The organism is Plantibacter sp. VKM Ac-2876 (assembly GCF_015350715.1).
In the GTDB taxonomy this organism is placed as follows: domain Bacteria; phylum Actinomycetota; class Actinomycetes; order Actinomycetales; family Microbacteriaceae; genus Plantibacter; species Plantibacter auratus.
Genome location: NZ_JADKSI010000001.1, coordinates 1,173,581 through 1,230,015, shown reverse-complemented (window position 1 = coordinate 1,230,015; position 56,435 = coordinate 1,173,581). Strand labels below are relative to the sequence as shown.

Below are 56,435 nucleotides of genomic sequence, written 5' to 3'. Positions count from 1 at the left end.
TCCGCGATCGTGAGCAGCGGGTTGAAGCTCGTCGCCGGGTCCTGGAACACGAACCCGATCTCGCGGCGCTTCGGAGCGAACTCGCGCTCCTTCACCCGGTTCATCTCCACACCGAGCACCGACAGCGAGCCGCCGGTCACCTTGGTGAGCCCGGCGATCGCGCGGCCGATCGTGGTCTTGCCCGACCCCGACTCCCCCACCAGGCCGAGCACCTCGCCCGCGTGGATCGTGAAGTCGACGCCCTTGACCGCCCGGAACCCGGCACGGCCGAAACGACCCGGGTACTCGATCTCGAGGCCCTTCGCGACCACCACCGGCTCACCAAGCTGCAGCTGCTTGCCGCGTTCGACCTCGGCCGGCGCGGAGCTCTTGCCGCGGCCGACGTGCGGCACCGACGACAGGAGCTTCTTGGTGTACTCGGCCTTCGGTGAGGAGAACAGCTCCTGGACGGGAGCCTCCTCGACGATGTCGCCCTGGTACATGACCACGACGCGGTCGGCGAGGTCGGCGACGACGCCCATGTTGTGGGTGATGAGGACGATGGCCGTCCCGAACTCGTCGCGGCACCGACGCAGGAGGTCGAGGATCTCCGCCTGCACCGTGACGTCGAGCGCGGTCGTCGGCTCGTCGGCCACGATCAGTCCGGGGTCGAGCACGAGCGCCATCGCGATGACGATGCGCTGCTTCTGCCCGCCGGAGAACTGGTGCGGGAAGTAGTCGACCCGCTCCTCCGGCTCCGGGATGCCGACGCGACGCAGGATGTCGATGGCCTTGGCCCGCGCCTCGGCCTTCGTGTACGACCCGTGCGCGCGGAGACCTTCGGCGATCTGCCAGCCCACCTTGTAGACGGGGTTGAGGGCCGTCGACGGCTCCTGGAACACCATCGCCGCGTCGCTGCCGCGGATGGACCGCAGCTGCTCCGCCGACGCAGTGACGACGTCCTGCTCGGTCGAACCGTCGCGGGAGCGCAGGACGACGGCACCCGAGGCGGTCGCCGTCTCCGGGAGCAGACCGAGGATGGTCTTGGCCGTGACCGTCTTGCCCGAGCCGGACTCACCGACGATCGCGACGATCTCGCGCGGTGCGACCGACAGCGAGATGTCGTTGATCGCCTTCACCGCGCCGGCGTCGGTCGAGAACGAGACCCCGAGGTCGCGGATGCTGACGATGTCCGTGGTGCCCAGGTCGCGTGGACCGGTGGTCGGCGTCGACTGGCTCATGAGCGCTCGTCCTCTCGTCGGTTCTCCAGATCGCTGTCCGCCGCGGCGTCGCTCACGGCGCCCAGCGACTCGGCGTCCATCATCCCGGCGCCACCGGGGCTGTCGGGGGTGCCACCGGTGGTCGTGATGCTCGACGTCGCAGCAACCGATCCACTCGATGCGCCGACCCGACGACGGCTGCGCAGACGCGGGTCGGACAGGTCGTTGAGGCTCTCACCGACGAGCGTGATGCCGAGCACGACGAGCACGATCGCGAGACCGGGGAACAGCGCGGTCCACCAGGTGCCGCTCGTGACGTCGGAGACGGACCGGTTGAGGTCGTAGCCCCACTCGGCGGCCGCGGTCGGCTCGATGCCGAACCCGAGGAAGCCGAGCCCCGCGAGCGTGAGGATGGCCTCGGAGGCGTTGAGGGTGATGATGAGCGGCAGCGTCCGGGTCGCGTTCCGCAGCACGTGACGGAACATGATGCGGGAGCTCGACGCACCGATGACCTTCGCCGACTCGACGAACGCCTCGCTCTTGATGCGCACGACCTCGGAGCGGATCACCCGGAAGTACTGCGGGATGAAGACCACGGTGATCGAGATCGCGGCGGCGAGGATGCCACCCCAGAGGCTCGACTGGCCGCGGCTGATGACGATCGACATGACGATCGCGAGCAGCAGCGACGGGAAGGCGTAGACCGCGTCGCACACGACCACGAGTACGCGGTCGAGCCAGCCGCCGAAGTACCCGGCGACGAGGCCGAGCAGCACACCGACGAAGATCGACAGGATGATCGCGGACACGATGACGAAGAGCGCGGTCTGGGCGCCCCAGAGCACGCGGGACAGGACGTCGTACCCACCGACGGTCGTGCCGAGGAGGTTCGTCGCGTTCGGCGCCTGCTGCGTGCCGAACGAACCGTCGTCGCCGCGCAGCTGGTTGTAGCGGTACGGCGCGACGAGCGGCGCGAGGATCGCGATGAGCACGAACACGCCCGTGACGACGAGACCGATGACGAGCATCGCCCGCTGCAGCCCGACCGACTGGCGGAACTGCTTCACGACGGGCAGGCGGTCGCGCAGCGGACGCTTCGCGGGCGCGGTCTGCACGGCGGTGGTGGCTGTCGGAGCACTCATGCTCAGTACCTCACCCTCGGGTCGATGATCGCCGCGATGATGTCGACGATGAAGTTGGTCAGGGCGACGATGACGGCCAGCAACGCGACGATCCCCTGGACGGCGACGAAGTCACGCGCCTTCAGGTACTCGCTCAGCATGAAGCCGAGGCCCTTCCATTCGAACGTCGTCTCGGTGAGGACTGCACCCGCGAGGAGGAGCGCGATCTGCAGGCCGATGACCGTGATGATCGGGATGAGCGCCGGACGGTAGGCGTGCTTCGTCACGAGCCGGAACTCGCTGACGCCGCGCGACCGGGCCGCATCGACGTAGCCGGAACCGAGCGTGCCGATGACGTTGGTGCGGACCAGCCGCAGGAAGACGCCGGCCGTCAGCAGGCCGAGGGCGATCGCCGGGAGCACCGCGTGGGCGAGGACGTCGCTGATCGCCGTCGGGTCGCCGAGGCGGATCGCGTCGATCAGGTAGATGCCGGACGGGTTCGAGATGGTCTGGAGCGTGAGCTCGGTGCCGGTGCTCGCCCGACCGGCGACCGGGAGGATCCCGAGCCAGACGGAGAAGATCAGCTTGAGCAGCAGGCCGGCGAAGAACACCGGGGTGGCGTAGCTGAGGATGGCGAAGACGCGGAGGCCCGCGTCCTGCCAGCGGTCGCGGCGGGCGGCGGCCAGCATGCCGAGCGGGATGCCGACGATGAACGCGACGACGAGCGCGTAGATCGCGAGTTCGAGGGTCGCGGAGCCGTACGTGAGGAGGACCTCGATGACCGGCCGGTTGTCGGAGATCGTCGTGCCGAAGTTGCCGACCGCGATCTGTCCGAGGAACTCGAAGTACTGGATGAAGATGGGCCGGTCGTAGCCGGCGGCGCTGATGCGTTCCGCGAGCTGATCGGCCGGGAGTCGGCCTCCGAGCGCCGCGGTGATCGGGTCACCGGTCAGGCGCATCAGGAAGAAGACCATGGTGACGAGGATGAACACCGTCGGGATGATCAACAGGAAGCGGATGACGAGGTACCGCCAGAGTCCGCCACCTCCGGAACGTCTGGCCGCCTTGGGGGGTGGGGTTGCGACAGCTGCCGTCATTGCAGTGGATCCTCCTCGATCACCGACTCGGTAGAGCCCGGACAGACGATCGGGGCGGCTCTGTGGAGCCACCCCGATCGCGACGTCCGACTCACCATAGTCGGATATCAGTTGGTCAGGCTACTCAGCCCTTGGTGATGGGCGCGTAGCGGAACTTGAACGACGCGTCGAGGACGGTGCCCTCGACGTCCTTGCCGACGACGGCCACCTGAGCGCCCTGGAGCAGCGGGATGGTCGACAGGTCCGCCGCCTCCGTGTCCTGGATCTGCTCGATGAGCTTCGTCCGTGCGTCGGCGTCCGTCGTCGAGCGCTGCTCGTTGATCAGGTCGTTGACGGCCGGGTTGTCGTAGTGGTTCGCGAGGAAGTTGTCCGTGGCGAAGAACGGCGACAGGTAGTTGTCGGCGTCGGAGTAGTCCGGGAACCAACCCAGCTGGTAGGCCGGGTAGACGTCCGTCGTGCGGTCCTTGGCGTACTGGACCCACTCGGTCTGCTGCAGGTTGACGGTGAACAGGCCGTCGGCCTCGAGTTGGTCCTTGATGAGCGCGTACTCGTCGCCGGAGCCGGAACCGTAGTGGTCACCGTTGTACTGGAGGTTGAGCGCGACCGGAACGGTCACACCGGCTGCCTCGAGCGTCTCCTTGGCCTTCGCGGCGTCGGGGCCGCCGTCGCCGTCGCCGTAGAGGCCCTTGAGGGACTCGGTGGCACCGGTCAGGCCGGCGGGCACGTAGGAGTAGAGCGGGGTGTACGTGTCCTTGTAGACGTCCTTGGCGATCGCAGCGCGGTCGATCAGGTCGGCAGCGGCCTGGCGGACGGCGAGCGCCTTCGCCGGGTCGGCGTCAGCGGTGGTCGCTCCGTAGGGCATCGTGTCGAAGTTGAAGACGAAGTAGCGGATCTCGCCACCGGGGCCGTCGACGACCTTGACGTTCTTGTCCTTCTTCAGGTCTTCGATGTCGGTCGCGGAGAGGCTGCGCGATGCGACGTCGATGTTGCCCTGCTTGACGTCGAGCTTCAGGTTGGACTCGTCGGTGTAGTACTTCACGTTGACGGTGTCGTTCTTCGCCTCGCCGAGGAGGCCCTGGTAGTCGGCGTACTTCTTGTACGAGATGAGCTCGTTGAACTTGTAGCTGTCGATCGTGTACTGACCGGCGAACGCCTTGCCCTTGACGATGTCGTTGTCGGGCGTGACCTCGGTGGCGGAGAAGACGTCCTCGTCGACGATCGGGCCGACGGGGCTCGAGAGCACCTGCGGGAAGGTCTGGTCGTTCTCGGTCTTCAGCGTGAAGACGACGGTGAGGTCGTCGGGCGCGTCGGTCTTCTCGAGGTTGCCGAGGAGCGACGACGGGCCGTTCTCGTCGGCGATGGCGAGCTGACGGTCGAAGCTGAACTTCACGTCGGACGAGGTGAGGTCGTTGCCGTTGGCCCACTTGAGGCCTTCCTTGAGCTTCACCGTGTACTCGGTCGGCGAGGTGAACTCGGCCGACTCGGCGATGTCGGGCTCGACGTCGGGGCTGTTGTACGGCGTGTTCAGGAGGAAGGGGAAGACCTGGTTCATGACGGCGAAGGAGCCGTTGTCGTAGGATCCGGCCGGGTCGAGCGTCGTGACCTTGTCGGTCGTGCCGATGACGATCGTGCCGCTGGCACCGCTGCTGGAGCCGCTGCCACCGGCGGCGCAGCCGGCGAGGGCGAGGGCGGTGATGGACAGACCCGCGAGCGCGACGGCGCTCTTGCGGAATCCACTACGTGGGGATGACATTGATGTCGACCTCATTTTCTGTGTGTGAGAGACGGCACGGCTGTGTGCAGGTTCTTCGCACGTGCTTGTAGAGGATTACAGCACGCTCCGAACAAATCCCTCAAACCGAGAAGGCTTCCGGTGCAGATTCGTTACGAGCACGAAACGTGCGCGAGCGACATCTGTAGCGCAACGACCGCGCGTTTCGCCAGGTTGGGACGCCGCCGAGATACGGGTCCGATCGCCGGACATCCGGGGTTCGTCAGTACCCGCGCTCGGCGTCGAACCGGTTCAGCAGCGGCTCGCCCGCTCGATACCGGGCGAGGTTCTCGATGAACAGTGCCGTGAGCGTCGCGTTCTCGCTCTCGACCGTGGACGCCGAGTGGGGCGAGATGAGCGCGTTGTCGAGGTCCCAGAGCGGTGAGTCCTGGGGCAGCGGCTCCTCGCGGAAGACGTCGAGCGCCGCGCCTCCGAGCTTGCCCGAGCGGAGCGCCTCGATCAGCGCGTCCTCATCGACGACCGATCCGCGGGAGATGTTGACGATGGCGGCACCGTCGGGCAGGAGCGCGATCCGGTCGGCGCTGATGAGGTTCTCGGTCTCAGGAGTGAGCGCCGTGCAGAGGACGAGCACGTCGGTGCCCGGCAGCACCTCGTCGAGCCGGTCCACATCGCTCAGCTCGACGCCGTCGGGGAGCTCATAGGTGCCGCCGACCCGACCCACCGCGGTCACCCGCGCGCCGATGGCGTCGAAGGTCCGCACCACGTTCGACCCCATGCCGCCGACGCCGACGACCGTGACACGCATCCCGGCGAGCTGCCTGGTCGTGTAGCGCTCGAACCGGCGCTCACGCTGCCGGCGCTGGAGGAACGGAACGCCCTTCACGACGAAGAGCGCTCCGGTGAGGGCGAACTCGGCGAGGGGGACGGCATGCACGCCGCCCGCCGTCGTGACGGTGATGCCGCTGCGGTCGAGTCCGGTGCGACGCATGAACGCACCGATGCCGGCGCTCGTCGCCTGGATCCATCTCAGGTTCGGGGCGCGCTCCGGCAGTGCCGCCGGGTCCTGCCAGTCGAAGTCGAACGCGACGTCGGCCCGGGCGAGCAGGTCCGCCCACCGTCGCTGGTCCGCTGCGGACAGCTCGGGTGCCGGCCCACGGTGATCGGCGACGTACTGCGGGACCGCGATGAGCCTCGGGTCGTACAGCACCTCGACATCGGGGTGGGAGGCACTGATCGCCTCGACGTGCTCAGGCTCGAGGTGGCTCGCGATGAGGATCCGCATGATGGTCCATCATGCCCTGCGATGCCCTGCGCCCGGGGTCAGTCGTTGATGGCGGCGTTGGCCGCCTCCTGCGCCTTCTTGAGACCGTCCGCGACGGGCGTCGTGCCGGCGAAGATCTCCTTGAAGATCGGGTCGTAGGCGGCGAGCCCCTTCGCGTACCCGGCACCCGTCGGGGGCGCGATGGTCTTCGCGTCGTCGGCGATCACATCGAAGAAGGGCTGCACGTCGACGTCCTGGCCCTTCCAGTAGTCGAAGTACTGCTTCTGGGCCGCGGTGACGGCGGGGACCGCCGAGCCGGACGCACCGACGGGCGCGTTGCCCTCGGTGCTGCCCAGCCAGGCGAGCACCTTCTTCACCTGGTCGGGGTGCTTCGTGGCCGCGTTGCCCGCTGCGGCGATCCCGTTCGTGACGCTGACCTTGCCAGCGGGGCCGGCCGGGAGCTCGGCGACACCCCAGCGGAAGTCGGCGCCGTCGTGCACGGCCTTCAGGCTGTAGAGCCCCGACTGGAACATCGCGACCTTGCCCTGGAGGAAGGCGTCGCGGGCGAAGTCGCCGTCGGCGTTCGTGGAGGCGGCCGGCGGGGCGACCTTGGCGCCGTTGATCGCGTTGACGAGGTAGCTCACGGACTCGCTCGTCTTCGGGTCGTTGAACGCGAAGTCGTCGCCGTCCTGGTACTTCCCGCCGTTCGAGCCGATGAACGGCAGGAGCACGGCCTGCAGGTCGTACCCGAGGCCGGTGCCGTAGGTCGCGGGCGCTGCCGGGTTGAAGCCGGGCTGGTCGGCCGAGACCCCGGCCGCGTCCTTCGTCAGCTTCTTCGCCAGGGGCAGGAAGGTGTCCTTCGTCGTGTCGGGCGACCAGGTCGCCTCCTCGAGCTCGGCGGGCTTCACGCCGGCCGCGTCGAGGAGGTCGGCGTTGTAGTAGACCGCGATGCCGGCGTCGGACAGTTGCGGGACGGCCCAGAGCTTGTCGTTCCGGGTGAACTGGCTGACCACGCTCGGCGCCCAGTCCTTCGAGGCGTCCTTGCCGAGCGTCTGCCCGACGTCGAGGACGCTGCCGCTGTCCGCATACCCGGCGAGGTAGGAGTTGTTCAACCAGAAGACGTCGGGAGCGGTGCCCGCCGCGACGTCCGTGCGGAGCTTCGTCCAGTAGTCCGCCCATTCGACGACGTCGACGCGGACGCGGATGTCGGGGTTCTCGCGCTCGAAGGCGGCGAACGAGGTCTCGTAGGCGTCGGCGACGGCGGAATCCCAGACACGCACCGTGACGGTCGTGCGCTCCGTGGATCCGGCGGCGCAACCGCTCAGCATCAGGGCGGAGGCGGCCGCGATCGCGAGGGCGGCGTGTCGCTTGAGCATGAGAATCCTTCGTTCCGTGAACCTCAGGGAGGCTAGCAGTTCAGTCTGAACGCCTGCGAGCTGTCAGAAACGGTCAGTGTGACGCCGTCTGACTGTGCGTTTGTGACAGTTCGCGGGCAGGTGGGGCCGTCACCGGGAGGACCACCAGTCGAGGAGGCGGCGGGTGGCCTCCTCCTCGCCGAGCGGGCCCTCGTCGAGCCGCAGCTCCAGCAGCCAGCGGTACGCCTCGCCGACCTCGCGACCGGGTGCGATGCCCAGCACCTCCTGGATGCGGTTGCCGTCGAGGTCGGGCCGGACGGACTCGAGCTCCTCCTGCTCCTGGAGCTCGACGATGCGCTGTTCGAGGTCGTCGTAGGCGAAGCCGAGGCGGTCGGCCTTGCGCCGGTTGCGGGTCGTGACATCGGCGCGGACGAGCATGTGCAGCCGCTCGAGCAGCGGACCGGCGTCGCGGACGTAGCGTCGCACCGCGGAGTCGGCCCACACGCCCTCGGAGTACCCGAAGAACCGCATGTGCAGCTCGACGAGCCGAGCGACGCTCTTGATCGTGTCGCCGTCGTACCGGAGCGCGGTGAGGCGCTTCTTCGCCAGCTTCGCCCCCACGAGGTCGTGGTGGTAGAAGGTGACGGCTGCGCCGGGGCCGGTCTTCTTCGTCGCCGGCTTGCCGATGTCGTGGAGCAACGCGGCCCAGCGCAGGACGAGGTCGGGCGCCTCACCGGGGTGCCGCGAGTGCTCGTAGCCGATCGCCTGCTCGAGCACCGTGAGCGAGTGCTGGTAGACGTCCTTGTGGTGGTGGTGCTCGTCGGGCTCCAGCCGGAGCGCGGGCAGCTCGGGCAGCACGAGGTCGGCGATGCCGGTGTCGACGAGCAGCTCGAGGCCCGCGCGCGGGTGGTCGGTCGCCAGCAGCTTGCCGAGCTCGGCCTGGATGCGTTCGGGGCTCACGATGGAGATGGTCTCGCGCCGCTCCTCCATGGCCTCGATCACGTCGTCGGTGGGCCGGAAGCCGAGCTGCGAGGCGAACCGCGCGGCACGGAGCATGCGCAGCGGGTCGTCGCCGAAGGACACCTCGGGGGAGCTCGGCGTCCGCAGCAGGTGCGCGACGAGGTCCTCGACGCCGCCGGACGGGTCGACGAGGGTGATCTCGGGGATACGGAGCGCCATCGAGTTGACGGTGAAGTCGCGCCGCCGCAGGTCGTCTTCGAGGGTGTCGCCGAACGCGACGACCGGCTTGCGGGTCACGCCGTCGTAGGCGTCGGCCCGATAGGTGGTGATCTCGACCGTGTCGGCATGCTCGACACCGTCGTCGCCGGTGACGGTGACCTTCGCGCCGATCGTCCCGAAGTCGCGGCCGACGTCCCACCAGGCACTCGCCATCGGCTTGAGGACCGCGAGGATCTGGTCGGGCGAGGCGTTCGACGTGAAGTCGAGGTCGCTCACGGTGCGACCGAGCATCGCATCGCGAACCGGTCCGCCGACGAGGGCCAGTTCGTACCCGGCTTCGGCGAACGCCGACGCCACCCGAGCGACCACGGGCGACGAGGCCAGGTCCTGCAGGCGCACCAAGGATTCCGCCACGCTCACCATGGGGTCAATCGTACCCGGACGCCGCCTGCGACCCCGTCGCCGTCAAGCCGCGAGCGCTCCTGGGCGACGGCCGTACAATAACGAGGAACCCACTCCCCAGCAGACCAGAGGCGGACACGATCACGAACGAACTCGACGACCAGCGGCCAACCGTCGGCACTCAGGCACCGACGGCCTTCACCAGTACCGCGAAGGACCCGATTCCGCCGGAACTCCCGTTCACCACCGCCCCTGAGCTCGTCCTCGTGACCGGTGGCTCCCGATCGCAGCGCTTCGACCGCCCCGACGTGGTGCAGCGCAAGGGCGTCTACACCCTCATCAACGGTCACCTGACCCCACAGCAGTCGATGGTGGAGGACCTGCTCGCCGTCGCCGACGTGCTCGATGCGGCCGAGATCGAGTACCTCCTCATCCGGGGCGAGCACGACCGCCCCGTCATCGTCGTCGACCGCTCCCTGCGCAAGCGCCTGCAGACCGCACTCGCGGAGGCGTTCGCCGACGAGCCCTTCTACAGCGTGCCGCTCAAAGCGCGCATGTCGACGGTGAAGCCGGCCGGCGATCCGCACCTCCTCTCCGACGGCCTGCTCACCGGCGCACGCAAGGCCGAGGTGTTCCGGCTGTACCGGCCGCGCATCGAACCGCTCGGCCGCCTCCGCTACGGCATGGAGACCGCCCTGCAGCTCGAACTCTGGCGCTTCGGCGACGAGGAGATCACCGCTCCCGTGGAGAACGTCCTCATGCGGACGTACATGCCGCGGACGGAGGCCGTCGAGACGACCGTCGAACGCTACGGCCGCAGCTGGCGGACGCTCGAGCACATGTTCGGCGCGCTCGCGAGCGACGTCACCTTCGACATCGACCTCGTCTTCTCATGGGTGGACGGCTCCTCCGAGGAGTTCCAGCGTGCCCGTGCCAAGCGGATGCAGAGTTACGTCGTCGGCGACGGCGACGACTCCGACGCCCGCTTCCGCCAGATCAACGAGCTCAAGTACGCCCTCCGCAGCGTGCACACCTTCGCGCCCTGGATCCGACGCATCTTCATCGCGACCGACTCCCCCGCGCCCGAATGGCTGGCGGAGCACCCGAAGGTCACCATCGTGCGCAGCGAGGAGTTCTTCGGCGACCTCGACGCCCTGCCGACGCACAACTCCATGGCCGTCGAGAGCCAGCTCCACCGCATCGAGGGGCTGTCGGAGCACTTCCTCTACTCCAACGACGACATGTTCCTCGGCCGACCGATCAGTCCCGAACTGTTCTTCTCACCGGGCGGCATCAGCAAGTTCGTGGAGGCGACCACCCGCATCGGCCTCGGGGCGAACGACCCCTCGCGCAGCGGCTTCGAGAACGCGGCTCGCGTGAACCGTCGGCTCCTGCACGAGCGCTTCGGACGCGTCACCACCCGTCACCTCGAGCACTGCGCCGCGCCCCTCCGCCGGAGCATCATGGCGGAGATGGAGCAGGAGTTCGCCGAGGAGTTCCGCGCGACCTCCCACAGCGCGTTCCGTGCGGCGGACAACATCTCGGTGACGAACTCGTTCTACCACTACTACGGCCTCATGACGGGTCGCGCGGTGCAGCAGACCCAGGCGAAGGTCCGCTACATCGAGACGACGCTCAAACAGTCGCTCGGGCAGATGGAGCGACTCCTCAAGCGACGCGACCAGGACATGTTCTGCCTGAACGACGGCAGCCGGCCGGAGATCTCGGTGGAGCAGCGCACCACCGCGGTGATCGACTTCCTCGAGCGGTACTTCCCGTTCCCGGCGCCGTGGGAGCGCGAGGCCGCCGTGCCGAGCGCGCTCGAGATCGAGCCCGCCAAGCTCAGCTGACCGCCCTTCGACAGGCTCAGGGACCGGACGGGTGCTCAGGGACCGGACGGGCGCCCAGGGACCGGGGGCCGGTCAGGGGACGATGCGCTCCTCGCGGAGGCGGTCGAAGATCGCGGTGAAGGCGTCCAGCGTCCGTCGGTAGCCGGTGAAGCCGGCGAGTCGGCTCTTGCTCATGTCGGTGACGACCTCGATGTCCCGGCCGAGGTCGCCGTCGGTGTGCCACCACGACGCCACGCGGGAGAGGTCGGCCTCGACGAGATCGTGTTCGGCCACCAGCTCGGCCCAGGTGCCCTCGACGCCCGCCATCTGCTGCTCGAGCGGACGCGGCGCGGTGTCGAAGCCCTCCGGCTCGACGCCGAGGTGCGCCGCCAGTCGCGGCCACATCCAGCGCCAGCGGAAGACGTCGCCGTTGACGATGTTGAACGCCTCGTCCGCACCGGCCGGTGAGGTCGCAGCCCAGAGCATCTGCTCGGCGAGGAGTCCGGCGTCGGTCATGTCGGTGAGGCCGTTCCACTGGGTCTCGGAACCGGGGAACACGAACGGTCGGTCGAGTCGCTTGCAGAGCGCCGCCTGCACCGCGAGCGTGGACGCCATGTTCATCGCATTGCCCACCGCATGCCCGATCACGGTGTGGGAGCGGTGCACCGACCAGGTGAACCCCGCTCGCGCAGCCGCGGCGAAGAGCTCGTCCTCCTGCTCGTAGTAGAAGTTGGGCGTGTCGAGTCGGTCCTCGTCCTCGTGGAACGGGGTGTCGGGCATCTCGCCCGCCGCATAGGCCTCGAACGGGCCGAGGTAGTGCTTCAGGCCGGTGACCAGGGCGACGTGGTGAACGGGCTCGGCGGAGAGGGCGGCGAGCAGGTCGCGGACCATGCCGCCGTTGACCCTGATGTTCTCGGCCTCGGTGTCCTGACGCGACCAGGCGGTGAAGAACACGTGGGTGACGCCGGTGCCGCCGAGGGCGCGCGCGAGGTCGTCCGCGTCCCGGAGGTCGGCCGCGACGTGTTCGACCTGCGGGTGGGCCGCCGGCGCGCGGCGAGAGAGGGCGAGGATCCGCCAGCCACCGTCCTCGAGGAGCTGCGACACGATCGCGGAACCGGTGATGCCGCTGGCGCCGACGACGAGTGCGGTGCGGGGTGCTTCTGGGGAGGTCATCCGTCCACGATAGGCGCGTCGGACCGGGGAGGCTCCCGGAACGGCGGACCCGCCGGGCTGCGGTACCCTGCCGGGCCGCGGCCCTTCGACAGGCTCAGGGAGCGCGGAGGTGCCGCCCTAGACGAGGACGCCGATCGGCATCGTCAGCGGCGGCTCCGGCTGCACGGGCACCGTGTCGGACACGGGCAGCTCGATGCCGTCGCGAGCGAGCAGGCGCGCACTCTCCTCGGCGTCGATGTAGTGCAGCGGCGGGGTCTCACCCAGCGGCACCACCGAGTGCAGGACCGTCTTGCCGTACACGTGGACGAGGTTGAACGCCCGTGCGCCGTCGCGACCACGCGTCCCGCCGACGGGCACGTTGAGGTCCTGCGTGTAGCACGTGGCCGAGGCGACCGACACCGGGATACCCGCGAAGGTCGCGGTCGACGAGTAGTGCAGGTGCCCGGCGATGATGCTCCGGACGTCGGACCCCTCGAGCACTTCGGCGAGCTTCGCCTGGTCGCGCAGCTCGACGCTCACGGCGAGGTCGAGCACGCTCGGGACGGGCGGGTGGTGCATCGCGAGGATCGTGCCGTGGGGCGCCTTCGTCGAGAGTTCCTCGGCGAGCCAGTCGAGCTGCTCGTCCGACACCTCACCGTGGTGGTGCCCGGGGACGCTCGAGTCGAGGGTGATGACGCGGAGGCCGTTGACGTCGTAGACGCGGTCGACCGGGCGGGTGGTCGGCACCTCTCCGAACAGCCCGGCGCGGAACGCCTGGCGGTCGTCGTGGTTGCCCATCACCCAGATGATCTGCGATCCGAGGCGCTCGGCGACCGGCTCGACGATCGATCGGATGCGGTCGTACGCGTCGGGTTCGCCCTTGTCGGCGAGGTCGCCCGTGAAGACGATCGCTTCGGGCCGACCGCCGGACGCCTCGAACTCGGCGAACAGGTGACGCAGGTGCGTCTCGCTGTCGACACTGTCGTAGAGGCTCCCCCCGCCGGCGAGGAGGTGCGTGTCGCTCACATGGAGCAGGAAGTGATCGGGCCTCGGGTACTCGGCCGTGCGAAGACTCACGTGACAACTCTCGTTCGAGCGATGCTCTCCGAACCGCATCGCAGCTGTTTGACCATCTGACCAGACTCGGTTGAACGGCAACGGAACGCCACGCTACGACGCGGGAAACTCGTGAGCAAGGTCAGGAGCCGACATCCAGGGGACTCACACCTGACGGTGGGCTGCGGGAGGATGTCCGCATGCCCTACCTCGACGACGATGAGCAGCCGCTGCAGCGGATCGATCTGGCGCAGATCCCCCCGACCGGACGCCGGTTCCGGCTCGGGCGGCGGATCGGGTTCCAGGAGCACGCCCCTGACGGTCCCGTCGTGTGGGCACCGGCGTCCGACGACGAGCGCGACGGCGACCTCGCGGAGGGATGGACCGACCTCGCCTCCGTCCCGGGCGTCCTGTGGAGCTTCATCGGCAGCTACGGCCGGCAGTCCGCGCCGGCCGTCGTGCACGACCACCGGGCGCTCCTCGCACTCGGGCTCCCGCCGGACCAGGCACTCGAGCAGCGGTTCGAGGACGACCGACAGTTCCGCGTCGGCCTCCGCCACCAGCGGGTGCCCCTCCTCCGGGCCTGGCTCATGTGGGCCGTCGTGTCGGTCGAACGGTACGTCCGACACGCTCCTGGCGTCGCCGCCGTGCTGATCGGGCAGTCGGTCCTGGGCGTCCTGGCCGTCTGGGTCGCCACGATCGGACTCGTCACGCCCGTGCTCGGCGCTCCGACGCCCGGGTGGCTCGGTCTCGCGGTGGCACCCGCGGTCCTCGCCGTGTGCTGGCGGGAGGAGCGGAGACTCCTCGTCTGGTTGCCCTACGCCGGTGCGCTCCTCGGCCCCCTGCTCCTCGTCCAGCTCGCTGCGGTCGGCGCGTTCCGCCTCCTCGAACTGCTCGTCCGGGAGACGATCGACCGCCCGTTCATCGACGACTCCCCCGGCCCCGTCGGCCCGCCGACCCTCCGCTGACCCGTTCCCTGTCTCAGGAACGCCTCGGCGTGTCGAGCGCGGGGGACCCGACACGCCGAGACGCTCCTGAGACAGGGACGGAGCAGGGGTCCGGCTAGGCGCCGGGGAGGGTGCCGAGTCCGTCGACGACCGGGATCGCCGCGAGGAGCCGCTGCGTGTAGGCGTCCTGTGGGTCGGACCAGACGCGGTCGACCGGGCCGTGCTCGACGATGCGACCGGCGCTCATGACCGCCACGTCGTCCGCGATGACCCGCACGACGGACAGGTCGTGGCTGATGAACAGGAGCGCCGCGCCGGTCTCGACCGCGAGCTTCCGCATGAGCTTCGCCACCCGTGCCTGCAGGGAGGCGTCGAGCGACGCGATCGGCTCGTCACCGATGAGCAGCTCGGGGCCCGCCGCGATGGCCCGGGCGATCGCGATGCGCTGCCGCTGGCCGCCCGAGAACTGGTGCGGGTAGCGGGTGCGGCTGGCGGCGTCGAGCTCGACGTGCTCGAGGAGCTGACCGACGTCCCACGCGTCGCGCACCGGGTTGACCCGGAGGCCGTCCTCGATCTGACTCCCGACCGTGCGGCGCGGGTTCAGCGAGGCGTACGGGTTCTGGAAGACCATCTGGATCCGCAGCAGTTCGGGTGCGCGCTTCCGGAGACCCAGCTTGCCGATGGGCGTCCCGTTGAATGTGATCGCGCCACCAGAAGTCGGTTCCAGGCCGCAGACCGCTCGCGCCAGGGTCGACTTGCCGCAGCCCGACTCCCCCACCAGACCGAGCACCTGTCGGGGTTCGAGGTCGAAGCTCACGCCGTCGACCGCGTTCAGCGTGCCGCGACCGGGCAGCTTGTACGTCACGTGGACGTCGTCGAGGTGCAGCAGCGTCATGACGCCGCCTCCGTTCCCGTGTCGGGCAGCGCGTCGATGAGCGCCTTGGTGTACTCGTGCTGCGGATCGGTGATGACCTGGTACCGGCTGCCGTGCTCGACGATCTCGCCGAGCCGCATGACCGCGATCGTGTCGGCGAGCGCCGACATCACCCCGAGGTCGTGGGTGACGAGGATGATCGCGATCCCGAGCTCGTCGCACAGCTTCCGCAGCAGGCGGAGGATGCCGGCCTGGACCGTGACGTCGAGCGCTGTCGTCGGTTCGTCGGCGATGAGCACGGACGGCTCGCACATGAGCGCCGAGGCGATCGCGATGCGCTGCAGCTGTCCGCCCGAGAACTGGTGCGGGTACTTGCGCAGCGCCGCCTCCGGGTTCGGGACGGCGACGAGGCCGAGCATCTCGAGCGCCCGCGCGTGGGCGGCCGCCTTCGAGGCTCCCGTGTGGTGCCGGTAGTGGTCGACGAGCTGGGCCTCGACCGTGAGCATGGGGTGCAGGCTCGCGGTCGGGTCCTGGAAGATCATCGCGATCTCCGTGCCGCGGTACCGGTTCATGGTGCGCTGCTTGAGCCCCACGAGTTCGGTGCCGTCGAAGCGGATGCTGCCGCCGAGGTCCGCGCCGGCCGGCAAGAGCCCGCAGATCGCGAGCCCGGTCATGGTCTTACCTGACCCCGACTCACCGGCCAGCCCCGTGATGCGACCGGCGGGGACCTCGAGGTCGATGCCGCGGAGGATCTGCTTGGTGGCTGCACCGCGACCGAAGCCGAGCGTGAGCCCCTCGATGACGATCCCGCCACCGCTGCCGCCTGCTGCCTGCGTCATGTCGCGTCCTTTCGGGTCGCTCGCACCGCGTGCGCCGCTCACAGCGCGCGCCCCTGTACGGCTTCCTGCGACCGTGGGTCGAGGGCGTCGCGGAGCGCGTCGCCGAGGAAGTTGAAGGCGAGCACCACCGTGAGGATGGCGAGTCCCGGGAAGACCGCGATCCACCAGGACGAGAAGTTCTGCACCCCGTCGGACACCATCGCGCCCCAGTCCGGCGTCGGCGGGACGGCACCGAGGCCGAGGAACGAGAGACCCGACAGCAGCAGGATCGCCGTACCGACGTCGAGCGTGGCGAGCACGACGACCGGCGACACGACGTTCGGCAGGATGTCCTTGCCGAGCGAGGTGAACGGCCCGTTGCCGAGCAGACGACCGGCGATGACGTACTCGGCTCCCCTGGCTCCGATGACGAGCGAACGCGTCACGCGGGCATAGGCCGGCCACGACACGATGAGCATCGCGATGACGGCGTTCGTGAGGCTCGGGCCGAGCGCTGCGGCGATGACCATCGCGAGGATGATCGTCGGGAACGCGAACACGAGGTCGGCGATCCGCATGATGGTCTCGTCGAGGGCCTTGCCGAAGAAGCCGGCGATCGCCCCGAGGAGCGAACCGATGAGCATCGCGAAGACCACGAGCATGAGGGCGAGCGGGATCGAGACCTGGGCGCCGCTGACGACCCGGGACAGGACGTCGCGGCCCACCTGGTCGGTGCCGAACCAGTGCGCGGCACTCGGGGCCTGCAGCCGGTCGAAGTCCTGGGCGAGCGGGTCGAACGGCCGGATCCACGGCGCGAGCACCGCGACGAGCAGCCAGAAGAGCACGATGACACCGCCCGCGACGGCGAGCGGGGTGCGCAGCTGCTTCGAGATGCGGAGGCGGCCCTTGCGCTTGGTCTGGACGGCGAGGACGTCGGTCATGCCACCCTCACTCTCGGGTCGATGAAGCCGTACAGCACGTCGACCAGGAAGTTCAGGCCGATGTACACGAAGCCGACGATGAGCCCGACGCCCATGATCGCGGGCAGGTCGAGTTTGGTCGCCGCGGAGTACGCGTACTCGCCGAGGCCGTGCCACGAGTACACCTTCTCGACGAGGACCGTCCCGGACAGCAGCGACCCGAAGGCGACGCCGAGCACGGTGATGATGGGCACGAGAGCACCGCGGAGGACGTACCGGGTCACGACGACGTGGCCGGGAAGACCCTTCGCCCGCGCTGCGCGCACGTAGTCGAGGTCGAGCACCTCGAGGATCGCCGACCGTGCGAACCGGGTGAGCAGACCGATCGTGTAGAGCGCTAGGACCGAGGCGGGCAGGATCAGGTGGGCGATGGCGTCGCCGAAGGTCGACCACTGGCCGGCGAGCAACGCGTCGATCGTGTACATCCCGGTGACCTTCGGCGGCGGGATCGCCGCGGGCGAGAGCCGCCCGGAGCCCGGGAACCAGTGCAGCTGGGAGAAGAACACGAAGTAGACGACGAGTGCGAGCCAGAACGACGGCACCGAGATGCCGATGAGGCTCACGACCCGGATGACCTGGTCGGTGATCGTCTTGCGTCGCAGCGCGGCCCACATGCCGAGACCGACGCCGATGATGATCGAGATGACGATGGCGGTGAGCGCCAGTTCGGCCGTGGCCGGGAAGGCGCGACCGAGTTCGTCCGCGACGGCGCCGCGGGTCTGCTGCGAGGTCCCGAGGTCACCCTGGAACAGGTTCGCGACGTACGTGACGTACTGGACGGGCAGTGGCTTGTCGAGGCCGGCGCTCTCGCGGAACTGCGCGACGATCGTCGGATCCGCTGCTGCCTGCTCACCGAGCGCCGCCTGCACGGGGTCCGCGGGGACGAGGTTGGTCAGCGTGAAGGTGACGAGCGTCACCCCGAAGATCAGGAGGACCGTGAGTCCGAGCCGGATGCCGAGGTAGCGCGCGAGCGGGTGGAGACCCGCTCGCGCGCTGGACGTCGTCGGTGCGACGCTACTTGATTCCGGCAAGATCGACGGTCCACGTCGGGTTCAGCGGAACCTCGGTGATCGTGGTCGCGGTGACCACGTTCTGCGCCGGCTGCAGGAGCGGGATGAACGGTCCGCTCGCGTTCTGCGCCTTCTGGAGGTCCTGGTACGCGGCGGCACGGGCGTCCGTGTCGGTCGCGGCGAGCGCCGCGTTCGCGAGGTCGGTCACGGTCGGGTCGGCGCCTGCCGGCCAGCCCGCGCGGAGGCCGACGAGCTCGCCCGGCGTGAACGCGAGGTAGTTCGACGGGTCCGGGAAGTCCGGGCCCCAGTACCAGAGACCCACGGTCTCCTTGCCGTCGCGGTAGGCGTCCAGCTCGGTGGCGACCGGAGCCGGGGCCAGCGTGATGGTGATGCCGACCGACTTCAGCTGCGCCTGGACCGACTCGGCGATGCTCTGGAGCGACAGCCCCTGCACCGTGATGTCGTTCGGGAAGTTCAGCGTGACGGCTTCGCCCGCGTAGCCGGACTCCTTGAGCGCCGCCTTCGCCGCATCGGCGTCGAACTGGTTGCCGTCGGCGGCGTCGAGCGCGCCGTTGAAGATCGAGGGGATGAAGCCACCGGGACGGACGGAACCGTCGCCGGCGAGGTCGACGATCTTGTCGTAGTCGATACCGAGCTTGACGGCCTCGAGGAACTTCGGGTTGCTCGTGATGTCGCTGATCGAGGGGTCCTGGTTGAGCATGAGGAAGATCATGTAGCGCGAGGGGTTCGCGATGATCTTCACCTTCGAGTCGTCGAGCTCGGAGACCTGGTCGGGGTTGAGGTCGAGGGCGACCTGCGAGTCACCGGCCTCGACGTTGAGCTTCTGGGTCGGACCCTGCACGTTGCGGAGGACGACGCGTTCGTACGCAGGCTTGGTCCCCGTGTACTCGGGGTTCGCCGTGAAGACGACCTGCGAGGCGGCGTCGAAGGACTCGAGCTTGTACGGACCGGAGCCCGCGGAGGTGGTGTTGAGGAACGACTCGGCCGCGTCGTCGGCGGTCGCGCTGCCACCGTTCTCCTCGACGACCTTCTTGTTCACGACGCCGAGGGCCGGGTTCGGAAGGATGAACGGGAGGGCTGGGTTCGGCGTCGCCGAGGTGAGCGTGAGGGTCGTGTCCGAGGTCTTCTCGATGGTGACGCCGTCGAGCAGGAAGGACGGGTTGCCCTTCACGCCCTGGACGCGCTGCAGCGAGAACACCGCGTCGTCGACGGTCACGTCGGAGCCGTCGGAGAACTTCTTGCCGTCCTTCATCGTGAGGGTCATCACCGTGTTGTCGGCGTTCATCTCGTAGCTCGCGAGGCCGTCGACGGGGGCGGTGACGTCGTCACCCTTGAAGGTGAGGAGGGTCTCGTAGAGCGCCTTCGCGACGATCGAGCCGGTGGTCTCGTACTCGCGGTTCGGGTCGGCGGTCTTGAGGTCGAAGGACGCGTCGACGACGAGCGACTTGCCCGCGCTGTCATCGGAGCCACCTGAGGGGGAGCAGGCGGCGAGCGCGAGGCCGGCGGCGAGGGCGAGGCCGAGGGCCGCCATGCCGCGCCGGCTCGTGCGGCTGAAGGATCGTGACAAGGTGGAGCTCCTTATCTGGTTGGAGGGATGAGCTGAAAGTAGTGCGATACGCGATCATTCGTCAATCCACAAGCCGTTACCAAAGAAGAATTGTCTCGATTTCGCGGCGAATCTGCCATATCCTCTCAATCGACCGCCAGGACCACCGCCGAATCTGGACGTTTGGAGCAATCGATGCAACTCGACGACACCCACATCCGCATGTTGGAGCTGCTCCGGGAGGACGGGCGGGCTTCGGTCGCCGCGCTCGCGGAGGAGCTCGGGATCTCCCGCTCGAACGCCTACTCGCGCTACGAGGCGATGCTCCGCGCCGGCGTCCTGAAGGGGGTCCACGCGGAGATCGAGCCGGCCACCGTCGGGCTCGGTGTCGCGGCCATGGTCTTCATCACGCTGCGCCAGAGCCAGTGGGCGGACTTCCGCGCGCGGCTGTCCTCGGTCCCGGAGCTGGAGTACTTCGCCGTCACGACCGGCGAGCACGACGCGATGATGCTGATCCGGGCCCCCGACGTGGCGGCGATCCACGAACTGGTCGCCACCCGGCTCGCGCAGTGGCCGTCCATCAAGGCGACGACGACCGTCTTCCTCATGGACGAGGAGCGGTCGAACGTGTCGCTCCGCATGACGAGGTCCGAACGCACGAGCGTCGAGGACTCCGGCGAGCGCTTCGGCATGACGCGGTTCGTCCGCACGAGCGACGAGCGCGCCCAACGGGTGCCGGAGCGACGCGGACGCTGACCCGGCGACGGTGGGGTGCCCGTCCTGACCGGTTCAGGCGGCGGCGATCTCCCGACAGACGCTGACGTGGGCCCGCCCGTCCGGGCCGATGAAGTCCTCGGTGAGGACGAACGAGCCGTCCTCGGCGCGGGAGATGATCGAGCTCGCTTCGCCGCGCGTCGTCAGGTCGCCGGCACGGTTGCGGTGCACGAACGAGATGTCGATGCGTTCGCCGGTGCGCACCCCGCAGAACCGTCCGACGGAGACGGTGTCGCCGACGTATTCGCCCCACAGCACGCCGTGCGTCTCGTGGTAGACGAATCGCGTGGGCGCGTCGGCGTCGACGACGCTCGCGGACGACGACACCATGTCGAACACCTTCGCATCGAGGTTGAAGTCGAGCGTGGCGCTGGTGCCGGTGTCGGCGGTTCCTGTCATGCCGTCATTCTGCGGAGGCGTCCGAACAGGTGTCAACCTGCCGACGATCCGTCCATCTCATACATCACCTGAGCCGGTCGGACAGGACGAAACGACGGATCAGACGGTACGGACGAGATGTTCCGCTGGCTCCGGGCCCCGCAGCTTGACGGCGTCCACCTCGGGTGGCTTACTGATCTCCATGTGTCCAGACAGCCTGCAGTTCCGCGACCCCCGCACCCAGCCACTCCCCCGGGACGACGCGTTCCGCGAGTACCTCGCGACGGGCTGGGGTGCGGTGGACCGCTCCGTCGACCTCGCCGAGGGTGCCGGAGCAGCCGGCGGGCGCCACCGCGACGTCATCAGCGCGCAGTTCCCCGGCCGCTGGCTCGTGGTCACCGCGGGACGCTCCGTGACGCGCGCGAACGACACCGAGTTCCCGTTCCGGCCCGACAGCGACTTCGTGTGGCTCACCTCCTGTCAGGCGGAGGGTGCGGTCCTGGTCATGCGGCCATCCGCCGGTGGCCACGACGCGACGCTCTACCTCGCCGAGCCCGTCGGTCCCGGTGAGGAGGCGTTCTACGCCGACGCCATGCGCGGCGAGCTCTGGATCGGCCCGTCCGCCGGACTCCCCCAGTGGGCGGAGGCGCTCGGCATCGAGGTCCGCTCCCTCGAGGTGCTCGACGCGGACCTCGCCCTCGTACCCGCCGACGCGCTCCGCGCAGGCGCCCCGGAGCCCCGGGTCGACGGTCGATTCGCGGCGTCGCGAGCGCTCCTCATCGCCCTGTCCGCCGCGAAGCTCGTCAAGGACGACTGGGAGATCGCGCAGCTCCGCGCCGCGGTGGACGCCACGGTCGGCGGGTTCCGCTCCGTGGCACGCGAACTGTCCGCCGCCATCGAGTTCGGCGGCGAACGCTGGTTGCAGTCGACCTTCGAGCGCCACGCCCGCACCTTCGGCAACGGTGTCGGGTACTCGACCATCATCGGCAGCGGACCGCACGCTCCCACGCTGCACTGGACGCGCTGCGACGGCCCGGTCCTCCCCGAGCACCTCATCCTCATGGACGCCGGCGTCGAAGCCCGCTCGCTGTACACCGCCGACGTGACGAGGACCTTCCCGGCGAGCGGGTCGTACACCGCGGCCCAGCGCGAGGTCCACGACCACGTCGAGCGGGCCCACCGCGCCGCGATGTCGCAGGTCGGCCCCGGCCGGTCGTTCATCGACATGCGGAACACGGCCTACGAACAGATCGCCACGAGCCTCCGCGACCTCGGCATCCTGCAGGTGTCGGTCGATGAGGCCATGTCGCCCGACGGCCAGCAGCACCGGCGCTACCTGCCGAGCGGCACCGGCCACCATCTCGGACTCGACGTGCACGACTGCGCCCGGATCGGCGACGAGCGGTACCTCGACGAGCCGCTGCAGCCGGGCGCTGTCCTGACGGTCGAACCCGGCCTCTACTTCCACGCGAACGACCTCACCGTGCCGCCGGAGCTGCGCGGTATCGGCGTCCGCATCGAGGACGACCTGCTCGTGACCGCCACCGGCCACGAGGTCCTCTCCGCAGCACTCCCGATCAGCGCGGACGGTCTCGAGGCTTGGTTGCGGAGCTGACCCACGGTTCGCAACTCAGGACGGTCGCCGCGTGTCGCGGCCCTTCCGTTCGGCGCCACCAGCGACTCGCCCGGTGCGTCCTGCATTGTGAACGCGCCTAGGCTTGCACGGTGAGTCAGCCCGACGCCCCCATGCGCACCGCCGTCCGCCCGAGCCCCGGCGTCCTCGCGACCCTGCGGAACCCCAGGGCCTTCAGCGTCGAGATCCTCGCCGGGATCGTCACGACGCTGGCGCTCATCCCCGAGGTCATCTCCTTCTCGATCATCGCCGGCGTCGACCCGAAGGTCAGCCTCATCGCCTCCGTCGTCCTCGCGATCTCGATGTCGATCCTCGGCGGGCGCCCGGCGATGATCACGGCCGCCGCGGGAGCCGTCGCCCTGGTCGTCGCGCCGCTCGTCAAGGATCACGGCGTGGAGTACCTGCTCCCCGCGGTGATCCTCGCGGGCCTCATCCAGATCGTGTTCGGCGTGACCGGTCTCTCCCGGCTCATGCGGTTCATCCCCCGCTCGGTGATGATCGGCTTCGTCAACGCGCTCGGCATCCTCATCTTCGTCGCCCAGGTCCCCCACCTGCTCGGCGTCCCGTGGCTCGTCTACCCGCTGTTCGTCGTCACGGTGCTGATCGTCCTGCTGCTCCCCAAGCTCACGACCGCGGTGCCGGCGCCGCTCGTCGCCATCGTCGTCGTCACCGCGATCACGATGATCGCGCACGCCGCCGTGCCGACCGTCGGCGACCAGGGCGACGTCTCCGGCGGCCTCCCCGGGCTGACCGCGCTGCTCGTGCCGCTGAACCTCGAGACGCTCGGCATCATCTGGCCGACCGCGCTGAGCGTCGCGTTCGTGGGGCTCATGGAGACCCTCCTCACGGCGAAACTCGTCGACGACATCACCGACACGACGTCGTCGAAGGGGCGCGAGTCGTGGGCCCTCGGCGTCGCCAACATCCTGGCCGGTTGGTACGGCGGGATCGCCGGCTGCGCGATGATCGGTCAGACGGTCGTGAACGTCAAACTGGGCCGCGCTCGGACGAGGATCTCCACCTTCGTCGCCGGCGTCTTCCTCCTGCTGCTCGTGACCGCGCTCAGCCCGGTGATGGCGCAGATCCCGATGGTCGCGCTGGCCGCCGTGATGATGATCGTCGCCATCAAGACCGTCGACTGGCACAGCGTGCGCCCGTCGACCCTGCGACGGATGCCGATCCCCGAGACGGTCGTGATGGTGGTGACCGTCGCGGTGGTCGTCATCACCCACAACCTCGCGATCGGCGTCGCTGCAGGAGCCGTCCTCGCGATGGTGCTCTTCGCGCGGCGCGTGGCCCACGTGATCCGCGTCCGCCGGGTCCTCGCGGACGACGCCGCCTCCGTCCGCTACAGCGTCATCGGCCCCCTGTTCTTCGGCAGCAGCAACGACCTGGTCGAACAGTTCGACTACGCGGCCGATCCCGCGGACGTCGTCGTCGACTTCACCGCCTCGCAGATCTGGGACGCCTCGAGCGTCGCCGTCCTCGACGCTGTGCAGGAGAAGTACGCCGCGCACGGCAAGGAGGTCGTGTTCACCGGACTCGACGAACGCAGCTCGGCCTTCCACGGGAAGCTCACCGGCCACCTCTGAGCCGATCGCTCCGGCACCACCTCAGAGGTGCAGCACTCGCCGGAGCCCCGCGTCCAGATCCAGCGACAGGGTGACGGGCACCCTTCCGGCGGCCGGACCGAGGTCGTCCTCATCGAGGGTGAGCAGCTGCGTGGTGTTCACGACCGAGTCCTTCGGCAGGCCGGAAGCCGTCGCAGGGAGGAACACGTTGCCCGGGAGCTCGGCGAGCGCCGTGTTCGACGTGACGACCGCGACGATCACGGTCCGGAGTGCGCTCCGCGTGTAGGCGTCGTGTTGGACGACGACGACCGGGCGCCGACCGGCGGGCGCACTCCCCCGTTCGCGAGGGCCGAGATCGACCCACCGGATGTCACCGCGGCGGATCACCAATCGTCTCCGGCAGTGAGCTCGGCAAGGCGGTCGCGTCCGGCCGCGGCGACGCCCCGTGCTTCCTCCGCCGAAGCGACTCCCGCATGCCGGAGCGCGGTGTCCACTGCGTCAGTGAGGCCGCCGGCATCGGCCTCGTCGAGATACCGACTCGCCGCCGCCGCGAAGAACTCGGACCGGTTGACACCGAGCTCGGCGGCGCGAGCCTCGACACGGGTGAACAGTTCATCAGGCAACGAGATGGCGGTCTTCACAGGTAAGAGTATAACCAGGTATAACTTGGGTTGCGACCCTGGGCTGAAGATGTCGACGGCGTGACTGGGCATGCGACCACGGTACGCAGCTCAGGTCGGTCCCGGCCTGGCCGGCGTAGCAGCGGTGGAGAGGAGCCCCGCAAGCCGAGCTGTGGAGGACTGAAGTCGCCGATTCGCAGGCCACCAGAGGATGATGGAGTCATGGCAGAAACCGGAACGCCCAGAGTCGCGGTCTACATCGACTTCGACAACATCGTCATCTCGCGCTACAACCAGCTCTACGGGAAGGCGGCGTTCAGCCGGGATCGCGCGCGGTCCCACGTGCCCTCCGCCGCACCCGAAGGCGACGAGATCTCCGAGCGCCTGCAGGCCGCTCGCGTCGACGTGGGCGCCATCCTCGACTACACCTCGTCGTTCGGGAACATCGTCATCAGCCGCTCGTACGCCGACTGGTCCGAGCCGGTCAACTCCGCGTACCAGAAGGACCTCGTGGACCGCGCGGTCGACCTGACGCAGATGTTCCCCACGACGAAGGCGATGAAGAACGGTGCCGACATCCGCCTCGCCGTCGACGTCGTCGAGGACCTCTTCCGCCTCCCCGACCTCACGCACATCGTGATCGTCGCCGGCGACTCGGACTACATCTCCCTCGCGCAGCGCTGCCGACGCCTCGGACGCCACGTGATCGGGATCGGTGTCGCCGGTGCGACGAGTCGTGCGCTCATGGCGGCGTGCGACGAGTTCTCCGACTACGACGACATCCCCGGGATCGTCCGCCCGGTCGTCACGCGCACGCCCCGGACCCCCGCCGCCGTCGAGAGCACGGCGGAGGTCTCCGCTGAGGAGACACCGAAGTCCACGCCCAAGTCCGGCGGGCGTCGTCGCGCCTCGTCCGGGTCCGCGCCGACGGCCGAATCACCGGTCGCCCAGACACCTCCACGGATCGGTGGTCTCTTCACCGAGCCGGTCTTCAGCCACCGTGATGCCGACGACCTGGACGACACCGACGACGAGACCGCGGACCCCTCCGGCCCCGACGCACAGCGCGCGGCGACCGAGCTCCTCGTGCGCGCGCTCCGCCTCGTGCACGCCAAGAACGACGACGAGGACTGGCTCCTGAACGCCGAGGTGAAGAACCAGATGATCCGCATGGATCCGGCGTTCAAGGAGAAGCCGCTCGGCTACCGCTCGTTCAGCGACTTCATCAACTCGCGCTCCGACCTCGTCGAGGTGAACCCGGACGCGAGCCCCGACGGCCGTCGTCTGCGACTGCGCGAACTGGGCTGAGGCCGGCCCCGCAACCGGAGATCAGCGCCGCAGCAGGACCGTCCGCCTTCGGGCGTCCTACTCCCGCGCGGATCTCCTGCTGCGGCGCTGCTCAGGCACCCCGGAAGAACGCCTGGACCGCTGCGCTCAGCGCGGTCGGATCGTCGATGTGGCACAGCTCGCGGGCGGAGTGCATCGACAGCAGTGGCGTCCCGACGTCGACCGTCCGGATGCCGAGCCGCGTCGCGGTGAGCGGGCCGATCGTCGAGCCGCACGGCACCGTGTTGTTCGACACGAAGTCCTGTGAGGTCACACCTGCGGCGGCGCAGCTCCGGGCCCACAGTGCGGCCCCGAGGGCGTCGGTGGCGTAACGCTGATTCGCGTTGATCTTGAGCAGTGGCCCGCCACCGGCGATCGGACGGTTGGCCGGGTCGTGTCGCTCCGGGTAGTTCGGGTGGATCGCGTGGCCGGCGTCTGCTGACAGGCACCAGGACGCCGCATAGGCCTGGAGTCGTTCGGACGTCGTCGCGCCCAGCGATGCGCCGATGCGGGTGAGGACGTCGTCGAGGAACGGACCGCTGGCACCGGAGGTCGAGGCCGAACCGAGCTCCTCGTGGTCGAAGGCGGCGAAGACCGTGATGTGTCCGGCCTCGTCGGTCGCTCCCCCGTCGCTCGCGGCCAGCAACGCCGCGAGTCCCGCATGGACCGAGGTCAGGTTGTCCATGCGTCCGGCGGCGAACAGCTGACCGTCGAGACCGAACCGCCGGGGCTCCTGGGTGTCGGCGACGAGCACGTCGTACCCGGCGATCGCGGTGGGGTCGATGCCGGCGATCGCCGCGAGGTGCGCGAGCACGTCGGCGTGGGCGAGGTCACCGACCCCGTACACCGGCTGCAGGTGACGCTGGCGATCGAGGACGAGGCCGTCGTTGGCACCTCGATCGAGGTGCACGGCGAGCTGCGGGATGCGCAGGAACGGGCCGGTCCGGACGAGGTGCACGGTCCCGTCGAGCGTCACCAGACGTCCGGCGAGTTCGAGCTCGCGGTCGAGCCAGGAGTTGAGGAGCGGTCCGCCGTAGACCTCCACGCCGGCCTGCAGCCACCCGTGGGCGCCGGTCGTCGGCTTCGGCTTGAGCTTGAAGCTCGGCGAGTCCGTGTGCGAGCCGAGGATGCGGAACGGCGTCGTGGCGTGCGCCTGCTCGGGCTGCACCCAGGCGATCACCGCACCCTCGCGTTCGACGAAGAACCGGCCGGCGCCACCGTCCCAGGACTCGGTCTCGAGCCGCCGGGTGAAGCCGGCCGCCGTGAGGCGCCGAGCGCTCTCCGCGACCGCGTGATACGAGGTGGGCGAGGCGACGATGAAGTCGGCGAGGTCGGTGATGTGGGCGACGGAGTCCATCCCACCATCCTCCCACCACCCACGCACCCGGCACGTGGATGCACCAGGCCCTACCCTGGACGGGTGACGAAGACCCGCAGCGACCTCATCGGGCCCGCAAGCGGCCTGTCCGAGGATCGTCGCGGACGGATCGCACGCATCGTCGACGGTTGGTTCTTCGCCTTCGGCACGGCTGCGGCCGTCTTCCTGGCGTACGTGCTGCTCACCGAGGCGTTCGCCCGCGGTTGGGCCCAGGCCTGGTTCATCCTCGTCATCTACCTCGTCATCGCCTACCTGATCCTCCCCCGCCTGCACACCGTGCTGTCGCGCGTCTACCTGCCCGACTACTTCATCGGACGCACTCGCACGCGCGAGGGCATCCTCGGTGATCCCGTGAACCTCGGCCTCCGAGGTCGGGAGGAGCAGATCCACATGGCGATGCTCTCGGCGGGCTGGACGCTCGCCGACGACCTCGGCCTGCGCGCGAACCTGCGGATCGTGACCTCGACGCTGACCAGGCGCAGCTACTCCGAGGCACCCGTCTCGTCGCTCTACCTGTTCGGTCGTCCCCAGGCGTTCTGCTACCAGCAGGAGGTCGACGGCAGTCCGGGGAAGCGGCACCACGTCCGGTTCTGGCCGACCCCCGAGGGCTGGCTGCTCCCGGGCGGATACCAGGCGGATTGGCTGGCCGCCGGGACGTACGACCGATCGGTCGGCATCAGCGTCTTCACCCTGCAGGTGACCCATCGGATCGCCGACGACGTCGACGACGAACGCGATCACATCGTCGCGTCGATCGCGGCCGCGGACCTCGGGGCGTCGACGTCCGTGATCGACAACTTCTCCACCGGCTACCACTCGCGGAACGGCGGAGGCGACGCGATCGTCACCGACGGCGACCTGCCGATCATCGATCTCAGCGCCGTGGTCGTGCCGCCGGCGGCGACCCTGCCGGCCGCCGACGCTCCCCCGACGCGCTCCCTCATCCGGGCCGGCGACCCGCGGCCCCTGGACACCACCGTCGGTGTGGTCCTTATGGTCGTCGCGGCACTGTCCTCCGTGCTCTCCGGTGTCCTCCTGGTCTCCGATTGGAAGCAGGTCATCTCGGAGGCCCGCGCGACAGCCGAGACGGCTGACGACGTCGTCCTCATCCCGTGGGTGGTCGGGGCCGTGCTGGCCCTGTCGGCCGTGGTGACGCTCTGCTACCTCGTCCTCGCCTGGCGGGTCCATCGGGGAGGCAACCTCGCGCGCCTGCTCGCCATGACCTTCAGCTCGACGTCCATCGCCACCCTCGCCGCGAGCTATGTCGCCGGCGCCGGCGGATTGACGCTGCAGACCAACCTGATCGGCTTCGCGGTCGACTGTTCCATCATCCTCGCCCTCTCCGGAACCGAGGCCCGAGACTGGGCCCGTGGGCGACAACGACGCACCCGGAGGACGAAAGCATGACCGACGCACCCGACCAGACGGACGAGGGGCCACGCCCCGCCACCTCGCTCAAGCGCGCGCTGCTCCTCGGCGCAGCCATCATCACGATCGTCGCCGGGCTGACGGTGCACTGGTCGGTGGCAGCGGCCTGGGCGAACCCCGTGACCAACGCGCTCTACACGGTGCTCGTCGCGCTCCTCCTGGCCTTCGCCGCCCCACGGCGTCCGCTGTGGCAGATCGCCCTCGGCGCGTTCGGCTTCTCGGCGGCGATCGAGTGCTTCCAGGCCACGGGCGTGCCGGCCGCACTCGCGGACCAGTGGCCGCCCTCGGCGCTCGTGCTCGGCACGACGTTCATCCCGACGGACTTCATCTCATACGCCCTCGGCGCGGCGGCGTTCCTGTTCCTATCGCTCGCCATGTCGCTGGTGATCCGCTGGGTGCGCAACGACATCCTCGAACGACGCGCACGCGCGGACCGGGAGACACGGCGCCGATCGGACTCAGGACCCGCCTGACCAGTCCCTTAGCCGCGAGTCGTCTCCCCGTACTGGACGTGTTCGAGGTCGAAGACGGCCTCCGCCAACGCCGACCTCGCCGCTTCGAACTCGACGTCGTCGGGGTGGCCCACCACCCGGGCATGCTCGAGGTGCCAGGTGGCACTGCGCAGGAGTTCGACGGTCGTCGGAGCGGGGGAGGGCGCTCGCGTCGAGGACGCGGGTGACGCATCGGCGTTCGCCGCTCCGCCGGGGACGAATTCGATGGTGTTCGATTCCGCAGGAGCGTCGTCCTGAGTGTATGCCTTCTTCTTCATATGTCCTTCATCGAGGTTGTGAACTGTGGTGGCCTGCCGGGCGACGGCCTCCGATGGTGGCGAGGATGCCAGCCGTGGAGCCGAAGTGATATATGCCGAGATCGGAATGTCCGGCTTGGGGCGCTGTTCGGGTCGCGCCATGGCGAGGAGCGTCGGGACACGCCCACGGTCGTCCGGAGCGTCCGAGGCGCCGAGGACCTGGAACCGTTCGAGCCCCCAGCGGGACCAGGCGGATGCCGTCCACGCGCAGATGGCCGCGTCGATGAGATCCTCACGGTGCTTGTGCGCCGATTCCTTCAGCGGCGACGGTTCCGCGACGAGGAGCGCCGTCACCGGGTGGGTGTCGAGGTCGAGTGGCGGAGTCGCCGAGGTCAGCGCCTGCAGGCGCGAGACGAGGTCGTCACAGACCTCCGCGCGGCGTCGCCGTCGCTCGGCGACGGGGAGACCGGGGTCGAGGCGCTTGTAGCGGGGCCGCGCATCCGGGTACCCGAACTCCTCGGCACCCACCAAGGTGGTGTGGGGATAGGCCTCGAAGAACACGACGGCATCCGCCGCCGGCGTGCTCAGTCCGTCGAAGTACTGGAACCCCGCCGCCTCCAGCGCCGTGAAGAGCGCGACACCACCGAGCGCGGGCAGGCCGAGGTTCGACGGGTAGGCCGACACCTGCCAGCGCCCGTACCGCTGCCCGACCTCACGCTCACAGAGACGCATGCCGGTCTCGTTCTGGACGAGCAGAGGGGCGTCGACCGCGATCACGGAGCCCGGTGAGGCGGTGGCGACGATCCAGGCGACGACGGCGTCGATCCCCACGGCCCACCCGGCCTCGATGACGGTCCCGGTCTCGTCGATGCACACCAGTCCCGACTCGTTCGCCGCGCGGGAGCCGGTCCCCTCACCCCAGGCGAGGTCGACTCCGAGGAAGCGGGTCACGAGCGGTTCCTTCCGGTGGACGCGGCGAGGCACCGCCTCCCGAGCCTACTGGGCAGACGTCGACGACTCCTCTGATCCGGCGGCGGGCCGGAGGTGAGGAGTCGTCGAGCGTCCCGAGCGCGTGATCAGCCGACCGGGCCCTCGATCAGCGTCACATCCGCGGTCTGGGAGGTCCCGCTCGCCGTGGTCCAGGTGACGGAGACCGTCTGGCCGGGCTCGAGCGTGGCCATGGTCGCCGTCAGGGTCGGAGCGGAGTCGATGGCGACACCGTTGAGGCCGGTGATGACGTCGCCGGCTGCGAGGCCGATCGACGCCGCCGGCGTGTTCTCGATCACCGAACCGACCACGGCACCCGGCACGGTCTGAGCTGCGCCGGACGCGGCCAGACCGATCCCGATGAAGGCCGGGTAGCCGATCGAGACGGTGTCGGTCTCGACGCCGGTGCGGATCTGGTCGACGATGGACAACGCGTCGTCGATCGGGATGGCGAATCCGTCGATGTCGGTTCCGCCGGAGGAGGCAGCGGTGTCGACGCCGACGACCTCGCCCTCCGAGTCGTAGAGCGGTCCGCCGGAGTCGCCCGACTGGATGTCCGCGTCCGTCTGGATCAGTCCGGTCAACTGCTTGCCCGCCCCGGTCGTCTCGTCCTGGACCGTGATGTCCTGGTCGAGGGCGGTGACGGACCCGTCCGCCGCACTGGGCGTCCCACCCGTGCCCCCGGCGTTCCCGACCCCGGTGACGGCATCACCGACGCCTGCGCCGCCGTCGTCGTCGATCGTGACGGTGTCCAGTCCTGAGGCGCCGTCGAGCTGCAGGAGCGCGACGTCGTTCGTGGCATCCGTCCCGACCACGCGTGCGTCGTACTTCTCCCCGGTCGCCACGACGGTCACGACGATGCTCGTCGCGCCCGCCACGACGTGGTTGTTGGTCAGGATCTGGCCATCGGCGGTGAGGATCATCCCGGTTCCCGCGGCGGCGGCCCCCTGGTAGGCCAGCTCGGTGTCGATGTCGACGACTCCCACGGATTCAGCGGCGGTGGCACTCCGGGTGTTCGCCGTCGCGGCATCCGGCGTCGCCTGCTGCGGCCCAGGCTGCCCACCGGGAGCGCGGAAGCTCTGACCGCCGTCATCCGGCACCGTCTCCGTCACCTGTGAGGAGGCGGCGACGCTCTGGAACGCTCCGGCCGCCAGCGAGGCGAGTCCGAGGCCACCGGTCACGAGGGACACGACCGTGGCGGCCGTCGCGGCGGCGATGATCCACCCGATGGGCTGCTTCTTCGCCGGGGTGCCCGTGGTCGACAGCGGCTGGGGGATCGTCTGCTGTCCGTACGGCTGGGGCTGCCAGGTGCCGGAGGGCGCGTACTGGCCCTGACCGGCGGCGTACGGTCCGTACTGACCCTGCGGGCCCTGGTGATGACCGGGCCACACTTGACCGCTCGTCGCGTGGGGAGCCGTCGCGTAGCCGAAGGGCGTCGTGGGCTCGCGTCGTGGACCACCCGCGGCCGTGTTGCCGGGGTAGCCGGCCGGGGGAGTGACGTCCATACCGGGCTGGGGCTGATACGAGCCGGTGGGCGGCTGGTACGGGTCTGGTGCGGGCGAGGACTGCGGTGTCTGCGGCGCGTGCGTGTCGTCCGCTGGACGCGGCTCAGGGCGTTCTGGGTCTGGGGTGGTGTTCACGGGGATTCCTCTCGGCGGGGTGCTGAGATCAGTTGACTCCCGCAATCCGAGTGAATCGTCTGGTTCGACCATGAACGGCCTCTGAGCTTCCCGACCGTTTCCCGGATAACGATCTCGTAAGGCTCCCTGCGAGACGCCACCTCAGGGTCGCGTGAGCAACGCCTCCAGTGCGGGTCCGGCCTCCGCCTCGGAGATGTGACCGGCGACGACGAGTTCGGCGAGCCCATGGACCGCGGCCCAGACCGCCGTGGTGAGTGCGGCGATGACCTGCGGCTCGGCGCCGGGCGCCAGCGAAGCCGTCGTCTCGGCGAGGAGCGCTTCGACACCACCGATGAGCGGCGCCATGGCCTCGCTGGGCGAGCCGGGGACACAGACTTCGGGGTCGTAGATCAGGCGGAACCGCTCCGGGTGCTGCGCCGCGTAGTGCACATACGTCGAACCGATGCGGACGGCCGCCTCCCGTGGGTCTCGACCCGCAGTCGCGTCCCGTTCCTCGCGCATGGCGTCCAGGAGTTCGGCCATGCCGCGTTCGCTCAGCCGCTTCAGGAGCGCGGTCCGGTCGCCGAAGTGATGGTACGGCGCGTTGTGGCTGACTCCCGCGCGCCGCGCGACCTCGCGCAGGCTCAGCGTGGCATGGCCTTGCGTCCGCATGAGTTCGAGCGCAGCGTCCTCGAGCGCCGGCCCGAGGTTGCCATGGTGGTAGGCGGTCGTCGATCTTGACACAAGCAACATCGTACCCGTACAGTCAGGTCCGACCTGAAGTGGACAGTGTCCAGATTCTTGGCACTGTCCAGACCTACACCTGTTGGAGAACTGATGCCCGCCCTCGTCATCGACGGACACCCGAACCCCGGGTCCCTGTGCGCCGCCCTCGCCACGAGCTACGCGGAGGCGCACGGCGACGCGACCGTCCTCGCTGTCCGCGACCTCGCGTTCGACCCGAACCTCCGTCTCGGTTACACCCGCCGTCAAGACCTGGAGCCCGACCTCGAACGGGCGTGGGAGCGGATCCTCGCCGCGGACCACATCGTGATCGTCGCTCCGGTCTGGTGGGGATCGGTGCCGGCGCTGCTCAAGGGGTTCTTCGATCGCCTCCTGCTTCCCCGTCGCGCCTACCGGACGAAGGCCAACGGCCTCCCCGAGGGGCTGCTCGCCGGCCGCTCGGGGCGCGTGATGGTCACGACGGACTCACCGTGGTGGTACCTCCCGCTCGTCGGCGACACGACGGTGAAGCAACTCCGTACCACCACCCTCCGGTTCTGCGGGATCAAGCCCGTCGCCGTGAACCGGTTCGGTGAGGTGAAGGGTTCGACCGAGGAGCAGCGTCAGCGGTGGATCGCGAAGGCGGCGCAGAACGGTCGCATCGACGCGACACGACGGAATCCTCGTCCCTCCGCAGCCCCGGCGGAGCTGGTCAGTGGCCGTCGACCAACCGGATGAAGGCGCTGAGCTCGGCGACGCCCTCCGGTGTGACCGGCAGGTACTCGGCGAGTGCGGGGGAGTACACGAGGTACGCCGCCCACTGGGCGCGGGAGATGCCGACGTTCAGTCGATTCTTCATCAACAGGAAGGACATGCCCCGGGGGACGTCGGCGGGGGAGGACGCGGCCAGGGAGACGATCGCGATGACCGCCTCCTGACCCTGGAACTTGTCGACGGTCCCGACGCGCACCGCGTCGAACCCGGCCGCGTCGAGGGTCGCTCGGACGACGGCGACATGGGCGTTGTAGGGACAGACGACGATGATGTCGGCCTCGCTCACCGGGTCGTCGATGCGGCCGGCATCCGGATCGGTCCAGCGGAGCCCGATGCTCGACCGGACGAGCTCGGCGACGTGGTCGGCCTCCTCCTGCGAACTCGTCGCGTTTCCGACGTGGTGGACGGGGGAGACGTGCAGCCCCGGCGCACGACCCTCCAGACGCCGCTTCGTCGTGGCCACTGCTGAGCGCAGCTCGCCGCCGTACGACAACCGCGAGACCGGCTCGGTGACCGCGGCGTCCATCCGCCACGTCTCGTGCAGGAAGTAGCCGAGTTCCGGAGGGAGGACGTCGCGACCGTCGGCCACGAATCCGAGGGCAGAGGTGTCGATCGGTTCGGGATGCGTGCCCTGGCTCACCTGCGGGAGCTGCTGCGGGTCGCCCAGGAGCAGGAGGTTCCGCGCGGCGACGCTCGCCGCGATCGTGTACGCGAGTGAGAACTGACCGGCTTCGTCGACGACGAGCAGGTCGAGCGACCGCCGGTCGAACCGGTTGGGATTGCTGAAGTCCCAGGCCGTCCCGCCGATGACGAAGCCGCCGGTCTGCTCGGCCATGAACGCGCCATGACCGTTGGCCGGGAGGACCGTGTAGCCGCGCTCAGCATCCGGGTCGGCACCGGATCGCAGGGTCTTCGCCACGAGCGCGGGGGAGAGCCCCGCCTTCACCACACGCTCGAGGAGGTTCTCGACGACGTCGTGCGACTGCGCCACGACCCCGATCCGCCAGCCGTGCTGCTGCACGAGAGCCGTGACGACGTGCGAGGCGACGTAGGTCTTGCCGGTTCCGGGCGGCCCCTGGACGGCGAGCGCCGAGTCGTCGAGGTCGAGCAACGCGGCGGTCACGTCCTCGATCGTCCGCCCGTCTCCGCGGTGGGGGAGCGGGTCGCCCGACCTGGTGCGGGGCGGCCGTCGCCGCAGGATGTCGACGACGCCGTCGTCCGGCCATCCTGGAGAGGCGTCGAGGACCGCTTGCCCCCACTCGGCGATCGCATCGACCTGTGTTCCCGGCCGTGGTGGAGGAGACGGCGTGAGCGCGACCGGCAGCTCCGTGTAGGGCTCACGGTCCGTCTTGAGCGTCTCCTGGATGAGCAGGGAGTCGTCGTCGACCTCGAGGACCGTGATCTGCCCCGCCGGTCGCGAGCCGGGCTCGGCGCGGGGGAGCGTGTACGGCCCCGGGTGGTCGTAGACCGCGAACGGGTCGGCGCCGACCTTCACACTGCTGCCGGGAGCCCATCGGCCACGGAGTCGGACGTGACGGCGATCGCTGCGCTGCCGTCCCTCGCGGAACCAGTCGCGCTCGACGACTCCCGAGGTGACGGTGAAGACGTTCCGGGTGTCCTCCCACTCGTCGCGCGCGGCGATGAGTCGGGAGAAGTGCTCCTGCCAGAACGACTTGTGCTCACGCCGGTGGTAGTCGATGGCGGCCGCCGCGAGCGCATACGCAGTGGCGTCGTCGGAGCGTTCGGGGTCGAGGGGGTCTCCGGCCAACGCCGTCAGCGCGTCGTGGAGCGGCGTCGGTTCGTCCACCAGGGGCTCAGGTGCGTCGGTGACGAACGTGCCCGGCAGCACGCCCCGTTCCGCACCGAGGTCGAGCAACCAGTTCCGCAGCCGACGGGTCGACTCGCAGTCGTAGGCGTTGTACTCGGCGATCTCGGCGAGCTTCCGTCCTCCTTCGGCGACGAGCTCCGGATCGCCGCTCCGACTCAGCTCGCGTGCCTCCGCATACGCGGTGATCGACGCCGCGGCGTCGGTGACGTCGCTGTCGCGGTGGTCCTCTCCCATGTAGAGCGGCTCGAGCTTCTTGATCGAGTACGACCGCGAGCCGACGCGCACCGTCTTCCGGACGAACGGGTAGAGGTCGAACAGCACGGCCTCACGGAGGAGGTCGTCGATCGTGTCCTCCCCGACGCCGTGTCGGGCGGCCAGCGAGAGCAGATGTGTCCGCTCGTAGGCGGCGTAGTGGTACACGTGCATGCCCGGGAACTCGGCACGGCGGTCGGTGAGGTAGGCGAGGAAGTCGATCAGGGCCGTGCGCTCCTCGTGGAAGTCGTGCGCCCACCAGGATCGGAACCGGCCATCGGTGTCGACGAGCCCGAACAGGTAGTCGATGCCCCACCTCGTGCGGTCGCCCCGGCGGGCGTCGCCCGGCTCGCCCTCGGTGTACAGGGGATCGCCCTCGAAGTCGAAGAAGACGTCGCCGGGATCGGGTTGCGGCAGGAGTCCGAGCGCCGCGACGTCGTGCACCCGGAATGCCGGCACACCGGCGTCCTGCGACGGTTCGAGTTGGAGTTGCGCCTGTTCGCGCAGCGCAGCGAGCGTGCTCTCGGCGATGCCGTCGACCGTCCCGCCGGCCCCGCCCGACGGCCCGTGCAGTGTCTGCCGCTCGGTCGACCCGGTGAGCGTGAGTGACGCCAGATCGTCGATCGTGGCGACGCCGGCGGCCAGGAGGCGGTCACGCTGCGTCAACCGGAGCCCGGCCACCAGCAGGACGTCGCGTGAGGCCGTGATCTCGGCGTCGCACCACGCGCATCGTCCACAGACGCTGTAGCGCTGGTCGCCCCAGGCCACCGGTGCGTCGGCCTCGAGTCGTTCGGCGACGATCCGCAGCAGGCGTGCACGACGGCGACGGTACACGGGGAGGATGTCGGCCACCGCGTGGGTGCTGACGGTGCCGTCTCCCAGGATGAGGTCGACGTCGTCGTCGACCGGGATCCCGGCCGTCTCCAGCTGCTCCACGTAGGCGGCGAGCTGGAGGAGGGCGGTGACCTTCGGTGAGCGCGCGAGTTTCGTGTCCTGCACGCGATACCGGCCGTCGGGCCGGCGCACGATGAAGTCGGCGAAACCGATGAACGATCCGTCGAAGAACGCGGCCTGGAAGACCACCGGCGCGCCATCGCGGAATGCCGTGATCGTCGACTCGACGGCTGCCGCGAGAGCCACCGCGTCTCGGACGTCGGGGCGGTCGAGCTCGACGACACCGGTGCCGAACTCGGCGCGGTACGACTCGAGGACGCGCAGCTCGTGCTGGTCGCCGAGCTTGGAGGTCCGCATGAGCATCTCGTCCTCGGGCTCGACGATCGGTTCGATCCGCCCGAGCTTCGCGTCGACCGTGCGGAGGAAGGCGAACTCGCAGTAGGAGGCGTTGGAGAGGTCGCTGGCGCTCGTGATGGCGGAACCGTCGAGGAGGAACATCGGTGCGGTGGGTGCCTTTCGAGACGACTGCTGCGGGGGCTGGTGAGCCTCCGATCGCTGTCAGTCTGGCACGCACCACCGACCACAGCGCCGCCGCGGGACGCAGGCTGTCGTCAGCCGAGGGGGAGCCGTCTGTGGAGCGGCGTCGGGCGTCCTCGATCCCGCGTCCCCTAACCTGGACAGCGACCACGACGCCACGGGACGGGAGCGCATGATGACCACCACGATCCAGGTCGTCGCTGGTGTCGCCTCACAGGACGACACCGTGCTCGCATGTCGGCGGGCACCCGGGCGGGCGTCCGGTGGACTGTGGGAGTTCCCCGGCGGCAAGGTCGAGGCCGACGAGCGGCCGCAGGACGCGCTGGCTCGTGAGCTGCGCGAGGAGCTCGACGCCGACGTCGCTGTGGGGGCGCTGCTGGACCGCTCCACCGTCACCGTGGGCGAGCTCGTCATCGACCTCGCCTGCTACGAGGTCACCTTCCGCGGGGCACCCCCGGTCCACAGCACAGACCATGATGAACTGCGCTGGGTCACCCGCGAACAGCTCCTCGGACTGGACTGGGCGACGCCCGACCTCCCGATGGTCAGGCGACTCACCGCGAGCTGACCCCGGAGACCCGGGGCGTCACTCGGCCGCGTGGAGCGGAATGCGGGCGAGCGTGCGTCCGCTCAGCACGAGGTCGTCGTTGGTCGAGGTGATCGCCAGCTCGGTCACCGTCCACTCGAACAGGGTGACGTCGCGCCAACGCTCGAGGAAGGCGGCGAGCGCCGCGGTCTCACCTGCATCGAGCTCATCGCGGAAGTGGTGCAGGCCCACCCCGACGAGCGGTGTGGGACGCCCGCCGACGGCACGTTGGATGGAAGCGAAGGCGTCCGCGGTGGCGGGGAGGTAACAGCGCCCCCGGTTGAACCCGCCGATGACGGGGCCCGCCAGCCTGACCCGGAAGGGCGTGAACGCGCCGACGCTCGTCCGCAGCGCGTCGAGGAACCCGGAGTCCTCGTCGATGGAGGAGAGCGTCGCGTGCAATCGGTGTGCGCGTCGGAGCTCGATGCCTCTGGCGAGCTTGGGTGCGAAGGGTGCTGAGGCGAGGTCGGCCTCGTAGCTCAGGAAGATCGGATCGACGAACAGCCGTTCGACCGGGACGGGGACGACGACCGCCAGGCGCGCCTCGGCGTACCGCCCGCCACGGTAGACGCCGTCAGGACTTGCGGCGAGCGCGAGCGGGTGGTCGGCGTCGATCAGGGGGAGCTGGGCGTACCGGTAGCGCTCGTCGAAGGTCAGGGCCTCGCCTGGTTCGAAGGTGGAGCGGACGACGTCCCAACTGCGGAGGGCGTCGTGCGGATGCGACGACGTGTCTGCAGCGCTCGTGGCCGATTCGGGCACGTCGGCCTCGAATACCCGGTCGGTGGATCCGCCGGTCACCGTCCGGACCAGACCCGTCGCGACGCCGGTCGGCAGCGCGCCGATCGTGTTTCCGGACGCACCGGCGGGAGAGGGCATGTCGTGAGGTTAGTGGAGCGGTCGGCCCAACGCGTCGGGGACACCCCGAATTCGGGTGATCGACCCAATTCACTGCGCGGTCGATCCGAACGCCGACACCACGCGGTCGATCAGTGCGCCTTGCCGACCTTCCAGTAGCCGCAGAACATGACGCGCTCCTTCGGCATGCCACCACGGACCCAGAGCCGACGCACGTTCGCCGCCAGGGACTGCTCTCCGACGACCCACGCGTAACACGGGGTGTCCGGCACCCCGAGCGCTGCCGCGGCGGCCAGCGCCGCTCGTCCAGGAACGTCGTGCGGATCCTCGCGCACCACCCATCGCAGCTCGACACCGTCCGGGACACGCACGTCCTGCGCGTCGGCGGCGGAGGGGATCTCGACGATCGCCGTCCCGACGGTCGACGCCGGAAGCGAGGTCAGAATGCCTGCGACGGCGGGGAGTCCGGTCTCGTCCGCGACCAGCAGCACCCGGTCGACGTCGGCCGGGAGGTTGAACATGCGTCCCTCGTCCAGCAGAGCCACCGCATCGCCCACCTCGCATGACTGGGCCCAGCTCGCCGCGGGCCCCGCAGTCCCCTCGGCGGCCGACCCGTGGATGACGAAGTCGATGTCCAGTTCCGGCCCGTCGGGACCGTCACGCCGGTAGTCGCGCACCGTGTAGTTCCGGAGCACCGGTCGCACGGACTTGGAGATCGCGAGGTATTTGGCATAGGCCAGCATGTCGAGTTTGGTCGGCAGCCGCTCGAGCCCACCTTCGGAGACCGGGATGAAGAACCGGAACCACTGGTCGTAGCCGAGGAAGGTGAAGTCGGCGATGTCACCGCCACCGAGGGTGACCCTGGCGATGTTCGGTGAGATGCGCGAGCGGCGGACGACCCGCAGCGTGAGGAGTGTCGCCGCGTCGGGTTTGATGCGCGCCGTCTCGGCATTCGTGCGAGCCACTCGAGCCCCTTCCTCCGGCGGCTCCGGCGGCCGCGACTGAGGCTACCCTAACTCAGGTCACCCTTACTTGGAGGATTCGGGTGCGACGGCGGCGACCTTCCGCGAACGGGCGTCGAGCAAGGCGAAGACGAGCGCCACGACCACGAAGCCGATCGTGACGAGGGTGCTGTTGCGATACGCGTCGTGATAAACGTCGAGCGACGCACCTGAGGCACCGCCGCCGTTCTCCGAGTACACCGTCGCGTAGAACGTCGCCGTCGCGGCGGCGAGCCCCACCGCGGTCCCGATGCGCTGGCCGAGCTGACCGATCGATCCGGCGACACCACCGGAAGCCACGGGGATGTCCGCGAGCATCAGCGTCTGGTTGGGGGAGATGACCGCGCCGCCGCCGATGCCGGCGAGGAGCATCGCGGCACCCATCGCGTACGGCGTGATCTCCGGGGGCGTGATGAACGCGAGGAGCGAGTTGAGACTGAACCCCACCACGACCAGTACGAGCCCACCGACGACCAGGGGGCGTCCGAGGCGGTCGACGACCCGCCCGCTCAACCACGAGCTGACGGCCGAGGCGAGCGCGAAGGGGATCGTGATCATGCCCGCGAAGACCGGCTCGAGCCCCAGTCCCTGCTGTACGAACAGCGTGAGCGTGAGGAAGGTGGCCGGCATCGCCGCGAAGTACGTCGTGGAGATCAGGACGCCGTTCCGATAGCTGCCGAGCTTGAACAGGGAGAAGTCGACGACGGGTGTCTTCCCGGCGCGTTGGTAACGACCCTCCCACCAGGCGAACAGGCCGGCGAAGACGGCGAACGCGACCAGCAACCACCAGCGCGCCGGGTCGTCGCCCGGGGAACCGGTCGTCAGGACGAACGGCAGCATGAGCGACAGCACGGCGAGACCGAGGAACACGATGCCCACCGGGTCGAGCGATCCGGTGCCCGCCTCGTGCGTCTGCTGCTTGGGCAGCAGCCGGGCGGCGATCGGCAACAGGATGATCGCGAGCGGGACGTTCATCCAGAAGAGGAGGCGCCAGCCGTCCTCCGGACCACCGATGGCGATGAGCAGACCGCCGAGCGTCGGTCCGAAGGCCGTCGAGAGGCCGATGATGGCGCCGAAGAGACCGAAGGCGCGGCCACGCTCCTTGCCGACGAACAGCTGCTGGATGAGCCCGATGACCTGCGGCATCAGCAGCCCTGCGGCGATGCCCTGGAGGATCCGACCGCCGATGAGGATCCCGACGCTCGGTGCGACGGCGCAGGCGAGACTGGCCGCCCCGAACACGCTCAGGCCGATCATGAACATGCGACGCCGCGAGTGCAGGTCGCCGTAGCGCCCGGCGGGCACGAGGATCAGACCGAAGGCCAGGGCGTACCCGGCGACGATCAGCTGCAGGGCGGTCGGGCCGGCGTCGAGCGCCTCCTCGATCGACGGCAGTCCGACGTTGACCTTCGAGAGGTCGAGGATCGTGAGGGCGGCGACCGACACGCAGATGGCGAACGCGCGCCACTTCGTCCGGTCGTCGGGGGCGGTTCGCTCGTCAGTCATCCTGGCCAGCCTAGGCCCGTGTCAAGCTGGTCCGCCCCGGCTTGACTGGCACGGATCCACCGTCCAGTGCAGCATCTTCAGCCTCAGAACCGGCTCAGACGATGACGGGGCAGCCGTCACGGGCTACGCTCGGAAGATGCATATGGATGCCCCTCGCGGGCTGCAAGACCCCGACGAACTGGCCGAACGACACCGCATGCTGGCCGAGTCGCCGGCACTCGCGCCGCTGCGCGATTGGTCGGACGCGATGATGACCCGCCGAGGACGGCGGCAGGCGGACCTCGTCCTCCCGCTCGTCGACCCGGCCGATGCGGCCGTCAACGCGAAGACCCTGATCCTCCTCGACGCCCCGGGGACCCTGGCCCCCGACAGCCTCGACGCTCCGGGATCCGGCTTCGCTTCGGTCGACAACGACGACCCGATCGCCGAGAGCCTCTGGAATCTGCGGAACGACATCGGCTTCGACGACGTCATGGTGTGGAACATCGTCCCGTGGTACCTGAGCGCCGGGCGGAAGAAGCCGAACGCGCCCGAGGTCGCTCAGGGAGCGATGGAACTGCGCGCCCTCCTGCCCCTCCTCAAGAACCTGCGCGTCGTCGTCCTCTGCGGACCCCACGCCCAGGACGGTTGGTGGAAGCATGTCGAGCCCCTGCTCGGCAACACCTACAGCGCCTTCAACGCTCCGCACCCCTCGCCCTTGTCGCTGAAGCAGCCGGGTCGTCGCGAGGAGATCGAGAAGGTCTTCGCCCGCGCCAAACAGGTCGCCGGCTGATCACACACCCCTTTTGCAACCCCTTCGCCCGTCGGGCGAGGGGGTTGCGTGCATCTGAGGCCTCGTTAGGGTCGATGGACGAGGAGAGGAGCATCACATGGACATCGGCACCATCGTCATCCTCGCCGCGCTCGTCCTCCTGGCGATCGCGGCCGTCTGGTACGTGTCACGGCGCGACCGCGCCGCCCGCTCGGCCGACGAACACCATTCGCACGACAATGACGCGGAGGTCGAGCGTGAACGCGCGAGAGGCCTCGCGGAGGGCACCGGCGGCGTGCCGCGCCGTGGCGGCGGCCCGATGGGGTTCTGACCCCGCGAGAGCGCAGCAACGGTCGCCATCCGCGAAGGATGGCGACCGTTCCGCGCGTTCGGCGGTGGGCTCTAGACGAGCGGCGGGAGGCCGGCTGCGACGCGTGCGCCCAGCGTGCCGTCGACGGCGGTCCAGTAGGCGATGACCCGGGCACGGAGCTCGGGGCGCGTCACCTTCGAGACGTGGCCGATGATGTTGCCGACGAGGCGGTCGCGGGCGGCGTCGTCGAGCACCTCGCGCACGAGGGTCCCGGCCTGGCCGAAGTCGTCATCCTCGGCGTGCAGCGTCGCGGCTGCCCGCACGAGCTCGCCGTCGGACTGCCAGCCGTTGGACTCAGCGGCGCGCGCAGGGTCGGCGTGGGCGCCACCGACCGAGTTGGGTGCGTAGACCGGCGCGTCCGCGTCGTTGAAGGTGTAGCGCATGGCGCCTTCCTTCGAGTACGTGTGCACCGGCGCGTGCGGGGCGTTGACCGGCAGCTGTGCGTGGTTGGTGCCCACGCGGTAGCGGTGTGCGTCCGCGTAGCTGAAGATACGGGCCAGGAGCATCTTGTCGGGGCTTGCCGCGATTCCGGGGACGAAGTTCGACGGCGCGAAGGTCGCCTGCTCGATCTGCGCGAAGTAGTTCTCCGGGTTGCGGTCGAGGGTCATCTTGCCGACCTCGATGAGCGGGTAGTCGCTGTGCGGCCAGACCTTGGTGAGGTCGAACGGGTTGAAGCGGTAGCCCGCGGCGTCGGCGTAGGGCATGACCTGCACGGACAGCGTCCAGCTCGGGTGCTCACCGCGGGTGATCGCCTCGGAGAGGTCGCGGATGTGGAAGTCGGCGTCCTCGCCGGCGATCTGGTCGGCCTGGTCCTGCGTGAGGATCTCGATGCCCTGGTCGGTCTTGAAGTGGTACTTCACCCAGAAGCGCTCGCCTGCGGCGTTGACCCACTGGTAGGTGTGCGACCCGAACCCGTCCATGTGTCGCCAGGAGCCCGGCAGGCCGCGGTCGCCCATGAGCCAGGTGACCTGGTGCGCACTCTCGGGGGAGAGCGTCCAGAAGTCCCACTGCATGTCGTGGTCGCGCAGGTGCGAGCCCGGGAGGCGCTTCTGCGAGCGGATGAAGTCGGGGAACTTGATGCCGTCGCGGATGAAGAACACCGGCGTGTTGTTGCCGACGAGGTCGTAGTTGCCCTCGCTCGTGTAGAACTTCAGTGCGAAGCCACGGGGGTCGCGCCAGGTGTCGGGGCTGCCCTGCTCACCGGCGACGGTGGAGAAGCGTGCGAGCATCTCGGTCTCGACGCCCGGCTGGAACAGCGCGGCGCGCGTGAACTGGGAGACGTCACCGGTCGTGACGAACCGTCCGAACGCACCGCCGCCCTTGGCGTGGACGACGCGCTCCGGCACCCGTTCGCGGTTGAACTGCGCGAGCTTCTCGACCAGGTAGTGGTCGTGGAGCGCGATCGCTCCGTCTGCGCCGACGCTCTGCGAATGCTCGTCGCTCGCGACGGGAGCTCCGCTGTTGGTGGTGGTGTAGCTGGTCTCGGACATGTCTCTCCTCGAGGGTGGGGCTGGTCGGACGGTCGGATGGATTCAGCACTGCCACCTTGGCGGTGACAGCTGACGATCGGCATGGAGGTGCCGTCGAGTGGTCTGTGGAACGGCGTCAGGCGGCATCCGCCTGGCACGCGGGGCACACTCCCCAGAACGTGATCTCGGCCGTGTCGATGACGTACCCCGCCGTGTCGTCCGGGTGCATGCATGGCGCCGTACCCTGCGTGCAGTCGACGTCGACCACGGCGCCGCACGAGCTGCACACCAGGTGATGGTGGTTGTCGTCGACGCGCAGCTCGTACCGGCCGGGATGGCCGTCCGGTTCGATCCTGCGCACGAGACCGGCTGCGACGAAGGCGTTGAGCACGCTGTACACGGCCTGTGGGGAGGTCTGCGGGGCTCGCGGCTTCAAGGACGCGACCACCTGCTCCACATCGGCGTGCGGTGTCCGGGCGAGGATCTCGAGGACGGCGAGGCGTCCCGTGGTCACCCGCAGCCCGGCTGCGCGGATCCTCGTGTTGAAATCGTTCGTCGCCGACTCCACCTCCGATCCGTTCATGCAGTCACCGTACCGAGTTGTTTTGAATTAGTCAAAATAAGGACTTCCCCTTCGCGTTGTCCCGCAGCCACCCAACTCTAATATCAGATATGAGTTGTGGACCGATGGATGACGCCGGATGTGGAGAATTCCCGGTCACGACGGGGGGAGGGCCGGGCTACAGCTCGACCGTCAGCAGAGGCCGCAGCGAACGTCGGGTCTCCTCGGCCATGTCCACCGAATCTCGGTCGAGCAGCCACTGCAGCTGCAGGCCGTCCATCATCGCGATGAGCATGCGCGCCGCGCTCGCGGGCTCGACGCCGGCCACCAGCTGGCCCTCGCGCGCCATCACCTCGAAGGAGACGGTCATCCCGTCGATCAACCAGCTGTACCGCCGGACGAAGTGCTCGTGCGCCGGGTGGTCCGGCGAGGTCGCCTCGGCGGACAGGACGCAGTGGAGCTCGACGAGACCGGGGACGCGCATGTTGTGCTCGACGAGGCGGAGGAGCCCGCGGATGCCTTCGATGCCGCTCCCGATCTCGATGCCGGACTCCTCTCGATCCCGGTCGTCGCGGAAGTCGAGGATCGCGGCGAGTAGATCGTTCTTGGTCGAGAAGTGGTGGAGGAGGCCGGCCTGGCTCATGCCCACGCGCTCCGCGACCTCGCGGAGCGATCCACTGCGGAACCCCTGCTCGGCGAAGACGTCCATCCCCGCCTCGAGGATCTCCCGGCGTCTCGCCGCCGTCTTGGCGTAGCTGCCGCGGGAGCGGCCCGTCTGCGTCACCGTCATCCTGCGATCGTATCGGGCGTGCGGTCCGCCGGCGAAGGGTTCCCGAGGCACCCCTAGCCCGGTACTTCCCCAGGTGTCCACCCCGGTACTTCCCCAGGTCCCTGTCGTACGGTGTCGCCATGAGACGCCGCATCGAGCCCGTGTACGACACCGCCGTCGGTGTCGGTCGCTCCCTCTTCGGCTTCTGGCGCCTGCGCCGTCACGCCACCGGTATCGAGCACCTCCCCGACGAGGGGGGCGCGGTGATCGCGATGACCCACTTCGGGTACCTCGAGTTCGCACTCGTCGAGTGGGCGACCGTGCTCCACAACCGCCGGCGTATCCGCTTCATGGCCAAGCAGGGTGCCTTCGACCAGCCCATCGTGGGCCGTCTCCTCCGGAGCATGCGGCACATCGCCGTCGACATGCGTGCCGGTGCGGCCGCCTATGCCGACGCCGTCGCAGCGCTCCGCAGCGGCGAGCTGGTCGGGGTCTTCCCCGAGGCCGGTGTCAGCGCCTCGTTCACCGTCCGCGAGCTCAAGTCGGGCGCGGTCCGCCTCGCGCAGGAGGCCGGCGTGCCGATCATCCCCGTCGCGGTCTGGGGCGGTCATCGCCTCATGACGAAGAACCACCGGGTCGGCTTCCGCGAGCGGTTCGGGGTCCCCGTGCACTTCTCGTTCGGCGAGCCGATCATCGTCGCGCCCGGTGATGACGTCGGCACGAGCACCGAGCAGCTCCGCGACCGTCTGCAGAGCATGGTCGACGAGCTGCAACGCGACTATCCCGTCGATGGGACCGGGGCGTGGTGGCAACCTCGAGCCCTGGGCGGAACGGCTCCGACGCCTGCCGAGGCTGCAGCCGCCGACCTCGAACGCGAGCGCCGACGTGAGGCGCGTCGACAGACGGCGAGCTGAGCGCACGTCCGCCGCGGTCTATCCTGTGGAGGTGCCACCTCTGACCTCGTCGACCCACCCCGCAGGGCATCGTCGCTCCGCCAGCCCGCGCCTCGAGCGGAGCGTGGCGCCGTGAGCCGCGGGTGGAACGGCTTCGTCGCGAAGTCGACGTGGCTCCCGAAGTCCTGGCGCGAACGCGCTGAACGCGCGCTGTCGGAGGGCCCCGCGACGCCGGCCACACCGGACACGAACGACGCCGAGTCCGCAGCGGACCACTCGTCACGGCGCACGCCGGATCCCACATCCCGGGCGACGCCGACACCCCCGGCTCAGCAGCCCGACGACTCGGCGCCACTGGACGACCGCGACGCGCACGCACCCCGGACACCGGTCGTCGGCCCGGACGTCGACGAGGCAGCACCTGTCCATGACCGGTCCACGATCGGCCTGGTCGACCCGGTCGCCCTCCCCGTCACCGCGTCGGCCCCGGTCGTCCCCCTGAGCGTCGCCATCACCGATTTCGAGCTCGCCGACGACTCCGTCATCGGCCCGGCATCCGTCCTCGACAACCTCGAGCTGACGAAGGCCGCCGTGACCCGCGTCGCGTCGGCGATCCTCACGACCGAGGGCCCGATCGCCGTCCCTCGCCTGGTGACCATCGTGGCCCGGCGCTTCGGCGTCGACCGACCGTCCGAGGAGTCCCGCACCGAGCTGTCAGCGCTGGTGACGGAGGCGTTCGTCGTCCAGAACGGTTTCGCCTGGCCCACCGGACTCGACGTCGTCACGTGGCGAGGCGTCCGCCGGGTCGTGCATCGCGACCACCGCGCGGTCACCGACATCAGTCCCGCGGAGATCTGCAACGCCATGGAGCTCGTGATCGCCGCGAGCCCCGAGCACGAGGTCGACCGCGAGCAGCTGCCGATGCAGGCGGCGTCCGTGCTCGGCTACGGTCGCCTCGGTGAGACCGCTCGACGCTGGCTGGACCTCACGCTCGCCCAGGCGGTGCTCCACGGTCGTCTCATCGAGGACGGCGAACGCATCCGTCTGCCCTGACGCCGATCGTTCAGCGGACGGGGGGACCCTGCTGGCCGAACGGCAGACTCGTGTCGGTGACGCCGTCGATGAAGGCGTCCATGCGCTGGAGGTTGAACCGGCCCTGGTCGTTGAGCAGGAACTGGTACTCGTGCTCGAGCCCCGGTCGGAAGTCCGGGTTGAAGATCATCGATTGCACGTCGACACCGAGGCCCTGGAGCTTCGCCTTGAACTCGACCGACTGCGGGTAGAGCGGATCCCAGTTGCCGACCGTGATGTACGTCGGTGGATACTTCGCCGTCAGATAGTCGACGACGGACGCTGACGCCACCTCCGGTCGGGTCTTGTAGTCGCGCGCTCCGAAGTAGGACCAGAGCACCGTGTCCAAGAACCACCCGAAGCTGCCCTCGGCGTTGACCAGGCTGAGGTCGTAGGCCCCGCAGGCGAGGACCACCCCGGCGAGCTGCTCCGGTTCGATCGGCGATTCGACCTTGATGGAGCTGGCGTACTCGGAACTCGTGACCACGTTCGCGACCTGGGCGGCGATCTGGGCACCGGCGGAGTCGCCGGCGAGGATGAGCTTGGACGAATCCACGTTGAGCGCGCGTGCGTTGGCGTCGAGGTAGCCGAGCGAGTCGGCGACCTGCTCGATGGGCAACGGGTACTGGCCCTCCGGCGCGATCGTGTACTCGACCGCGATCGCCGTGTACCCCTCGCCGGCCAGCACGCGCATGTAGTTGGAGATGAGTTCCTTGCTGCCGGAGATCCAGGCTCCGCCGTGTACCCACACGATCGTCGGGAGGGCTGCGCCACTGCCACGGACGCCATCCGGCGTGTAGACGTCGAGCAGCGCGTCGGCGTCGCCGGAGCGGTACGGGATGTCCCGCCGGACATCGACACCGTCGGGAACGTACTTCACGAGGTCGGATTGCACGACCTTGGCCCGTTCGTCGAACGCCATGCGGATGACCATCGAGCCCGGCCACGGGGTCAACTGCAACCACACGACGATCACCAGCGCGATGGCGAGGATCACGCCGATGATCCAGAACATCGTGTTGCGGACGACACGCAGGAAGCGCGCGAAGCCCGAGCGAGGGGGTGCTGTCCTCAAGCGATTCACCTCCTGGCGGGTCTGGACGGCGGCGCTGCCTGGCGGAACACGAACCTCCAGTCTCGCATTCGATCGCACTCCGCCGGCGCCCCGGAAGTTTTTCGACGGATTCCGTGACGAATGCCCGCCGAGCTGCGTCTTACCCGATGACCGGACATCATCACCGGTTTCCAACGCAGACGAAGGAGAACGCCATGAGTGCATCGGACAAGATCCAGAACGCCGCTGAGGACCTCGCGGGCAAGGCGAAGGAAGCTCTGGGCAAGGTCACCGGCGACGACAGCAAGGTCGCAGAAGGCAAGGCCGACCAGACGAAGGCCGACGCCAAGAAGGCCGGCGAGAATGTCAAGGACGCGTTCAAGCACTAGTCCTCGCGATACAGTGGCTGCCCCCGCTCACCGGCGGGGGCAGTAACACGGTCGACCGGCACCCCGTTCGATCCAGCAATCACATTTGGAGACATCAAGAGTTTTCTCGGCTTCCTGCTGCTCGGCCTCATCGCCGGCGCCCTCGCCAAGGCAATCCTTCCGGGCCGTCAGGGCGGCGGCTGGTTGATCACGCTGCTGCTCGGCGTCGTCGGAGCACTGCTCGGCGGCTGGCTCGGTGGCATCCTGTTCGGCGCGAACCTGCAGGAGTTCTTCTCCCTGCAGACGTGGCTCCTCGCCATCGGCGGATCCATCGTCGTACTCCTCATCTACGGCGCGCTGACCCGCAACAAGAAGGCGTAAGCGCCTCCACACAGCACTCGGACGCCCGGCCCCTCCAAGGGGCCGGGCGTTCGTGCGTGTTGGACGACGTCGCCGACAGCACGGTGTCCGCCGTTCCGGGGACTGTGCGAGCTCCTGAGTTCTGTCAAGATGACTGATGTTTGATTTCAGCATCTGATATGAGAGGAGGGGGTCTCATGGACTTCTACCGGAAGCTGCTCGAGCTGCTGCGCGCGATCTGCGGCTGGGTCTGACCCGCACGCACGAACGCCCGGTCCACCAGGACCGGGCGTTCGTGCGTCGCGTTGCGACCGGCGTCAGGCGTGCTGGCCCTCGTGCTCGCCTTCGCCGATCTCCTCGACGAGCTTCGCGTTGAAGGCCGGGAGGTCGTCGGGCGTCCGGCTCGACACGAGTCCCTGGTCGACGACGACCTCCTCGTCCACCCAGGATGCACCGGCGTTGCGCAGATCCGTCTTGAGGCTCGGGTAGCTCGTGAGTTCGCGACCGCGGACGACGTCCGCCTCGATGAGGATCCAGGCGCCGTGGCAGATCACCCCGACCGGCTTGCCCTGCTCGAAGAACGCCTTCGCGAAGGCGATCGAGGACTCGTCCACGCGGAGGTCGTCCGCGTTGACGACGCCGCCCGGCAGCACGAGTGCGTGGTAGTCGTCGGAGGAGGCCTCGGCGACCGCGACGTCGACGGGCTGGACGTGTCCGTTCTTGCCGGTCACGTCCTGGGTGGCGGGCGACACCAGTCGGGCGGTCGCTCCGGCTCCGGTGACCGCCTCCCAGGGGCTCGTCAGTTCACTGTCCTCGTAGCCGTCCGTGAGCAGGAAGGCCACCTGCTTGCCGTTGAGTTCTGCGCTCATCGTCGCTCCAATCCGTCAGCGTCGAGGCACCGTCCGGCGCCTCGCCAGCGACGATACGCTCGGCTCCACCTCGCGGACCCGGGCTTCCGCCGAGCGCGAACGGGGTTGCTCAGGTGTCGTGTCAGAGGCCGACGAAGCGGATGGTCTGCTGCAGGCGCGTGCGGATGTCGAACAGCTGGTTGCCACCCATGCGGTCGACGCCCGGAAGACCGGTGCGGAGGAGGTCGGCCAGGCGGGAGCGCTCGACGAGGACCGTGACCGGATGCTTGCGACCGATGAACTCCACCGACTCCGGGGTGGCGCCGTCCGGCACGACGATGACGGAGGCCGTGAACTTCACCCGGGCCGCCTTCGCGACGGTCCGCGCCGAGCGCACGATCGACCGGACGGGCTCCTCGCGAGGATCGAGCGTCTCGCCGACGACCTCTCCGCGGTGCACCCGGACCGGCCCACCCCAGTCCTCCGACTTGACCGCGAAGAGGCCGGTCGGGCCGAGGACGACATGGTCGAGCTTCGCCTCGCCCGGCGCCAGGACGTCGTGCCAGACCGTGTATCCGATGCCGAGCGTCGCCACGGTGCGCGCCGTCTGCTCCTCGGCGAGCGCGTTGGCCAACTGGTGCCGGATCTCGCGCGGAGCTGAGCGGACGAGCTTCGGGTCGTAGGGGTCGTCGAGCGGGACGCCGCGGCCGACCCATTCGCGGATGAGCCCGAGGTAGGCCTCCCGCGAGTCTCCGCCGGGGTGTCCGTAGGCGCGAGCACGAGGTCGCGAGTCGGCGCGCTGCGTACCCGACCGACCAGTGGTCGACGCCGACCAGGTCGGAGCGTCGTCGTCGCCCGCGTCGGAGGACGGCACGTTGCGCCCGCGGTCGTAGGCGGCCCGGTCCTGCTCGGTCCCGACGCGCTCCCAGGCGAGCTGGACGGCGTTGAACTGCCGCGCGCTTCCGCCGAGGTCGGGGTGGGTCTCGCGCATGAGCCGTCGGTAGGCCCTCCGGAGCTCGTCCTGCGTCGCCGTCGTGCTCACGCCGAGCACCTCGTACGGGCTGGCTGAGAGTGGGCTCTCCGGCATGGAGGGTGGTCGCTTTCTTCGGCGGCGTCGGTCGGTCCGACACGGCAGACTATCGCCATCACCTGGAAGACCGCCCGAACCGGCGCCCTGTCGGGGCTGTGGACAACTCCGACGAGCAGACGTACAGTTTGTTGTACTTGGAGGATGTCGATGCGTACCCTCAGTTATTCGGAATCCCGCGCGAACTACGCGGCCACCCTCGATTCGGTCCTCGACGACCGCGAGGAGGTGATCATCACCAGAGCGGGGCGGGACCCGGTCGTGATCGTCGCGCTCGACGACTACGAGTCCTTGAAGGAATCGGCGTATCTGCTCCGGACGCCGTCGAACGCACGTCGGCTCCTCCAGGCCATCGACGACCTCGAGGCCGGCAATGGCACCGAGCACGACCTGGTCGAGTAGTCGGCGTGCGGCTCATCTGGTCCGACGCCGCCTGGGAGGACTACTGCCACTGGCAGCAACAGGATCGGCGCATCGTCAAACGGATCACTCTCCTCCTGAAGGACATCATCCGGAACGGCAACGAGGGCATCGGCAAACCTGAGGCGCTCAAGCACGGCTTCCAGGAATTCTGGTCACGACGGATCACCGACGAACATCGACTGGTCTACCGCCTCACGGACGACGGCGTCCTCATCGCCCAGGCACGCTTCCATTACGAGTAGGGCCAGCGTGCCGGAACACCTCAGGAGCTCGGCAGGAGGATGCCGTCGTCCAGGAGTGCGCGGACCCGGGGGAGGAGTTCGGCGCGGAGTTCCGCCGCATCGACCTCGACGAGCTGGGCGATCGCGTCGATGATGGCTCCCAGGGTCAACTCGCCGTCGCAGGCGCCGACGAGCCCCGCGAGGCCAGTGTCGATGCCCACCGAGCGGGCCAAGCCGCCACCCTGCCGCAGGGTCATCGCCGTCGGATCCTCGTCACCGGGCCAGTAGTGGCGCTCCTCGGTGACGTCGCCCGCGAGGATGACGCGTTCGCCGAGCAGCTGCTCGTCGTCGAGCGCGACCTGCCAGTCGTGTGCGAGGAGACACACGGCGAGGTGCGCACCGAGCCCGGCGGCGTTCGAACCCGCCTGACCGTGCAGCCGCTCGAAACGGCGCAGCGGATTGGACGGGTCCGATCGACGGAGCAGGACATACCCGAAGCCGACGCCGGTCACGGCCCGAGCCGCGAAGTCGTCGAGCCAGGCTCCCGCGAGGCGCTCGAACTCCGGCGTCCCGAGGCGGGTGCCACCGTCCCGGATCCAGGTCTCCGCGTATTCGGCCGGATCCTGCACCTCGCGCTCGATGACCCAGGCGTCGACCGGTTCCCGACTGCGATCCACCCACTCGGCGACGCGCTCGAGCCCGTCGGCGCCCTCGCGGTACTCCCAGTTCCCGAGGAACTGCGCCACGCCGCCGGGCGTCAGGTGCCGGGCGGCCTCGAGGAACACGGACTCGACGAGCGCATCGCCGACGAGACCGCCGTCGCGGTACTCGTAGCTCGGCACGCCCTCGGCACGCGGGGTGATGACGAACGGCGGGTTGGAGACGATGCGGTCGAACCGTTCACCGGCGACGGGTTCGAACATGCTGCCGTGGCGGAATTCGATCGAGTCGATGCCGTTCAGGTGCGCGTTGAGCGCGGCGAGCTCGAGGGCTCGTTCGGAGATGTCCGTCGCGACCACGTGATCGGCGATCCGCGACAGGTGGAGCGCCTGGATGCCGCACCCGGTACCGAGGTCCAGTGCCGTTCCGATCCGCTCGGGGAGGATGATGCCGCTCAGGGTCATCGATGCGCCGCCGACCCCGAGGACGTGCTCTTCGCCGAGCTCATGACCCAGCGCGAGCTCGCCCAGGTCGGAGGCGATCCACCAGGCACCGCTCCCGTTGGCATCGACCCAGGCGTACGGACGCAGATCGATGGCCGGGGCGACCGATCCGTCGTCACTCAAACCGACGAGACCGAGCTCCACCGCGCCGTCGAGACCGAGCGACGGCAGAGCACGCGTCGCGTCATCGGCCCCCACGGCGACACCGAGCACGAAGAGTGTCGCCAGTGTCGCGATCGGTTCCGCGCCAGCCGTCCGGCGGCGTTCGTCGAGCGAGCGGATCGCCACGACCCGGTTGGAGCGGTGCAGGGCGGCCTCGGCCGTCTCACCCCAGAGGCCGCGCACCCGTTCCACCGTGTACCCGGCCGCGTCGAGGTCGGAACGGAGGAGGTCGATCAGTCGCTGGTCCACGCCCACCAGTGTGCCAGCTGCGGGGTGGGCCGAGCCGCCCACCCCGCAGCCGCCGTCAGCGATCCGTCGTCAGGATGGCGTCGAGGTCCTCCTCGGTCTGCTCGTCGTGCTCCTCGGCCTCGCGCTGAGCGGCCTTCGCCTCGCGCTTCCGCTCGCGCTTGGCGAGACGGCGCTCGGTCCGTCGCTCCAGCAGCAGGTACAGCACCGGCACGAGGATGAGCGTCAGGAGCGTCGACGACACCAGGCCGCCGATCACGACGATCGCGAGCGATTGCGAGATGAACACCCCACCGCCGGTGAGGCCGAGCGACATCGGCACGAGCGCGAAGATGGTCGCGCAGGCGGTCATGATGATCGGCCGGAGACGGAGTCGGGCTCCGTGCAGGACCGCGTCGTCGATGCCATCGCCCCGAGCCCGGTACGAGTTGACCAGGTCGATGAGGACGATCGCGTTCGTGACGACGATGCCGATGAGCATGAGGAGGCCGATCATCGACGGGATGCCGAGCGGGGTCCCCGTGATGAGCAGGGCCGCGATCGCGCCGGTCGCCGCGAAAGGCACGGAGACCAGCAGGATGAGCGGCTGCAAGAGGCTCCGGAACGTCGCCACCATGACGATGAAGACGAGCACGATCGCGATGAGCATCGCGAGGCCGAGCTGCGCGAACGACTCCTCCTGGTCCTGGGCGACACCACCGACCGAGGCCGTGACCCCGCTCGGCAGGTCCAGGCCGGCGAGGCCCTCCCGGACCGCGAGCGTCGTCGCGCTCAGGTCGTCACCCGTCGGCGTCGCCGACACGGTCACGGTGCGGACGCCGTCGATGCGCGTGATCGCCGCTGCGGCACGTTCCTCACCCACCTGCGCGACAGCGCTGACCGGGATCGGGACGGCGCTGACGTTGGCGAGGTCCTTCTGCGCCTGGGTGAGGCGGTCAGCCTCAGCCTGCTGTTCGGCTGCCTCGCTCTCGGCGTCCCGCATCGCGGTCAGCTGCTCGTCGATGGTCGTGATCGAACCCTGGAGCTGGGAGATGGCATCGCTCAGCCCGGCGAGTTGAGCGGCGCGGGCCTCGTAGGCCTGTCGTGCCGCCTCCTCCTCCGGTGTGGTGGGCGTGACCGGCGGCACCTCGACGGGAGCCGCTTGCAACGCGCTCAGCTGGGCCCGCAGGGCGTCGAGCTGCGACGCCGCGGTCGATCGGGCCTCCTGGAGTTCCGAGCGCTGGGTGGCGGCCTGGGATGCCGCCTCGTCCTTCGCACGCTGGGTGGCCTCGTCCTGTTCGGCCGTGAGGGCGTCGGTCGCGGCCTTCTGGGCCGCGGCCTGCTGCAGCGCGCTGACCGGAAGAGGGAGCGCGGCGATCTCGGCCGGTGTCGTGCCGACCCGCTGCGAGCGCACGATGATGTCGCGAGACGAGCCCTCGAGGATGACCGAACCCATCGGCGTGCCTCGGAGCGCACTGGCGATGGCCTGGCCGACCTGTTCCTGCGTGAAGCCGTACCGGGCGGCGGCGGCGCGGTCGACGTTCACCTTGAGCAGGCCCTGCTCGTCGGCGAGGTCGCTCGTCGCATCGCGGAGGCCGTCCGTGCCGCCGAGCATGTCCTGCACCGCGGCCGCCGCTGTCGCGAGCGCCACGGGGTCCTCACCCTGCAGCGTGACCTCCATACCGCCTCCGCCACCGGTGAATCCACCGGCGGCGTCACCGACGGTGACCTCGCCGACGTCGTCGAGCTTCGCCACGGCCTTCCGGATGGTGTCGGCGACGCCCTCGCGTGAGCTCTCCTCACCGACGGTCACGCTGATCTGTGCCGTGTTGCTCGAGCCGTTCCCACCGACGGTGGTCAGGTATCCGGAGACGCCGGCGGTCTTCGCGAGGACCGCTTCGATGGCCGCGGCCGCGTCGCTGGTCACGTCGAGGCTCGTCCCCTCGGGGAGTTCCTGCGTGACCGTGACGGTGTTCTCGCCCCCGATGTCGCCGAGGTAGTCGGTCTTCAGGAACCCGGCCGAGACGATCGTCCCGGCGAACACGACCGCCGCCACGAGCAGGGTCACGACCGGACGCTTCAGGGCGGTGCGCAGGACCGGCAGGTAGGCGCGCTGGAGCTTGGAGTACGCCTCGGACTCGTCCTCGACGACGGACGCCTCTTCGGTGGCCGCGTCGTCGGTGGCCTTGCCCACAGCCGGGGCGGAGGAGCCTCGCATGAACCAGTACGCGAGCACCGGCACGATCGTGAGCGACACCACGAGGGACGCGATGAGCGCGACCGACACGGTGACGGCGAACGGTCGGAAGAGCTCGCCGACCGTCCCGCCGACGAAGGCGACCGGGAGGAACACTGCCACGGTGGTGATCGTCGACGCGGTCACGGCCCCGGCGACCTCGCGGACAGCCTCGACGACACTCGTGGTCGTCATCGCCCGCCCGGTGTGCCGACGTTTGATGTTCTCGATCACCACGATCGAGTCGTCCACCACGCGTCCGACGGCGACGGTCAGTGCCGCGAGCGTGAAGATGTTGAGCGAGTAGTCGCCGATCCACAGCCCGATCATCGCGATGAGGAGCGAGAGCGGGATCGACACGGCCGTGATGATCGTGGACCGGATCGACAGCAGGAAGACCAGGATCACGATGATCGCGAACAACAGCCCGAGCCCGCCCTCGACGGAGAGGTCGTGGATCGACTGCTCGACCATCGGCGACTGGTCGAAGACGACGGTGAACGCCGCACCAGAGCCGAGCTCCTGCTCCAGCCCGGGGAGGGCGTCGCGGATGGTGTGGGCGAGTTGGACGGCATTGGCCGACGGGTCCTTGAGGATCGTGAGCGACAGCGACGGGAGACCGTCCGCCCGGGCGATGGAGGTCTCGGCGGCGGGCACGAGCTCCACGTCCGCGACGGCGGAGAGCGCGAAGGGCCCGTCCTCGTGCTGGATGGGGAGCGCCTGCACCTCGGCCAGCGAGCCGACGGCCGAGCCGACCTCGATCGAGAGCTCCTTGCCGGCGTCGACACTCGTTCCGGCAGCCGTGACGACACCACTCGCTTGGACGGCCGCCATGACCTCCTCCGCGGTCACCTTCTTGGCAGCGAGGTCGGCCGGACGCATCGTGATGACGAGCTGCGTGGCGTTCTCACCCGCGAGATCGACCTGACGCACGCCGGCGATCCCACGGAGCGCGGGGAGCACGGTGGACTCGACCTTGCCTGCGAACTCGCCGGAGTCGTCCTCGGACGCGACCGCGAGTTGCAGCACGGGGATGTCGTCGCTCCCACCGGCGTAGACCTCGGTGGTCGTGTCGTTCGGGAGCGTGCTCTTCAAGCCGGCGAGGGCGCTGCGGATGTCGCCGACGATCTTCTCGTCGTCCTGGCCGAAGTCCCAGCTCACCTGCACGGACGTGGAACCGCTGATCGACGTCGAGGTGATGCCGGTGACGCCCTTGACCCCCTGGACCGCCTGCTCGACGGGCTTCGTGACCTCGCGCTCCACCGACGACGGCGAGGCGCCGGGGTAGGTCGCGACCACGACGGCGCCCGGCTGCTGCACGGACGGCAGCAGTTCCTGCTTCAGGGAGCCGACCGCGAAGAGTCCGAAGACCACGATCGCCGAGGTGATGAGGCCGACGATCAGTC

51 protein-coding genes (2 of these 51 running past the window's edge) are annotated in these 56,435 nt (G+C 69.3%); 18 read left to right on the top strand and 33 right to left on the bottom strand.

Annotated features, from left to right (window positions below; translation table 11 throughout):
• From ITJ62_RS05870 to ITJ62_RS05840, 7 genes are all read right to left on the bottom strand, one after another.
• Positions 1-1,220, bottom strand: the 5' portion of a protein-coding gene (locus ITJ62_RS05870) for an ABC transporter ATP-binding protein (protein WP_194600045.1). The gene continues 502 nt to the left of window position 1, outside the view; only the first 1,220 of its 1,722 coding nucleotides appear in the window; the start codon lies at positions 1,218-1,220; the stop codon falls past the left edge of the window.
• A complete protein-coding gene (locus tag ITJ62_RS05865; protein WP_194600044.1) occupies positions 1,217-2,341 on the bottom strand; it encodes an ABC transporter permease in 1,125 nt (374 codons plus the stop codon). The genes ITJ62_RS05870 and ITJ62_RS05865 overlap by 4 nt, the downstream gene beginning before the upstream one ends.
• 2 nt (positions 2,342-2,343) lie before the next feature.
• Positions 2,344-3,417 (bottom strand): ABC transporter permease, encoded by a 1,074-nt coding sequence (locus ITJ62_RS05860; RefSeq protein ID WP_194600043.1) that lies wholly within the window; start codon positions 3,415-3,417, stop codon positions 2,344-2,346.
• A gap of 124 nt (positions 3,418-3,541) precedes the next feature.
• Positions 3,542-5,170: an ABC transporter substrate-binding protein gene (locus ITJ62_RS05855; protein WP_194600042.1), complete on the bottom strand. Its 1,629-nt coding sequence runs from the start codon at positions 5,168-5,170 to the stop codon at positions 3,542-3,544.
• A 241-nt stretch (positions 5,171-5,411) separates the two neighbouring features.
• A complete protein-coding gene (locus tag ITJ62_RS05850) occupies positions 5,412-6,431 on the bottom strand; it encodes a D-2-hydroxyacid dehydrogenase (RefSeq protein ID WP_194600041.1) in 1,020 nt (339 codons plus the stop codon).
• A gap of 38 nt (positions 6,432-6,469) precedes the next feature.
• Positions 6,470-7,786 (bottom strand): sugar ABC transporter substrate-binding protein, encoded by a 1,317-nt coding sequence (locus ITJ62_RS05845; RefSeq protein ID WP_194600040.1) that lies wholly within the window; start codon positions 7,784-7,786, stop codon positions 6,470-6,472.
• Between the two features lie 129 nt (positions 7,787-7,915).
• Positions 7,916-9,367, bottom strand: a complete 1,452-nt coding sequence (locus ITJ62_RS05840) for a CCA tRNA nucleotidyltransferase (protein ID WP_194600039.1) — start codon at positions 9,365-9,367, stop codon at positions 7,916-7,918.
• Positions 9,368-9,612: 245 nt separating this feature from the next.
• On the opposite strand from ITJ62_RS05840, the gene ITJ62_RS05835 reads away from it, so the two are divergent.
• On the top strand, positions 9,613-11,196 hold the full coding sequence (locus ITJ62_RS05835) for a stealth family protein (protein WP_307783368.1): 1,584 nt from the start codon (positions 9,613-9,615) through the stop codon (positions 11,194-11,196).
• A 72-nt stretch (positions 11,197-11,268) separates the two neighbouring features.
• On the opposite strand, the gene ITJ62_RS05830 is transcribed toward ITJ62_RS05835, so the two are convergent.
• Together ITJ62_RS05830 and ITJ62_RS05825 are read right to left on the bottom strand one after the other, a co-directional pair.
• Positions 11,269-12,348 carry an SDR family oxidoreductase gene (locus tag ITJ62_RS05830; RefSeq protein WP_194600038.1) on the bottom strand — a complete coding sequence of 360 codons (1,080 nt, stop codon included), beginning with the start codon at positions 12,346-12,348 and terminating at the stop codon, positions 11,269-11,271.
• A gap of 117 nt (positions 12,349-12,465) precedes the next feature.
• Complete coding sequence (locus ITJ62_RS05825) at positions 12,466-13,404, bottom strand: phosphodiesterase (protein ID WP_229939153.1); 939 nt, start codon at positions 13,402-13,404, stop codon at positions 12,466-12,468.
• Between the two features lie 179 nt (positions 13,405-13,583).
• Between ITJ62_RS05825 and ITJ62_RS05820 the strand changes: the two genes are divergently transcribed.
• Positions 13,584-14,351 carry a DUF1353 domain-containing protein gene (locus ITJ62_RS05820; RefSeq protein ID WP_194600037.1) on the top strand — a complete coding sequence of 256 codons (768 nt, stop codon included), beginning with the start codon at positions 13,584-13,586 and terminating at the stop codon, positions 14,349-14,351.
• 94 nt (positions 14,352-14,445) lie between these two features.
• Here the strand turns inward: ITJ62_RS05820 and ITJ62_RS05815 are convergent, their stop codons facing one another.
• From ITJ62_RS05815 to ITJ62_RS05795, 5 genes are read right to left on the bottom strand one after another with little or no spacing between them, the layout of a single operon-like run.
• Positions 14,446-15,225 (bottom strand): ABC transporter ATP-binding protein, encoded by a 780-nt coding sequence (locus tag ITJ62_RS05815; RefSeq protein WP_079003721.1) that lies wholly within the window; start codon positions 15,223-15,225, stop codon positions 14,446-14,448.
• Positions 15,222-16,043 (bottom strand): ABC transporter ATP-binding protein, encoded by an 822-nt coding sequence (locus ITJ62_RS05810; protein ID WP_194600036.1) that lies wholly within the window; start codon positions 16,041-16,043, stop codon positions 15,222-15,224. The genes ITJ62_RS05815 and ITJ62_RS05810 overlap by 4 nt, the downstream gene beginning before the upstream one ends.
• A gap of 38 nt (positions 16,044-16,081) precedes the next feature.
• Positions 16,082-16,963 carry an ABC transporter permease gene (locus ITJ62_RS05805; RefSeq protein WP_194600035.1) on the bottom strand — a complete coding sequence of 294 codons (882 nt, stop codon included), beginning with the start codon at positions 16,961-16,963 and terminating at the stop codon, positions 16,082-16,084.
• Positions 16,960-18,033 (bottom strand): ABC transporter permease, encoded by a 1,074-nt coding sequence (locus ITJ62_RS05800; RefSeq protein ID WP_194600034.1) that lies wholly within the window; start codon positions 18,031-18,033, stop codon positions 16,960-16,962. The genes ITJ62_RS05805 and ITJ62_RS05800 overlap by 4 nt, the downstream gene beginning before the upstream one ends.
• On the bottom strand, positions 18,017-19,600 hold the full coding sequence (locus ITJ62_RS05795; protein WP_228497844.1) for an ABC transporter substrate-binding protein: 1,584 nt from the start codon (positions 19,598-19,600) through the stop codon (positions 18,017-18,019). The genes ITJ62_RS05800 and ITJ62_RS05795 overlap by 17 nt, the downstream gene beginning before the upstream one ends.
• A gap of 174 nt (positions 19,601-19,774) precedes the next feature.
• Here ITJ62_RS05795 and ITJ62_RS05790 point away from each other — a divergent pair, with 174 nt between their 5' ends.
• Positions 19,775-20,335, top strand: a complete 561-nt coding sequence (locus tag ITJ62_RS05790) for an Lrp/AsnC family transcriptional regulator (protein WP_079003723.1) — start codon at positions 19,775-19,777, stop codon at positions 20,333-20,335.
• A 33-nt stretch (positions 20,336-20,368) separates the two neighbouring features.
• Here the strand turns inward: ITJ62_RS05790 and ITJ62_RS05785 are convergent, their stop codons facing one another.
• Positions 20,369-20,752: a hypothetical protein gene (locus ITJ62_RS05785; protein ID WP_228497842.1), complete on the bottom strand. Its 384-nt coding sequence runs from the start codon at positions 20,750-20,752 to the stop codon at positions 20,369-20,371.
• Between the two features lie 181 nt (positions 20,753-20,933).
• On the opposite strand from ITJ62_RS05785, the gene ITJ62_RS05780 reads away from it, so the two are divergent.
• Positions 20,934-22,346 (top strand): aminopeptidase P family protein, encoded by a 1,413-nt coding sequence (locus ITJ62_RS05780; RefSeq protein WP_194600033.1) that lies wholly within the window; start codon positions 20,934-20,936, stop codon positions 22,344-22,346.
• A 131-nt stretch (positions 22,347-22,477) separates the two neighbouring features.
• The gene (locus tag ITJ62_RS05775) at positions 22,478-23,956 is read left to right on the top strand and encodes a SulP family inorganic anion transporter (protein WP_194600307.1); all 1,479 of its coding nucleotides are present in this window, start codon (positions 22,478-22,480) and stop codon (positions 23,954-23,956) included.
• Between the two features lie 21 nt (positions 23,957-23,977).
• Here the strand turns inward: ITJ62_RS05775 and ITJ62_RS05770 are convergent, their stop codons facing one another.
• On the bottom strand, positions 23,978-24,322 hold the full coding sequence (locus ITJ62_RS05770; RefSeq protein WP_274498837.1) for a type II toxin-antitoxin system PemK/MazF family toxin: 345 nt from the start codon (positions 24,320-24,322) through the stop codon (positions 23,978-23,980).
• Positions 24,319-24,648 carry a CopG family ribbon-helix-helix protein gene (locus ITJ62_RS05765; protein WP_228497840.1) on the bottom strand — a complete coding sequence of 110 codons (330 nt, stop codon included), beginning with the start codon at positions 24,646-24,648 and terminating at the stop codon, positions 24,319-24,321. Before ITJ62_RS05765 ends, ITJ62_RS05770 begins: the two co-directional genes overlap by 4 nt.
• A 129-nt stretch (positions 24,649-24,777) precedes the next feature.
• On the opposite strand from ITJ62_RS05765, the gene ITJ62_RS05760 reads away from it, so the two are divergent.
• Entirely contained in the window at positions 24,778-25,863 is a 1,086-nt protein-coding gene (locus tag ITJ62_RS05760) for an NYN domain-containing protein (protein ID WP_194600032.1), read from the top strand.
• Between the two features lie 91 nt (positions 25,864-25,954).
• On the opposite strand, the gene ITJ62_RS05755 is transcribed toward ITJ62_RS05760, so the two are convergent.
• Complete coding sequence (locus ITJ62_RS05755) at positions 25,955-27,238, bottom strand: M18 family aminopeptidase (protein WP_194600031.1); 1,284 nt, start codon at positions 27,236-27,238, stop codon at positions 25,955-25,957.
• Between the two features lie 63 nt (positions 27,239-27,301).
• On the opposite strand from ITJ62_RS05755, the gene ITJ62_RS05750 reads away from it, so the two are divergent.
• Both ITJ62_RS05750 and ITJ62_RS05745 read left to right on the top strand, forming a co-directional pair.
• Complete coding sequence (locus ITJ62_RS05750) at positions 27,302-28,666, top strand: LssY C-terminal domain-containing protein (RefSeq protein WP_370581840.1); 1,365 nt, start codon at positions 27,302-27,304, stop codon at positions 28,664-28,666.
• Entirely contained in the window at positions 28,663-29,160 is a 498-nt protein-coding gene (locus ITJ62_RS05745; RefSeq protein ID WP_064294077.1) for a DUF2809 domain-containing protein, read from the top strand. The genes ITJ62_RS05750 and ITJ62_RS05745 overlap by 4 nt, the downstream gene beginning before the upstream one ends.
• Positions 29,161-29,168: 8 nt before the next feature.
• On the opposite strand, the gene ITJ62_RS05740 is transcribed toward ITJ62_RS05745, so the two are convergent.
• The 3 genes from ITJ62_RS05740 to ITJ62_RS05730 all read right to left on the bottom strand — a co-directional run bounded on the left by ITJ62_RS05740 (position 29,169) and on the right by ITJ62_RS05730 (position 32,785).
• Positions 29,169-30,386: a DUF429 domain-containing protein gene (locus tag ITJ62_RS05740; RefSeq protein ID WP_194600030.1), complete on the bottom strand. Its 1,218-nt coding sequence runs from the start codon at positions 30,384-30,386 to the stop codon at positions 29,169-29,171.
• A gap of 125 nt (positions 30,387-30,511) precedes the next feature.
• The gene (locus ITJ62_RS05735; RefSeq protein WP_370581839.1) at positions 30,512-32,062 is read right to left on the bottom strand and encodes a trypsin-like peptidase domain-containing protein; all 1,551 of its coding nucleotides are present in this window, start codon (positions 32,060-32,062) and stop codon (positions 30,512-30,514) included.
• A gap of 141 nt (positions 32,063-32,203) precedes the next feature.
• Entirely contained in the window at positions 32,204-32,785 is a 582-nt protein-coding gene (locus ITJ62_RS05730; RefSeq protein ID WP_370581838.1) for a TetR/AcrR family transcriptional regulator, read from the bottom strand.
• 93 nt (positions 32,786-32,878) lie between these two features.
• On the opposite strand from ITJ62_RS05730, the gene ITJ62_RS05725 reads away from it, so the two are divergent.
• Positions 32,879-33,502, top strand: a complete 624-nt coding sequence (locus ITJ62_RS05725) for an NAD(P)H-dependent oxidoreductase (protein WP_194600028.1) — start codon at positions 32,879-32,881, stop codon at positions 33,500-33,502.
• Here ITJ62_RS05725 and ITJ62_RS05720 read toward each other — a convergent pair.
• On the bottom strand, positions 33,477-37,010 hold the full coding sequence (locus ITJ62_RS05720; protein WP_194600027.1) for a bifunctional RecB family nuclease/DEAD/DEAH box helicase: 3,534 nt from the start codon (positions 37,008-37,010) through the stop codon (positions 33,477-33,479). The two genes, ITJ62_RS05725 and ITJ62_RS05720, sit on opposite strands and share 26 nt — an antisense overlap.
• Positions 37,011-37,221: 211 nt before the next feature.
• Here ITJ62_RS05720 and ITJ62_RS05715 point away from each other — a divergent pair, with 211 nt between their 5' ends.
• A complete protein-coding gene (locus ITJ62_RS05715; RefSeq protein WP_228497839.1) occupies positions 37,222-37,617 on the top strand; it encodes a (deoxy)nucleoside triphosphate pyrophosphohydrolase in 396 nt (131 codons plus the stop codon).
• Positions 37,618-37,635: 18 nt separating this feature from the next.
• On the opposite strand, the gene ITJ62_RS05710 is transcribed toward ITJ62_RS05715, so the two are convergent.
• The 3 genes from ITJ62_RS05710 to ITJ62_RS05700 form a co-directional block, all read right to left on the bottom strand.
• Entirely contained in the window at positions 37,636-38,511 is an 876-nt protein-coding gene (locus ITJ62_RS05710; protein WP_194600025.1) for a hypothetical protein, read from the bottom strand.
• Between the two features lie 110 nt (positions 38,512-38,621).
• A complete protein-coding gene (locus tag ITJ62_RS05705; RefSeq protein WP_194600024.1) occupies positions 38,622-39,455 on the bottom strand; it encodes a siderophore-interacting protein in 834 nt (277 codons plus the stop codon).
• Between the two features lie 63 nt (positions 39,456-39,518).
• Complete coding sequence (locus ITJ62_RS05700; protein ID WP_194600023.1) at positions 39,519-40,997, bottom strand: MFS transporter; 1,479 nt, start codon at positions 40,995-40,997, stop codon at positions 39,519-39,521.
• 136 nt (positions 40,998-41,133) lie between these two features.
• Here ITJ62_RS05700 and ITJ62_RS05695 point away from each other — a divergent pair, with 136 nt between their 5' ends.
• Both ITJ62_RS05695 and ITJ62_RS05690 read left to right on the top strand, forming a co-directional pair.
• Positions 41,134-41,769, top strand: coding sequence for a uracil-DNA glycosylase (locus ITJ62_RS05695; protein WP_158596626.1), 636 nt, complete (start codon positions 41,134-41,136; stop codon positions 41,767-41,769).
• A 97-nt stretch (positions 41,770-41,866) separates the two neighbouring features.
• The gene (locus ITJ62_RS05690) at positions 41,867-42,079 is read left to right on the top strand and encodes a hypothetical protein (RefSeq protein WP_137242951.1); all 213 of its coding nucleotides are present in this window, start codon (positions 41,867-41,869) and stop codon (positions 42,077-42,079) included.
• Between the two features lie 71 nt (positions 42,080-42,150).
• Here the strand turns inward: ITJ62_RS05690 and ITJ62_RS05685 are convergent, their stop codons facing one another.
• The 3 genes from ITJ62_RS05685 to ITJ62_RS05675 form a co-directional block, all read right to left on the bottom strand.
• Complete coding sequence (locus tag ITJ62_RS05685; protein ID WP_079704299.1) at positions 42,151-43,608, bottom strand: catalase; 1,458 nt, start codon at positions 43,606-43,608, stop codon at positions 42,151-42,153.
• A gap of 115 nt (positions 43,609-43,723) precedes the next feature.
• Positions 43,724-44,170 (bottom strand): Fur family transcriptional regulator, encoded by a 447-nt coding sequence (locus tag ITJ62_RS05680; RefSeq protein WP_194600022.1) that lies wholly within the window; start codon positions 44,168-44,170, stop codon positions 43,724-43,726.
• 157 nt (positions 44,171-44,327) lie between these two features.
• On the bottom strand, positions 44,328-44,939 hold the full coding sequence (locus ITJ62_RS05675) for a TetR/AcrR family transcriptional regulator (protein ID WP_064294065.1): 612 nt from the start codon (positions 44,937-44,939) through the stop codon (positions 44,328-44,330).
• A gap of 119 nt (positions 44,940-45,058) precedes the next feature.
• On the opposite strand from ITJ62_RS05675, the gene ITJ62_RS05670 reads away from it, so the two are divergent.
• Positions 45,059-45,832, top strand: coding sequence for a 1-acyl-sn-glycerol-3-phosphate acyltransferase (locus ITJ62_RS05670; protein ID WP_194600021.1), 774 nt, complete (start codon positions 45,059-45,061; stop codon positions 45,830-45,832).
• Positions 45,833-45,943: 111 nt separating this feature from the next.
• Complete coding sequence (locus tag ITJ62_RS05665) at positions 45,944-46,864, top strand: hypothetical protein (protein WP_194600020.1); 921 nt, start codon at positions 45,944-45,946, stop codon at positions 46,862-46,864.
• Between the two features lie 10 nt (positions 46,865-46,874).
• Here the strand turns inward: ITJ62_RS05665 and ITJ62_RS05660 are convergent, their stop codons facing one another.
• Complete coding sequence (locus ITJ62_RS05660) at positions 46,875-47,957, bottom strand: alpha/beta hydrolase (protein WP_194600019.1); 1,083 nt, start codon at positions 47,955-47,957, stop codon at positions 46,875-46,877.
• 194 nt (positions 47,958-48,151) lie between these two features.
• Between ITJ62_RS05660 and ITJ62_RS05655 the strand changes: the two genes are divergently transcribed.
• Together ITJ62_RS05655 and ITJ62_RS05650 are read left to right on the top strand one after the other, a co-directional pair.
• A complete protein-coding gene (locus ITJ62_RS05655) occupies positions 48,152-48,325 on the top strand; it encodes a CsbD family protein (RefSeq protein ID WP_064294062.1) in 174 nt (57 codons plus the stop codon).
• A 93-nt stretch (positions 48,326-48,418) separates the two neighbouring features.
• On the top strand, positions 48,419-48,685 hold the full coding sequence (locus tag ITJ62_RS05650) for a GlsB/YeaQ/YmgE family stress response membrane protein (RefSeq protein WP_194600300.1): 267 nt from the start codon (positions 48,419-48,421) through the stop codon (positions 48,683-48,685).
• A gap of 296 nt (positions 48,686-48,981) precedes the next feature.
• Here ITJ62_RS05650 and ITJ62_RS05645 read toward each other — a convergent pair whose 3' ends face one another.
• Both ITJ62_RS05645 and ITJ62_RS05640 read right to left on the bottom strand, forming a co-directional pair.
• The gene (locus tag ITJ62_RS05645) at positions 48,982-49,533 is read right to left on the bottom strand and encodes a type 1 glutamine amidotransferase domain-containing protein (RefSeq protein ID WP_194600018.1); all 552 of its coding nucleotides are present in this window, start codon (positions 49,531-49,533) and stop codon (positions 48,982-48,984) included.
• Positions 49,534-49,654: 121 nt separating this feature from the next.
• On the bottom strand, positions 49,655-50,599 hold the full coding sequence (locus ITJ62_RS05640; RefSeq protein ID WP_079704305.1) for a DnaJ domain-containing protein: 945 nt from the start codon (positions 50,597-50,599) through the stop codon (positions 49,655-49,657).
• A gap of 150 nt (positions 50,600-50,749) precedes the next feature.
• Between ITJ62_RS05640 and ITJ62_RS05635 the strand changes: the two genes are divergently transcribed.
• Both ITJ62_RS05635 and ITJ62_RS05630 read left to right on the top strand, forming a co-directional pair.
• Entirely contained in the window at positions 50,750-51,001 is a 252-nt protein-coding gene (locus ITJ62_RS05635) for a type II toxin-antitoxin system Phd/YefM family antitoxin (RefSeq protein WP_194600017.1), read from the top strand.
• Between the two features lie 5 nt (positions 51,002-51,006).
• The gene (locus ITJ62_RS05630; protein ID WP_194600016.1) at positions 51,007-51,264 is read left to right on the top strand and encodes a Txe/YoeB family addiction module toxin; all 258 of its coding nucleotides are present in this window, start codon (positions 51,007-51,009) and stop codon (positions 51,262-51,264) included.
• Between the two features lie 20 nt (positions 51,265-51,284).
• Here the strand turns inward: ITJ62_RS05630 and ITJ62_RS05625 are convergent, their stop codons facing one another.
• On the bottom strand, positions 51,285-52,817 hold the full coding sequence (locus ITJ62_RS05625; protein WP_370581837.1) for a methyltransferase: 1,533 nt from the start codon (positions 52,815-52,817) through the stop codon (positions 51,285-51,287).
• Between the two features lie 55 nt (positions 52,818-52,872).
• Positions 52,873-56,435: the 3' portion of an efflux RND transporter permease subunit gene (locus ITJ62_RS18955; protein WP_228497837.1), read on the bottom strand. The gene runs 34 nt beyond the window's last position; the window shows 3,563 of its 3,597 coding nt (coding positions 35-3,597); its start codon lies off the right edge, out of view; its stop codon occupies positions 52,873-52,875.

Coding starts and splice junctions, on each gene's coding strand:
- ITJ62_RS05635 (WP_194600017.1), top strand. CDS start 50,750: ATGCGTACCCTCAGTTATTCGGAATCCCGCGCGAACTACGCGGCCACC.
- ITJ62_RS05715 (WP_228497839.1), top strand. CDS start 37,222: ATGATGACCACCACGATCCAGGTCGTCGCTGGTGTCGCCTCACAGGAC.
- ITJ62_RS05865 (WP_194600044.1), bottom strand. CDS start 2,341: ATGAGTGCTCCGACAGCCACCACCGCCGTGCAGACCGCGCCCGCGAAG.
- ITJ62_RS05745 (WP_064294077.1), top strand. CDS start 28,663: ATGACCGACGCACCCGACCAGACGGACGAGGGGCCACGCCCCGCCACC.
- ITJ62_RS05695 (WP_158596626.1), top strand. CDS start 41,134: ATGCATATGGATGCCCCTCGCGGGCTGCAAGACCCCGACGAACTGGCC.
- ITJ62_RS05685 (WP_079704299.1), bottom strand. CDS start 43,608: ATGTCCGAGACCAGCTACACCACCACCAACAGCGGAGCTCCCGTCGCG.
- ITJ62_RS05680 (WP_194600022.1), bottom strand. CDS start 44,170: ATGAACGGATCGGAGGTGGAGTCGGCGACGAACGATTTCAACACGAGG.
- ITJ62_RS05670 (WP_194600021.1), top strand. CDS start 45,059: ATGAGACGCCGCATCGAGCCCGTGTACGACACCGCCGTCGGTGTCGGT.
- ITJ62_RS05820 (WP_194600037.1), top strand. CDS start 13,584: ATGCCCTACCTCGACGACGATGAGCAGCCGCTGCAGCGGATCGATCTG.
- ITJ62_RS05805 (WP_194600035.1), bottom strand. CDS start 16,963: ATGACCGACGTCCTCGCCGTCCAGACCAAGCGCAAGGGCCGCCTCCGC.
- ITJ62_RS05850 (WP_194600041.1), bottom strand. CDS start 6,431: ATGCGGATCCTCATCGCGAGCCACCTCGAGCCTGAGCACGTCGAGGCG.
- ITJ62_RS05845 (WP_194600040.1), bottom strand. CDS start 7,786: ATGCTCAAGCGACACGCCGCCCTCGCGATCGCGGCCGCCTCCGCCCTG.
- ITJ62_RS05645 (WP_194600018.1), bottom strand. CDS start 49,533: ATGAGCGCAGAACTCAACGGCAAGCAGGTGGCCTTCCTGCTCACGGAC.
- ITJ62_RS05690 (WP_137242951.1), top strand. CDS start 41,867: ATGGACATCGGCACCATCGTCATCCTCGCCGCGCTCGTCCTCCTGGCG.
- ITJ62_RS05775 (WP_194600307.1), top strand. CDS start 22,478: ATGCGCACCGCCGTCCGCCCGAGCCCCGGCGTCCTCGCGACCCTGCGG.
- ITJ62_RS05810 (WP_194600036.1), bottom strand. CDS start 16,043: ATGACGCAGGCAGCAGGCGGCAGCGGTGGCGGGATCGTCATCGAGGGG.
- ITJ62_RS05655 (WP_064294062.1), top strand. CDS start 48,152: ATGAGTGCATCGGACAAGATCCAGAACGCCGCTGAGGACCTCGCGGGC.
- ITJ62_RS05710 (WP_194600025.1), bottom strand. CDS start 38,511: ATGCCCTCTCCCGCCGGTGCGTCCGGAAACACGATCGGCGCGCTGCCG.
- ITJ62_RS05860 (WP_194600043.1), bottom strand. CDS start 3,417: ATGACGGCAGCTGTCGCAACCCCACCCCCCAAGGCGGCCAGACGTTCC.
- ITJ62_RS05780 (WP_194600033.1), top strand. CDS start 20,934: ATGTGTCCAGACAGCCTGCAGTTCCGCGACCCCCGCACCCAGCCACTC.
- ITJ62_RS05720 (WP_194600027.1), bottom strand. CDS start 37,010: ATGTTCCTCCTCGACGGTTCCGCCATCACGAGCGCCAGCGACCTCTCC.
- ITJ62_RS05830 (WP_194600038.1), bottom strand. CDS start 12,348: ATGACCTCCCCAGAAGCACCCCGCACCGCACTCGTCGTCGGCGCCAGC.
- ITJ62_RS05790 (WP_079003723.1), top strand. CDS start 19,775: ATGCAACTCGACGACACCCACATCCGCATGTTGGAGCTGCTCCGGGAG.
- ITJ62_RS05725 (WP_194600028.1), top strand. CDS start 32,879: ATGCCCGCCCTCGTCATCGACGGACACCCGAACCCCGGGTCCCTGTGC.
- ITJ62_RS05675 (WP_064294065.1), bottom strand. CDS start 44,939: ATGACGGTGACGCAGACGGGCCGCTCCCGCGGCAGCTACGCCAAGACG.
- ITJ62_RS05760 (WP_194600032.1), top strand. CDS start 24,778: ATGGCAGAAACCGGAACGCCCAGAGTCGCGGTCTACATCGACTTCGAC.
- ITJ62_RS05855 (WP_194600042.1), bottom strand. CDS start 5,170: ATGTCATCCCCACGTAGTGGATTCCGCAAGAGCGCCGTCGCGCTCGCG.
- ITJ62_RS05700 (WP_194600023.1), bottom strand. CDS start 40,997: ATGACTGACGAGCGAACCGCCCCCGACGACCGGACGAAGTGGCGCGCG.
- ITJ62_RS05815 (WP_079003721.1), bottom strand. CDS start 15,225: ATGACGCTGCTGCACCTCGACGACGTCCACGTGACGTACAAGCTGCCC.
- ITJ62_RS05785 (WP_228497842.1), bottom strand. CDS start 20,752: ATGACAGGAACCGCCGACACCGGCACCAGCGCCACGCTCGACTTCAAC.
- ITJ62_RS05765 (WP_228497840.1), bottom strand. CDS start 24,648: ATGCCCAGTCACGCCGTCGACATCTTCAGCCCAGGGTCGCAACCCAAG.
- ITJ62_RS05640 (WP_079704305.1), bottom strand. CDS start 50,599: ATGCCGGAGAGCCCACTCTCAGCCAGCCCGTACGAGGTGCTCGGCGTG.
- ITJ62_RS05840 (WP_194600039.1), bottom strand. CDS start 9,367: ATGGTGAGCGTGGCGGAATCCTTGGTGCGCCTGCAGGACCTGGCCTCG.
- ITJ62_RS05755 (WP_194600031.1), bottom strand. CDS start 27,238: ATGGACTCCGTCGCCCACATCACCGACCTCGCCGACTTCATCGTCGCC.